Source organism: Modestobacter caceresii (assembly GCF_000761485.1).
GTDB lineage: Bacteria > Actinomycetota > Actinomycetes > Mycobacteriales > Geodermatophilaceae > Modestobacter > Modestobacter caceresii.
In genome coordinates, this window is the sequence record NZ_JPMX01000009.1 from 55,455 (window position 1) to 105,586 (window position 50,132).

At 73.3% G+C, this 50,132-nt stretch carries 53 protein-coding genes, 2 tRNA genes and 1 pseudogene (1 of these 56 only partly in view); 28 read left to right on the plus strand and 28 right to left on the minus strand.

Going from position 1 to position 50,132, the window contains the following annotated elements:
* Positions 1-442: the 3' portion of a class F sortase gene (locus tag IN07_RS03145; RefSeq protein WP_231557970.1), read on the plus strand. The gene continues 17 nt to the left of window position 1, outside the view; 442 of the gene's 459 nt are visible here — the last part of the coding sequence; the start codon falls outside the window, past its left edge; it ends in the stop codon at positions 440-442.
* A gap of 10 nt (positions 443-452) precedes the next feature.
* On the opposite strand, the gene IN07_RS03150 is transcribed toward IN07_RS03145, so the two are convergent.
* The gene (locus tag IN07_RS03150; RefSeq protein WP_036333509.1) at positions 453-2,840 is read right to left on the minus strand and encodes a SpoIIE family protein phosphatase; all 2,388 of its coding nucleotides are present in this window, start codon (positions 2,838-2,840) and stop codon (positions 453-455) included.
* 139 nt (positions 2,841-2,979) lie between these two features.
* On the minus strand, positions 2,980-4,182 hold the full coding sequence (locus IN07_RS03155; RefSeq protein ID WP_052090648.1) for a PucR family transcriptional regulator: 1,203 nt from the start codon (positions 4,180-4,182) through the stop codon (positions 2,980-2,982).
* Positions 4,183-4,328: 146 nt separating this feature from the next.
* Between IN07_RS03155 and IN07_RS03160 the strand changes: the two genes are divergently transcribed.
* Both IN07_RS03160 and pruA read left to right on the plus strand, forming a co-directional pair.
* Positions 4,329-5,261 carry a proline dehydrogenase family protein gene (locus IN07_RS03160; RefSeq protein WP_036333511.1) on the plus strand — a complete coding sequence of 311 codons (933 nt, stop codon included), beginning with the start codon at positions 4,329-4,331 and terminating at the stop codon, positions 5,259-5,261.
* A 54-nt stretch (positions 5,262-5,315) separates the two neighbouring features.
* Positions 5,316-6,941, plus strand: a complete 1,626-nt coding sequence (gene pruA / locus IN07_RS03165) for an L-glutamate gamma-semialdehyde dehydrogenase (protein ID WP_036333513.1) — start codon at positions 5,316-5,318, stop codon at positions 6,939-6,941.
* A gap of 14 nt (positions 6,942-6,955) precedes the next feature.
* Here the strand turns inward: pruA and IN07_RS03170 are convergent, their stop codons facing one another.
* Positions 6,956-7,504 carry a gluconokinase gene (locus tag IN07_RS03170; RefSeq protein ID WP_036333515.1) on the minus strand — a complete coding sequence of 183 codons (549 nt, stop codon included), beginning with the start codon at positions 7,502-7,504 and terminating at the stop codon, positions 6,956-6,958.
* Between the two features lie 56 nt (positions 7,505-7,560).
* Between IN07_RS03170 and IN07_RS03175 the strand changes: the two genes are divergently transcribed.
* Entirely contained in the window at positions 7,561-8,736 is a 1,176-nt protein-coding gene (locus IN07_RS03175) for an MFS transporter (protein WP_036333517.1), read from the plus strand.
* Positions 8,737-8,797: 61 nt separating this feature from the next.
* On the opposite strand, the gene IN07_RS03180 is transcribed toward IN07_RS03175, so the two are convergent.
* The 3 genes from IN07_RS03180 to IN07_RS03190 are packed head-to-tail and all read right to left on the minus strand — an operon-like array spanning position 8,798 to position 10,741.
* A complete protein-coding gene (locus IN07_RS03180) occupies positions 8,798-9,169 on the minus strand; it encodes a hypothetical protein (protein WP_036333519.1) in 372 nt (123 codons plus the stop codon).
* Positions 9,170-9,183: 14 nt separating this feature from the next.
* On the minus strand, positions 9,184-9,978 hold the full coding sequence (locus IN07_RS03185) for an enoyl-CoA hydratase/isomerase family protein (RefSeq protein ID WP_036333521.1): 795 nt from the start codon (positions 9,976-9,978) through the stop codon (positions 9,184-9,186).
* A 37-nt stretch (positions 9,979-10,015) separates the two neighbouring features.
* Positions 10,016-10,741 carry a GAF and ANTAR domain-containing protein gene (locus IN07_RS03190; protein WP_064972352.1) on the minus strand — a complete coding sequence of 242 codons (726 nt, stop codon included), beginning with the start codon at positions 10,739-10,741 and terminating at the stop codon, positions 10,016-10,018.
* A gap of 313 nt (positions 10,742-11,054) precedes the next feature.
* Between IN07_RS03190 and IN07_RS03195 the strand changes: the two genes are divergently transcribed.
* On the plus strand, positions 11,055-11,816 hold the full coding sequence (locus IN07_RS03195) for a GAF and ANTAR domain-containing protein (protein WP_331437120.1): 762 nt from the start codon (positions 11,055-11,057) through the stop codon (positions 11,814-11,816).
* A gap of 264 nt (positions 11,817-12,080) precedes the next feature.
* Entirely contained in the window at positions 12,081-12,947 is an 867-nt protein-coding gene (locus IN07_RS24350; protein WP_064972353.1) for a GNAT family N-acetyltransferase, read from the plus strand.
* 246 nt (positions 12,948-13,193) lie between these two features.
* Here the strand turns inward: IN07_RS24350 and IN07_RS03210 are convergent, their stop codons facing one another.
* Complete coding sequence (locus tag IN07_RS03210) at positions 13,194-13,493, minus strand: hypothetical protein (RefSeq protein ID WP_036333523.1); 300 nt, start codon at positions 13,491-13,493, stop codon at positions 13,194-13,196.
* Between the two features lie 449 nt (positions 13,494-13,942).
* Here IN07_RS03210 and IN07_RS25050 point away from each other — a divergent pair, with 449 nt between their 5' ends.
* From IN07_RS25050 to IN07_RS03230, 4 genes are all read left to right on the plus strand, one after another.
* The gene (locus tag IN07_RS25050; RefSeq protein WP_156119008.1) at positions 13,943-14,119 is read left to right on the plus strand and encodes a hypothetical protein; all 177 of its coding nucleotides are present in this window, start codon (positions 13,943-13,945) and stop codon (positions 14,117-14,119) included.
* A 73-nt stretch (positions 14,120-14,192) separates the two neighbouring features.
* Positions 14,193-14,480 carry a hypothetical protein gene (locus IN07_RS03220; protein ID WP_036333525.1) on the plus strand — a complete coding sequence of 96 codons (288 nt, stop codon included), beginning with the start codon at positions 14,193-14,195 and terminating at the stop codon, positions 14,478-14,480.
* Positions 14,477-14,794: a hypothetical protein gene (locus IN07_RS03225; RefSeq protein WP_036333527.1), complete on the plus strand. Its 318-nt coding sequence runs from the start codon at positions 14,477-14,479 to the stop codon at positions 14,792-14,794. Before IN07_RS03220 ends, IN07_RS03225 begins: the two co-directional genes overlap by 4 nt.
* 115 nt (positions 14,795-14,909) lie before the next feature.
* Complete coding sequence (locus IN07_RS03230) at positions 14,910-15,266, plus strand: hypothetical protein (RefSeq protein ID WP_036333529.1); 357 nt, start codon at positions 14,910-14,912, stop codon at positions 15,264-15,266.
* A gap of 104 nt (positions 15,267-15,370) precedes the next feature.
* Here IN07_RS03230 and IN07_RS03235 read toward each other — a convergent pair whose 3' ends face one another.
* The 8 genes from IN07_RS03235 to IN07_RS03270 form a co-directional block, all read right to left on the minus strand.
* The gene (locus IN07_RS03235; protein WP_036333531.1) at positions 15,371-15,991 is read right to left on the minus strand and encodes a helix-turn-helix domain-containing protein; all 621 of its coding nucleotides are present in this window, start codon (positions 15,989-15,991) and stop codon (positions 15,371-15,373) included.
* 100 nt (positions 15,992-16,091) lie between these two features.
* A complete protein-coding gene (locus IN07_RS03240) occupies positions 16,092-16,373 on the minus strand; it encodes a hypothetical protein (protein ID WP_156119009.1) in 282 nt (93 codons plus the stop codon).
* 41 nt (positions 16,374-16,414) lie between these two features.
* Positions 16,415-16,636, minus strand: a complete 222-nt coding sequence (locus IN07_RS03245; protein ID WP_036333535.1) for a helix-turn-helix domain-containing protein — start codon at positions 16,634-16,636, stop codon at positions 16,415-16,417.
* Positions 16,637-16,681: 45 nt separating this feature from the next.
* Positions 16,682-17,437, minus strand: a complete 756-nt coding sequence (locus tag IN07_RS23750) for a hypothetical protein (RefSeq protein WP_052090650.1) — start codon at positions 17,435-17,437, stop codon at positions 16,682-16,684.
* Positions 17,437-17,646: a hypothetical protein gene (locus IN07_RS03255; protein ID WP_036333537.1), complete on the minus strand. Its 210-nt coding sequence runs from the start codon at positions 17,644-17,646 to the stop codon at positions 17,437-17,439. Before IN07_RS03255 ends, IN07_RS23750 begins: the two co-directional genes overlap by 1 nt.
* 417 nt (positions 17,647-18,063) lie before the next feature.
* On the minus strand, positions 18,064-18,423 hold the full coding sequence (locus IN07_RS03260; protein ID WP_036333539.1) for a hypothetical protein: 360 nt from the start codon (positions 18,421-18,423) through the stop codon (positions 18,064-18,066).
* A 78-nt stretch (positions 18,424-18,501) separates the two neighbouring features.
* The gene (locus IN07_RS03265; protein WP_036333541.1) at positions 18,502-18,756 is read right to left on the minus strand and encodes a hypothetical protein; all 255 of its coding nucleotides are present in this window, start codon (positions 18,754-18,756) and stop codon (positions 18,502-18,504) included.
* A complete protein-coding gene (locus IN07_RS03270; protein WP_036333542.1) occupies positions 18,756-18,941 on the minus strand; it encodes a helix-turn-helix domain-containing protein in 186 nt (61 codons plus the stop codon). The genes IN07_RS03265 and IN07_RS03270 overlap by 1 nt, the downstream gene beginning before the upstream one ends.
* A 95-nt stretch (positions 18,942-19,036) precedes the next feature.
* Between IN07_RS03270 and IN07_RS03275 the strand changes: the two genes are divergently transcribed.
* Positions 19,037-19,537: a helix-turn-helix transcriptional regulator gene (locus tag IN07_RS03275; RefSeq protein ID WP_156119010.1), complete on the plus strand. Its 501-nt coding sequence runs from the start codon at positions 19,037-19,039 to the stop codon at positions 19,535-19,537.
* Positions 19,534-20,607 (plus strand): annotated as a pseudogene (locus IN07_RS26910) (tyrosine-type recombinase/integrase); the annotation flags it as partial. The gene IN07_RS03275 and the pseudogene IN07_RS26910, both read left to right, overlap by 4 nt.
* 212 nt (positions 20,608-20,819) lie before the next feature.
* Here IN07_RS26910 and IN07_RS03285 read toward each other — a convergent pair.
* Positions 20,820-20,895: transfer RNA gene (locus IN07_RS03285), tRNA-Lys, on the minus strand.
* A gap of 344 nt (positions 20,896-21,239) precedes the next feature.
* Here IN07_RS03285 and IN07_RS03290 point away from each other — a divergent pair.
* Positions 21,240-22,307, plus strand: coding sequence for a L,D-transpeptidase (locus IN07_RS03290; RefSeq protein ID WP_231557972.1), 1,068 nt, complete (start codon positions 21,240-21,242; stop codon positions 22,305-22,307).
* A 45-nt stretch (positions 22,308-22,352) separates the two neighbouring features.
* Here IN07_RS03290 and IN07_RS03295 read toward each other — a convergent pair whose 3' ends face one another.
* Positions 22,353-22,895, minus strand: a complete 543-nt coding sequence (locus IN07_RS03295) for a DUF1353 domain-containing protein (RefSeq protein ID WP_052090651.1) — start codon at positions 22,893-22,895, stop codon at positions 22,353-22,355.
* A 136-nt stretch (positions 22,896-23,031) separates the two neighbouring features.
* Here IN07_RS03295 and IN07_RS03300 point away from each other — a divergent pair, with 136 nt between their 5' ends.
* The 5 genes from IN07_RS03300 to IN07_RS03320 are packed head-to-tail and all read left to right on the plus strand — an operon-like array spanning position 23,032 to position 25,408.
* Positions 23,032-23,388: a DMT family transporter gene (locus tag IN07_RS03300; protein WP_036333548.1), complete on the plus strand. Its 357-nt coding sequence runs from the start codon at positions 23,032-23,034 to the stop codon at positions 23,386-23,388.
* A complete protein-coding gene (locus IN07_RS03305) occupies positions 23,385-23,705 on the plus strand; it encodes a DMT family transporter (RefSeq protein WP_036333550.1) in 321 nt (106 codons plus the stop codon). The genes IN07_RS03300 and IN07_RS03305 overlap by 4 nt, the downstream gene beginning before the upstream one ends.
* 43 nt (positions 23,706-23,748) lie before the next feature.
* Positions 23,749-24,144 carry an ArsR/SmtB family transcription factor gene (locus tag IN07_RS03310; protein WP_036333552.1) on the plus strand — a complete coding sequence of 132 codons (396 nt, stop codon included), beginning with the start codon at positions 23,749-23,751 and terminating at the stop codon, positions 24,142-24,144.
* Complete coding sequence (locus tag IN07_RS03315) at positions 24,141-24,758, plus strand: methyltransferase family protein (RefSeq protein ID WP_036333554.1); 618 nt, start codon at positions 24,141-24,143, stop codon at positions 24,756-24,758. Before IN07_RS03310 ends, IN07_RS03315 begins: the two co-directional genes overlap by 4 nt.
* Complete coding sequence (locus tag IN07_RS03320) at positions 24,755-25,408, plus strand: cation diffusion facilitator family transporter (protein ID WP_036333556.1); 654 nt, start codon at positions 24,755-24,757, stop codon at positions 25,406-25,408. The genes IN07_RS03315 and IN07_RS03320 overlap by 4 nt, the downstream gene beginning before the upstream one ends.
* Before the next feature lie 6 nt (positions 25,409-25,414).
* On the opposite strand, the gene IN07_RS03325 is transcribed toward IN07_RS03320, so the two are convergent.
* The 3 genes from IN07_RS03325 to orn all read right to left on the minus strand — a co-directional run bounded on the left by IN07_RS03325 (position 25,415) and on the right by orn (position 27,277).
* Positions 25,415-26,350: a F510_1955 family glycosylhydrolase gene (locus IN07_RS03325; RefSeq protein ID WP_052090654.1), complete on the minus strand. Its 936-nt coding sequence runs from the start codon at positions 26,348-26,350 to the stop codon at positions 25,415-25,417.
* 117 nt (positions 26,351-26,467) lie between these two features.
* Positions 26,468-26,543, minus strand: a tRNA-His gene (locus IN07_RS03330).
* 62 nt (positions 26,544-26,605) lie between these two features.
* Entirely contained in the window at positions 26,606-27,277 is a 672-nt protein-coding gene (gene orn, locus IN07_RS03335; RefSeq protein ID WP_231557973.1) for an oligoribonuclease, read from the minus strand.
* 139 nt (positions 27,278-27,416) lie between these two features.
* Between orn and IN07_RS03340 the strand changes: the two genes are divergently transcribed.
* Together IN07_RS03340 and IN07_RS03345 are read left to right on the plus strand one after the other, a co-directional pair.
* Positions 27,417-28,640: a hypothetical protein gene (locus IN07_RS03340; RefSeq protein WP_052090665.1), complete on the plus strand. Its 1,224-nt coding sequence runs from the start codon at positions 27,417-27,419 to the stop codon at positions 28,638-28,640.
* A gap of 115 nt (positions 28,641-28,755) precedes the next feature.
* A complete protein-coding gene (locus IN07_RS03345) occupies positions 28,756-30,534 on the plus strand; it encodes a hypothetical protein (RefSeq protein ID WP_036333558.1) in 1,779 nt (592 codons plus the stop codon).
* Positions 30,535-30,553: 19 nt separating this feature from the next.
* Here IN07_RS03345 and IN07_RS03350 read toward each other — a convergent pair whose 3' ends face one another.
* Positions 30,554-31,150, minus strand: coding sequence for an SACE_7040 family transcriptional regulator (locus tag IN07_RS03350; protein WP_197058333.1), 597 nt, complete (start codon positions 31,148-31,150; stop codon positions 30,554-30,556).
* Between the two features lie 64 nt (positions 31,151-31,214).
* On the opposite strand from IN07_RS03350, the gene IN07_RS03355 reads away from it, so the two are divergent.
* Positions 31,215-32,816 (plus strand): carboxyl transferase domain-containing protein, encoded by a 1,602-nt coding sequence (locus IN07_RS03355; RefSeq protein WP_036333560.1) that lies wholly within the window; start codon positions 31,215-31,217, stop codon positions 32,814-32,816.
* 52 nt (positions 32,817-32,868) lie between these two features.
* Here the strand turns inward: IN07_RS03355 and IN07_RS03360 are convergent, their stop codons facing one another.
* Positions 32,869-33,399, minus strand: coding sequence for a ferritin (locus IN07_RS03360; RefSeq protein ID WP_036333562.1), 531 nt, complete (start codon positions 33,397-33,399; stop codon positions 32,869-32,871).
* Between the two features lie 98 nt (positions 33,400-33,497).
* On the opposite strand from IN07_RS03360, the gene IN07_RS03365 reads away from it, so the two are divergent.
* The 3 genes from IN07_RS03365 to IN07_RS03375 are packed head-to-tail and all read left to right on the plus strand — an operon-like array spanning position 33,498 to position 36,890.
* Positions 33,498-33,683: a hypothetical protein gene (locus tag IN07_RS03365; RefSeq protein ID WP_036333564.1), complete on the plus strand. Its 186-nt coding sequence runs from the start codon at positions 33,498-33,500 to the stop codon at positions 33,681-33,683.
* A 55-nt stretch (positions 33,684-33,738) separates the two neighbouring features.
* Positions 33,739-35,733 carry an acetyl-CoA carboxylase biotin carboxylase subunit gene (locus tag IN07_RS03370; RefSeq protein ID WP_036333566.1) on the plus strand — a complete coding sequence of 665 codons (1,995 nt, stop codon included), beginning with the start codon at positions 33,739-33,741 and terminating at the stop codon, positions 35,731-35,733.
* A gap of 2 nt (positions 35,734-35,735) precedes the next feature.
* A complete protein-coding gene (locus tag IN07_RS03375) occupies positions 35,736-36,890 on the plus strand; it encodes an acyl-CoA dehydrogenase family protein (protein ID WP_036333638.1) in 1,155 nt (384 codons plus the stop codon).
* 112 nt (positions 36,891-37,002) lie between these two features.
* On the opposite strand, the gene codB is transcribed toward IN07_RS03375, so the two are convergent.
* Together codB and IN07_RS03385 are read right to left on the minus strand one after the other, a co-directional pair.
* Positions 37,003-38,298, minus strand: coding sequence for a cytosine permease (gene codB, locus IN07_RS03380; RefSeq protein ID WP_036333568.1), 1,296 nt, complete (start codon positions 38,296-38,298; stop codon positions 37,003-37,005).
* Complete coding sequence (locus IN07_RS03385; protein ID WP_036333570.1) at positions 38,295-38,801, minus strand: nucleoside deaminase; 507 nt, start codon at positions 38,799-38,801, stop codon at positions 38,295-38,297. Before IN07_RS03385 ends, codB begins: the two co-directional genes overlap by 4 nt.
* A gap of 146 nt (positions 38,802-38,947) precedes the next feature.
* Here IN07_RS03385 and IN07_RS03390 point away from each other — a divergent pair, with 146 nt between their 5' ends.
* Both IN07_RS03390 and IN07_RS03395 read left to right on the plus strand, forming a co-directional pair.
* On the plus strand, positions 38,948-40,480 hold the full coding sequence (locus tag IN07_RS03390; RefSeq protein ID WP_052090655.1) for a helix-turn-helix domain-containing protein: 1,533 nt from the start codon (positions 38,948-38,950) through the stop codon (positions 40,478-40,480).
* 196 nt (positions 40,481-40,676) lie between these two features.
* A complete protein-coding gene (locus IN07_RS03395; protein ID WP_052090657.1) occupies positions 40,677-43,004 on the plus strand; it encodes a LamG-like jellyroll fold domain-containing protein in 2,328 nt (775 codons plus the stop codon).
* Between the two features lie 59 nt (positions 43,005-43,063).
* Here the strand turns inward: IN07_RS03395 and IN07_RS03400 are convergent, their stop codons facing one another.
* The 4 genes from IN07_RS03400 to IN07_RS03415 all read right to left on the minus strand — a co-directional run bounded on the left by IN07_RS03400 (position 43,064) and on the right by IN07_RS03415 (position 46,999).
* Positions 43,064-44,077 (minus strand): NADPH:quinone reductase, encoded by a 1,014-nt coding sequence (locus IN07_RS03400; RefSeq protein ID WP_036333573.1) that lies wholly within the window; start codon positions 44,075-44,077, stop codon positions 43,064-43,066.
* A gap of 99 nt (positions 44,078-44,176) precedes the next feature.
* A complete protein-coding gene (locus IN07_RS03405; protein WP_197058338.1) occupies positions 44,177-44,440 on the minus strand; it encodes a WhiB family transcriptional regulator in 264 nt (87 codons plus the stop codon).
* Positions 44,441-44,831: 391 nt separating this feature from the next.
* Positions 44,832-46,511 (minus strand): DUF885 domain-containing protein, encoded by a 1,680-nt coding sequence (locus IN07_RS03410; protein WP_081975146.1) that lies wholly within the window; start codon positions 46,509-46,511, stop codon positions 44,832-44,834.
* A 41-nt stretch (positions 46,512-46,552) separates the two neighbouring features.
* Positions 46,553-46,999, minus strand: a complete 447-nt coding sequence (locus IN07_RS03415; protein WP_036333574.1) for a cupin domain-containing protein — start codon at positions 46,997-46,999, stop codon at positions 46,553-46,555.
* A 141-nt stretch (positions 47,000-47,140) separates the two neighbouring features.
* On the opposite strand from IN07_RS03415, the gene IN07_RS03420 reads away from it, so the two are divergent.
* Both IN07_RS03420 and IN07_RS03425 read left to right on the plus strand, forming a co-directional pair.
* Entirely contained in the window at positions 47,141-47,986 is an 846-nt protein-coding gene (locus tag IN07_RS03420; protein WP_036333575.1) for an SRPBCC family protein, read from the plus strand.
* A 162-nt stretch (positions 47,987-48,148) separates the two neighbouring features.
* Positions 48,149-50,077 (plus strand): glycosyl hydrolase family 28-related protein, encoded by a 1,929-nt coding sequence (locus IN07_RS03425; protein WP_036333577.1) that lies wholly within the window; start codon positions 48,149-48,151, stop codon positions 50,075-50,077.
* The last annotated feature ends 55 nt before the right edge of the window (positions 50,078-50,132 follow it).

Consider the following 50,132-nt stretch of genomic DNA (forward strand, 5'->3'; position numbering starts at 1 on the left):
CCCGGTCCGGGTGCAGATCCCGGCCATCGGGGTGGACTCGGAGCTGATGGACCTCGGCCTGCAGGCCGACGGCACGATGGAGGTACCGGCCGGCGGTTTCCCGGCCGGCTGGTACACCGGGGCGCCGACGCCCGGCGAGCGGGGGCCGGCGGTACTGGCCGGCCACGTCGACTGGGGCGGGGCACCGGGGGTCTTCGCCGAGCTGCGCGACGTGGTGCCCGGCGACGAGATCACCGTGTCCCGCGCTGACGGGAGCACGGCCGTGTTCGCCGTGCAGGAGGTCGGGCAGTACGACAAGGACGACTTCCCGACCGCCGCCGTGTACGGCGACATCGACCACGCCGGACTGCGGGTGATCACCTGCGGAGGGGTGTTCGACGAGCTGGCCGGCAGCTACCTGGACAACACCGTCGTCTTCGCGGACCTGGTACCGCCCGCCTGACCGGCGGGGGTCAGGCGGGGCGGCCCTGCGGGTTGAGCCGCACGGCGACGAGCGCGACGTCGTCGTCCGCGCGGTCGGGCAGCATCCGGGCCAGCAGCTGGTCGGCCAGCTCGCCGACCGGTGCCTGCCACACCTGGCCGAACTCCTCGCGCAACCGCTCCACCCCGAGGTCGAACAGCTGGTCCCGGCGCTCGACCAGACCGTCGGTGTAGAGCAGCACGGTCGACCCGCGGAGGATGGTCCGGACGTGGTCCTGGCGCTGGGCCGTGGGTTCCACGCCGAGCAGCAGGTCCGCGCGGGCGCCGTCGAACACCTCGATCTGCCCGTCGGGGCCGGCGACCACCGGGGGCAGGTGCCCGGCGTTGGCCCAGCGCAGCCGGGTGACCCCGCGCTCGACCTCCTCGTCGGTCTGCTCCAGCCGGGCGACCAGCACCGACGCCATCGTCCTCAGCTGCAGGCCGGCCATGGCACGGTCGAGTCGCTGGAGCACTCCGGCGGGGCTGTCGTCGCTGTCGTAGGCGATCCCGCGCGTCAGCCCCCGCAGCTGGCCCATGCTCGCCGCCGCCTCGGTGTCATGGCCGACGACGTCGCCGATCACCAGCATGGTCGAGCCGTCGGGCTGCTCGAAGACGTCGTACCAGTCGCCGCCCACCTGCGCGTCCCGGGCGGCCGGCACGTACCGCACCGCGACCTCGAGGTGGTCGGGGGACGGCGGTTCCGACAGCAGGCTGCGCTGCAGGGTCAGGGCGCTGCGGGCCACCCGCCGGGAGCGGGCGTACAGCGCCTCCAGCAGGTGGGTGCGCAGCTCGCCGGCCTCGGCCAGCTCCGCCGGCGTCCACGGATCGGCGCGGTCCCGGACGGTCTCCCGCCACCGGTCGAACGACTTGCGTGGCGAGAGCCGGACCGTGTCGCCCTCCCGCTCGGCGATCGCCTTGTTGTGCGGATCGCCACCCCAGTCGACCGACTGCACCTGCTCGCCGCGGGTCCAGATCACGTACTGCCCCTCGGGCAGCGGCAGGGCCAGCACGCCACAGACCAGCTCGGCCGGGATGTCCAGCTGGGGGGCGACCAGGGGCAGCTGCTCGGTGCTGACGACGTCGTCGGCCTGCTGCCCGGCCCAGCGCGCCAGCGCAGCGGCCACCTCGGGGGACAACGGGACGCCGGCGCTGCCGGTGTGCCCCTGCAGGTTCACCACCACCGAGGAGGCCGGAACGACGTCGAGCAGCCCCGGGCGGCCGAGCACCGTCTCCGACAGCGGCCGTTCCTCGTCCAGCGCCGCAGCGGTGAGCCACGCCATCGTCGACCGGACCCGCAGTGCCCGGCGGTGCTCCTCGTCCTCGGCGCGGTCGACCAGCCGGAGCGAGAGCGTGGAGCCGAGGAACTCCGCCGCCGCACGGGTGGCGTAGGGCGGGGCGTGGGTGCCGGAGTAGTGGTGGCAGGCGATGAGCCCCCACAGCTTCTCCCCGCGCAGCAGCGAGATCGACATCGAGGCGCGCACGCCCATGTTCTTCAGGTACTCGCAGTGGATCGGCGAGACGCTGCGGAGCGTGGAGTACGTGAGGTCCAGCGGCTGGCCCGTCGCAGGCAGGTCGACCGGCTCCAGCGGCGACGGCGTGTAGCCGACGTCGTTGATCAGCCGGATCCAGTTCTTCTCGTACAGCGCGCGGGCCTGGGCGGGGATGTCCGAGGCCGGGTAGTGCAGCCCGAGGAACGAGTTCAGCTCAGGGAGCTTCGCCTCGGCGACGACCTCGCCGTTGTAGTCGGCGTCGTAGCGGTAGACCATCACCCGGTCGAACCCGGTGAGCCCACGCACCGCCTCAGCGGTGATGTCGTACAGGGCCTGCAGCGAGCCTGCCCGGTTGAGCTCGGCGACCGTCCCGCGCACCGCCTGGTAGGTGTTCGGGAAGGAGAACGGGCGCGGCCCGTAGGCCGACTCCAGCTCGATGACCAGCGTGCTCGCCGACGGGGTGACCGCCTGGCCGCTGACCGGCAGGGTGGCCCGGGTGCCGGGGAGCGTGCTGCCGTCGGCGGCGTGGGTCGCCCGGTGCAGGAGTGCGTCGACCGGACGGGGCGTGCCGTCGCCCTCCAGCACGAGCTCGACCGGGTTGCGCTCGCGCAGGTCACCGAAGGCGCTGGCCGACCGGGCGATCGCCTCGGCCGGCGCGAGCCCGACGACGTCGGCGAGGGGACGGCCCAGGGCGTCGTCCCAGGCCACGCCGACGACGTCGGCCAGGTTGCGGGACACCTGACGGACCACCATGTCCGGCTCGCTGACCGCCAGCAGCACCCCGCGGGGCTGGATGCTGCCGGGCACGTGGATCGGCTCGCGCTCGCAGTTGCTCAGGTCGACCGGCTCGCCGGGCGCCAGCCAGGGGCCGGTTTGCAGTTGGTCGGTCATGCGGGGGCCCCGTTCGTCGCCGGAGTGGAGGCCCGCCGGGTCTCGACGGCCCGCTGCTCGACCGCCGCACCGGGGTGCAGGCGGCGCAGCACGTCGGCGTCGTCCCTGGACCGGGCAGACGCTCGTCGTGCTGACGTCATCAGCCCGCCGAGCTTAGGTCACCGGAGCGGCGGGGGAGGTGCGGCGGGTTCGTCGCTGTGAGCCGCGCTGAGCGCACGCCCAGGTGCAGCAGCAGCCGGTCGGCGCCGTCGGCGAGGTCGAGCCCGGTCAGCTCGGAGATCCGGCCGAGCCGGTAGTAGAGCGTCTGGCGGTGGATGCACAGTTGCGCCGCCGCGCGCTGCGGGCTGCCGGCGCAGTCCAGCCACACCTCGGCGGTGCCGGTGAGCACCGGGTCGGCCAGCAGGCGGGCCAGTGCGGGGTCCGGCCCGGGCAGCGCGGCCACCTGCCGCCACGGCCCGAGCTCGGACCAGGACGCCGCCGGGGCGAGCCGGGGGTCGACGGCGGCGACCCGTGCCGCGGTGCGCGCCTCGTGCCACTGGGCGGACAGCTCCAGGCAGCCGCGCCGTGGAGCGGCGACGCCGGCCGTGCTGCCGGGAGGGAGCTGGGCGAGCGCAGCCGCACTCAGCGCACCGGCCGGACGGGCGTCGGCGTCCCCGGGCAGCGGCAGCAGCACCGCCACCGCGACGGCGGGCCCGCCGCCGGAGGGGAGGACCGCGCTGACCGCCCCGGCTCCGGGCGGCGTCCAGCCGGTGGGCAGCCCCGGCGGAGCCGGGTGCAGCGCCACCAGCGCCACCGCCGTCCGGTCGCCCCCAAGGGCGTCGGTCAGCTCCCGCAGCGCCCGCCCGGGGGCGTTGCCAGTGAGTGCGGCGCGCAACGCCGCCGACAGGTCGGCGGTGCCGGGCCGGCCCTCCGCGAGCAGCCGGCCGGCCTCGGCGGCCAGCGCCACCGCCTCGGCCAGGCCCGGGGCGTCCGGGTACTCGACGTCGGTGCGGCCTTCGTCGAGCAGCCAGAGGTACCCCTGCAACCGCCCGCCCGCGCGCACCGGCAGGCACAGCCGGGTCAGGATGCCGGCCGCCGGGTCGGCCGGCACCCGCAGCGGGGCCAGGGCGTCGGCGATGCCGAACTCCTCGAACCGGTGACGCACCTCCGCCGTCGACCCCCGACCGAGGATCGACCGCGCCCGGACGGCATCCATCATGGCGCCTGAGCCGCCGGCCGCCGCGCTCGCCGGCTCGTCGTGCGCGCAGAACGCGAGCATCGTGAAGTCGCGGTCCTCCAGCGTCGCCGGGGCGGCGAGCAGGTGGGAGACCTCGTCCACCAGGTCCTGCAGTTCGTCGCGCACCGGGACCTCCTCTCGCCGTCTCAGACGATCGTACGAGGGTTCCTCGGCGAGTCCGGACATCTGTCGCTGGTGCGCGGTGGGTCGGCGTCCCTAGCGTTCGGGGCACCGCACCACCACGCTGAACACCGCCCCGTCGGAGGCGCCCCGTGCTCACCCAGAAGGCACTCCTCGCCGCCGCCCGCCGTCCCGGGCTCCGCCGCGTGGTCACCGGCACGCCCGTCACCCGCCGGGTGGTGGAGCGCTTCGTCGCCGGGGAGTCCCTCCCCGAGGCGATCGAGGTCGTGCAGGCACTGTCCGCCGACGGCCTGGCGGTCACCCTCGACCACCTGGGCGAGGACGTGACCGACCGCAGCGAGGCCCGGCGTACCCGCGATGCCTACCTGGCCGCGCTGGAGAGCCTGGCGCCGCTGGGCCTGAGCCGGGCCGCCGAGGTCTCGGTGAAGCTGTCCGCCTTCGGCCAGGCGCTGCCGGTGGGCGGGCACGACCTGGCGCTGGAGCTGGTGCGCCCGGTCGTCGAGGCCGCCACGGCGTTGGGCACCACGGTGACCCTGGACATGGAGGACTCCCGCACGGTCGACGCCACCCTCGCCGTCCTGGCCGAGCTGCGGCGCGAGCACCCGGGCACCGGTGCGGTGCTCCAGGCGATGCTGCACCGCACCGAGGACGACGCCCGCGCCCTCGCCGTCCCCGGGTCGCGGGTGCGGCTGGTCAAGGGCGCCTACCAGGAGCCGGCCTCGGTCGCGTACCAGGAGAAGGCGGACGTCGACGCCGCCTACGGCCGCTGCCTGGAGACGCTGGTCCGCGGACCCGGCTACCCGATGGCCGGCACCCACGACCCACGGTTCGTCCAGCAGAAGCTGGACCTGGTCGCCGAGACCGGCCGCTCGTCCGACAGCTACGAGTTCCAGATGCTCTACGGCATCCGCCCCGACGAGCAGACCCGCCTGGCCGCCGAGGGGCACACCGTCCGGGCCTACGTGCCCTACGGCGCCGACTGGTACGGCTACTTCATGCGCCGCCTCGCCGAGCGCCCGGCCAACCTGCAGTTCTTCCTCCGCTCCCTCGCCACCAAGTCCTGATCCGCCCCACCAAGATGGCCATTTTGGTGCCATCCGTCTCCTGAGGAGCACCCCATGGACGCCGTCACCCAGGTCCCCGCGCCGCGCAACGAGCCGGTCGGCGACTACGCCCCCGGCTCGCCGGAGCGGGCCGCGCTCCAGCAGCGGCTCACCGAGCTCGCCGCCTCGCCGGTCGAGCTGACCGCCACGATCGGCGGGCAGCAGAAGACGGCCGGCGGTGCGGCCTTCGACGTCGTCGCCCCGCACCGGCACGCCCAGGTGCTCGGGACGTCGGCCGCCGCCACCGCCGCCGACGCGCAGGAGGCGGTGCGCTGCGCCAAGGACGCCGCCCCCGGCTGGTCGGAGCTGTCCTTCGACGACCGGGCCGCGGTGTTCCTCAAGGCCGCCGACCTGCTGGCCGGGCCGTGGCGGCAGACGCTCAACGCCGCCACGATGCTCGGGCAGAGCAAGACGGCGTTCCAGGCCGAGATCGACTCCGCCTGCGAGCTGATCGACTTCTGGCGCTACAACGTGCACTTCGCCCGCCAGGTGCTGGCCGAGCAGCCGGTCTCCGGCCCGGGCGTCTGGAACCGCGTCGACCACCGCCCCCTGGAGGGCTTCGTCTACGCTGTCACCCCGTTCAACTTCACCGCCATCGCCGGCAACCTGCCGACCGCACCGGCCCTGATGGGCAACACGGTGATCTGGAAGCCCGCCCCCACCCAGCAGTTCGCCGCGCACTTCCTGATGCGGCTGCTCGAGGCCGCCGGTCTGCCGCCGGGCGTGATCAACATGCTGCCGGGTGACGGGGTCGCCGTCTCCGACGTGGTCCTCGCCGACCGCGACCTGGCCGGCATCCACTTCACCGGCTCGACCCCGGTGTTCCAGCACCTGTGGCGCACGGTGGGGGAGAACATCGCCGGCTACCGCGGCTACCCGCGGATCGTGGGGGAGACCGGCGGCAAGGACTTCATCGTCGCCCACCCCTCCGCCGACCCCGACGTGCTGCGCACCGCGATGATCCGCGGCTCCTTCGAGTACCAGGGCCAGAAGTGCTCGGCGGCCTCGCGGGCCTACGTGCCCCGCAGCCTCTGGAGCCGGATCCGCGACGACCTGATCGGCACCGTCGAGGAGATCCCGATGGGCGACGTCACCGACTTCTCCAACTTCATGGGCGCGGTCATCGACCGGAAGTCGTTCACCAAGCTGTCGAAGGTGCTCGAGTCGGCCAAGGACGACGACGCGCTCACCGTCGTCGCCGGCGGGACGGCGGACGACAGCGAGGGCTTCTTCGTGCGGCCGACCGTCATCGAGGGCACCGATCCCGAGCACGACGTCTTCACCACCGAGTACTTCGGCCCGGTGCTCGCGGTGCACGTCTACGACGACGCCGACTACGACACCGTGCTCACCCAGATGGAGTCGGTGGCGCCCTACGCGCTGACCGGCGCGGTCATCGCCCAGGACCGGACGGCGATCGCCCACGCGCAGCGCTTCCTGCGGCACGCGGCCGGCAACTTCTACGTCAACGACAAGCCCACCGGCGCCGTCGTCGGCCAGCAGCCCTTCGGCGGTGGCCGCGGCTCGGGCACCAACGACAAGGCCGGCGCGGCGCAGAACCTGCTGCGCTGGACCAGCACCCGGTCGCTCAAGGAGACGTTCGTCCCGGCGACCGACCACCGCTACCCGCACATGGGGTAGCAGCCGCGGCGAGCTCAGCGGGGGAGCGGGATCTTCCGCTCGTCGCAGAGCTCGGAGAGCATCTCGCCGACCGTCTCCTCCACCGAGCCCTCACCGGGGACGACGGCGCCAGGCTCGTCGTCGCCCAGCGGCTGCAGGGTGTCCAGCTGGCTGCGCAGCAGGCTCGGCGGCATGTAGTGCCCCTTGCGCTGGGCGAGCCGCTCGGTGAGCACCTCCTCGGAGGTGTCGGCGTGCGCGAACCACACCGAGGGGTGTCCGTCGCAGAGCAGGTCGCGGTAGCTGCGCTTGAGCGCGGAGCAGGTGAGGATGAACGACGTCCCGGCGGCCTCGTGCTCGCCGATCAGCTCGGCCATGCGGCGCAGCCACGGCCAGCGGTCCTCGTCGTCCAGCGGGGTGCCACTGCGCATCTTCTCGACGTTCTCCGGCGGGTGCAGGTCGTCGCCCTCGATGAACTCCCACTGCAGGCGGCGGGCGAGCTCGTTCGCGACGGTCGACTTGCCGGAGCCGGAGACCCCCATGACGACGATCGAGGTGGTCGCCGGGATGCTGTCCGTGGTTTCCATGCCCCGACCGTATTGAGTCGAGGGAGGAGTTGGGAACCGGGACGGAGGCACGGGACATGACGACGACGGAACGACGGTCCTCGCTGTGGCGCCTTCCGGCCGTCCGCTCCCTGTTCGCGCTCAACGCCCTCGGGTTCCTCAGCTACTCGCTGCTGCTGTCGGCGCTGCCCGCGCACGCCGCCGCGCTGGGCGCCGGGCTCACCGCCGCCGGCTCGGTGACCACGGTGTTCCTGGTGGCCACCGTGCTGGCCCAGACGGCGGTGCCGGCCCTGGTCGCCCGGCTGGGCATCGCCCCGGTGCTGGCGGGAGGGCTGATCGCGCTGGGGGCGCCGTCCCCGCTGTACCTGCTGGCCGACGACGTGCGCTGGTTCGCCGTCGTCTCGGTGGTGCGCGGGGTGGGGTTCGCGGTGCTCACCGTGCTCGGCTCGACGATCGCCGCGCAGGCGGTGCCGCCCGAGCGGCGCGGTGAGTCGATCGGCATCTACGGGCTGGCGATCTCGGTGCCGACGCTCGCGGCGGTGCCGGGTGGGACGGCGCTCACCCTGGCCGGTCACTTCCCGTGGGTCGCCGCGATGGCGGCCGCCCCGGTGCTCGCCCTGGTGTTCGTGCCGGGGCTGGTGCGCGCGCTCGGCCCGCCGGAGGTGTCCGCCCCGGATGGGTCGCGTGCGGCAGTGTGGGCCGCGGCCGCGCCGTCGCTGGTGCTGCTGGTGGTGACCCTGGCCGGCGGCGGGCTGGTCACCTTCCTGCCGATCGAGCTGCCCGACGGCGCGCTGGCGGTGGTGGCGCTGCTGGTGTTCGGGGTCAGCACCGCACTGTGCCGGTGGGGCGCCGGGGTGCTGGTCGACCGGCTGGGGGCGCGGGTGCTGTTGCCGGCCACGCTGGCCAGCGGGGTCGCCGGGATGCTCCTGGTGGCGCTGGGGCTGCGGACCGCCGGCGTCGGTGGGGCCGCGGCCGTGCTGGCCGGGGCCTTCGCGCTCGGAGTCGCCTACGGCGCGGTGCAGAACCTGACGCTGGTGCTCGCCCTGGCCCGGGCCGGCGCGGGGCAGACCACGACGGTCAGCGCCGTGTGGAACGCCTGCTACGACAGCGGCACCGCGATCGGTGCGCTGGCAGTGGGGGCGGTCGCCGCGCAGGTCGGGCTCTCGCTGAGCTACGTGTTCGTGGCGGTGCTGCTCGCGTTGGCACTGCCGCTGGCGGTCACGCTGCCCCGCGCGCTGCGCGCCACGAACTGAGCGCGCTGCGCGCCACGAACTGAGCGCGCTGCGCGCCACGAACTGAGCCGGCCGGCTGAGCTCAGCCGGCGGACGCCTGGTCGCCCAGCCGCTGCCGCGCGGCCTCGGCCAGCCGCTCCACCGTCTGCACCTCGGCGGCGGCCTCCCGCAGCCAGGTGCGCAGCCCGTCGACGTCGAACCGGTTGCGGTCACGCACCTGGCCGAGCAGCACCTGCCGGGCGCTGGACTGGGCGCGCATCGCGGTGGGCAGGGTGCGGCCGATGCGGCGGGCCCGGGTGGTGAGGCCGGCGCCGAGGAAGACCAGCTCGCGGACGTCGGACAGCCCGGCGAGGAGCGCCTCGGCGTCCTCGGGCCGGCCGTCGGCCAGCAGCTGCAGGTACTCGTCGGCGCGGCGGGCGCCGGTGTCGGCGGGGTTCTCAGACGGTGCGGTCACCCCTCCACTCTCCCTCAGCGGCCGGACCAGTGCGGCGGGCGCTTCTCCAGGTAGGCCGCGATCCCCTCGCGCCGGTCCTCGCTCAGGTAGGGGTTCGGGCCGACGTCCAGCCGCAGCGCCGCGGCCAGCGGCAGCTCGAGCCCCTTGACCGCGGTCTCCTTCATCCGGCGCACCGAGAGCGGGGCGTTGGCCGCGATCCGGTCGGCGAGGGCCAGGGCGGCCGGCAGCACCTCCTCGACCGGGACGACGCGGTTCACCAGGCCCCATCGGGCGGCGTCCTCACCGGTCACGTACTCGCCGGTGAAGAGCATCTCCAGTGCGATGCCGGTCGGGATGCGCTTGGGCAGCACGACGGACCCGTAGTTGGCGCCCATGCCAATCGTCGCCTCCGGCAGGCCGAGCTTGATCCCGGGCGCGGCGATCCGGATGTCACAGGCCAGGGCCAGTTCGAAGCCGCCGGCGACCGCGTGCCCGGCGAGGGCGGCGATGACCGGCACGTACGTCTCGCCGAGCACCTCGAACAGGGTGCGGCCGGGGCGGTTCATCGGCGGCCGGAAGGGCTCACCGCGCTGGTCACGCTCCCGGATCTCCTTGAGGTCGAACCCGGCGCAGAACGCCGGCCCCTTGCCGGTGAGCACGACGGCCCGGACGTCGGCGTCCTCGGCGCAGACGAGCAGCTCGTCGACGAGGTCGGCCTGCAGCGCCGAGGACAGCGCGTTGCGCCGCTCGGGCCGGTCGAGGGTCAGCACGCGGACGTGCCCCCGGGTCTCGGTGGTCAGGCCCGACTCGCGGCGCTGCGGTTCGCTCATGGCCGCGATCCTGCCTGCACCCGTCGGGCCCGGCAGGTCAGGCGGAGGGGAGCTCGCCGGTCTGCACGAACTGCTCCGCGATGTCGCGGACCTTCCGGTTGGTCTCCATCGACAACTCGGCCAGTACGGAGAACGCCCGGTCGGCCGGCCACTTGTACCGCTCCATCAGGATGCCCTTGGCCTGGTCGATGACCGCCCGGGAGTCCAGCGCCGCGCGCAGGTGCTCGGCGCGCCCGACGGCGGTCTCGTAGAGGTACATGTTCGACACCGGGACCACGGCGTAGGCCGCGAACCGGGCCGCGGTCCGACGGGTCTGCTCGTCCAGTGGCTGGGAGGTGCGCGCGTAGACGTTCAGCCCGCCGTTGATCAGCTCCTGCGGCGGCAGCGGGAAGGACAGCACCCCGCGGCACCCGCGCTCGGCAGCGGCCTGCGGGAACGCGCTCCACCGCTGCTCCGCGGCGGTGTCCAGCAGCTCGACCACCTCACCCGTCGTCGCAGCCTCCAGGCAGGGCCCGGAGCCCTGCGCGTACTGCACGAGGTCCAGGTCGCGGGCGAGTGGGTCGCTCGCGGCAACGGTCGACGAACGGCCGTCGGTGACGATGGTGACCGAGGTGGCGGGGTCGCCGGGGAGCACCCGGGCGGCCAGGTCGGCGACCCGTTGCAGCACCGACTCCAGGGAGTGCTCGGCGAACGACATGCGGCCCAGCTCGTCGAAGGCGAGCTGGACCAGGTCGGCGTCGGGGTCAGGGGTGGGGCGAGTCAACGTCGTACTCCGGCGGCAGGTGGCACCGGACAGCTGCATGCGCCGGCGGGGAGACGGGCTTCGGGAGATCACCGAGGACCCGCTGAGGACGGGGTCGACGACCCCGCTGCCGCACGCCGGCTGTGTGACGTTGTGGCACCGGGAGCATAGCCGGGGCCGGCGGACAGGTCGGGCGGCGTGCGAACCGTGTCGATCATGCTCCGGCGCGTACCGTGATCAGTGGTGTCGTGACGCGGCACCGACGTGCGTCAGCCAGCGGCGTGCGCGCGAGCGGGGCCTCAGCGCGGGGCCCTCGCCGAGGTCGCCATCCCCGGTGCTCCACAGACCGGAGGTCGACCTGTCCATCTCTGACGGACCCCTGAGCCGTGACGCCACCGACGCGCTCGCCCGCCTGGGCAACCTGGCGCTGCGGGACCACTCGATGGAGTCGGTGCTCCAGACCGTCGCCGACCTGGTCAAGCAGGTGCTGCCGGGCGAGATCGAGGCCTCGATCTCGCTGCTGGTCAACGGCAAGGCGACGACCACGGTCTACACCGGTCAGCTCGCCCTGGACCTGGACGAGAACCAGTACGGCCGCGGCTACGGCCCCTGCCTGCACGCCGCCTCGACCGGTGAGCTGGTCGAGATCCCGGATGCGCGCGTCGACGACCGCTGGCCGGACTACTGCCGAGCCGCGTGGCAGCGGGGCAGCGGCAGCTCGCTGTCGGTGCCGCTCCCGATCCAGGAGCAGGTGGCCGGAGCGTTGAACATCTACGCGCGTGCACCTCGTGCCTTCGACGAGGAGGCCCGGTCGGCCGCCGAGCGGTTCGCCCCGTACGCCGCAGTCGCGGTGGCCACCATGTACGCCTACCAGAGCACCCGGGAGCTGGCGGAGAACCTGCAGATCGCCCTGGAGTCCCGGGCGGTGATCGACCAGGCCAAGGGCATCCTGATGGAGCGGTACAAGCTGACCGCCGACCAGGCGTTCCAGGCCATGGCGGCGGTCTCCATGCGGCGCAACCGCAAGGTGCGGGACATCGCCGAGACGCTCGTCCGGACGGGGGAGTTCCAGCCCGACGGCCCGGCGGCCGGCTGAGCGTCCTCGGCCTGCGATCGGGTTGGGCCACGACGCGCACGGGCAGAACCCGGGCAGGGGCCGTCTGCGTGCCGGCACACAGAGGACCCCAGGCTCGGTGGTCGAGACGACGGCCACCGGGCCGCCCCATCCGCGGACGGCGCCCGGGCCGAACACCCTCCGGCTGGGTCGTCCCCCTGACCCAGGGTCGGCGCGGCCGCCCGGACCAGGCGGGGACGCGCAGGGCATGGACCGGCCGTCCGGGGGACCTGTCAGGCTCCGGACGTGCCTCCGTCGACCGTCCTGCGGCCGGCCACGCCGGACGAAGCCGGCCGGCTCACCGAGTTGGCGCTGCGCAGCAAGGCCCACTGGGGTCACCCGGCCGACTTCCTGGCGGCCTGCCGCGCCGACCTCACCGTCGACGAAGCCGCCTGCGACGGTGTCTCCGTGCGCGTCGCCGAGTGCGGCGGCCAGGTGCTCGGCTTCTGGCGCCTGGCGCCCACTGACGACCCGGTGCGGGGCGAGCTGACCAACCTGTTCGTCGACCCGCGGGCGATCGGCAGCGGCGTCGGACGGCTGCTGGCGACCGACGCCGTGGCGCACGCCCGGGCCCGCGGCTGGCGCACGCTGGAACTCGACGCCGACCCGCACGCCGAGGCCTTCTACCGGCACCTCGGCGCAGTACGGATCGGTTCCTCGCCGAGCACGGCGTCACCAGGCCGCTCCCTGCCGCGGATGTCGCTGGCCGTCACCGCACGCCACCACGTCATCTGTGGGGCGCTGGTCCGGGACGGCCGGGTCCTCCTGGGGCACCGGACGGCGGGCCGTCGCTGGTACCCCGACGTGTGGGACCTGCCCGGCGGGCACGTGGAGGACGGCGAGAGCGAGCTCGCCGCGCTCCGCCGTGAACTGCAAGAGGAGGTGGGCGTGCAGGTGACGGGCATCGACCCCGAGCCGGTCGCGCGGCTGCTCGACGAGGACCTCCAGCTGGCGGTGTGGCTCGTGCGCCACTGGACGGGGGAGCCGGTGAACCGCTGCCCGGAGGAGCACGACGACCTGCGCTGGGTCAGGCCCGACGAACTCCCGGGACTCAGGCTGGCGGACGCCCGGTACGTCGACCTGCTCGGCGGGCTGTTCACGGACGAGAGGTGACGGCAGTGTCCGCGGAGCCCGCAGCCCACCGCCGATGACCGAACTGGGCGGGGAAGAGCGTCACGAGGTGCTCGACCGGCTAGGGACGACGGCCGATCCGGGTCAACGTCCACAGGGCGCATCGGCGGCAGATGAACACCCCTGGGGTGTCCCCCAACTCGTGCACTGCCGAGTGCGGGAGCTGTCGCCCGCAACAGCCACAGTGCACCTGCTCCGCACCCGGCGGCGCCTGGCGCCTGAGCAGCTTCACGTCAAGACCGACATCAGGTCGTCGACAGTCGGACACCCAGCCAAGCCGTCCTTGGTGGCGTACACCCGACAGGAGAGACCAACGGGACTGTCCTGTCGCAGGAACGGGTCGCGACCGTCGACCAGGATGGTCGGCGATCCTCGGAACTGGACCGCTTCGGCTTCAGCTGCAGTGGTGACCTGTCGGTGCTCGACCACCACGTCGTCATGACCCGTGGCGACCAGCGCTGCCCGGAGCCGCGCGTCGGCCTCCTGCCAGTTGGGACAGCCGCCGAAGTAGACGAGTGTCACGTTCATGTCAGCATCCTCGCGCAGTCCGTCCGGCCGTGGGCGCACGAGTGAGTCGACGTCGACTCGGCCAGGGTGCAGCGGCTCATCCGTGCGTCGGCAGGAGGGCCGCGCCCGACGAGACCGGGGAGTCAGCGGGGAATCCAGCCGTCAGAGACGACGAAGCGGCGACGTCCGTGGACATCGCCGCTGGTCATGGGAGTGTGTGGTGCGCCATCAGGGACTCGAACCCCGAACCCGCTGATTAAGAGTCAGCGCAGCGACGTGCCGCGGAGTGATGCGTCGTGAGTCGCCGTGACATTTTCGCTGGTCAGCGGGCTGCGTTCGTGTCGGTCGGTACCGACCCCGATGGCGCACTTTCGGCCGGTTCGCGCCCACAGTGCGCCCACGATGGCGGTTCTGGCGTACCGGTGGCGGATGGTGTCGCGACGACACGAACCCGTACCCGCGCGGAGTGCGTGGCAGCGGCCGGCCAGGCCCTGGCCGACGCGATCGCCCGCCGGGACTCGCTGGACCCCCGCGCGGCAGCACTTGAGGCCTACGAGCCGGGCGGCCCCACGGTCGCCGAGATCGAGGCGCTGATCCGCCACCAGCGCGGCGAGGCCCCCACAGACACGTCTCCGCCGACCGGCTGAGACGAAGCGGGCCCGACAAGAGGTTGCCGCCTCCGGCCGGGCCCTCGATCCCACCCCCAGGAGGGCGAGGACCGTGAGCACCAACGCTACCGAGACCCACCGACAGAAGCGTCACCCCAACGAGGTGGCCTGCCCCACCTGGTGCGCGAGGCACCAGGACGTCGACGCCGGCACCCCGGATGCCTTCCGGGTCCACCGCAGCCGCACGCGCCGCACGGCGGGCTACCAGGTGCAGCTCCAACGCGTCGACGACGACCAGGCCGGGCGCACCGTGGTGCTGCTTGACGACACCGAGCTGACCGCCAAGCAGGCTCAGGCGCTGGCGGAGGTGCTGCAGGCCGCAGCGGGCGACGCTCGATGACCACCACGCTGAGCGAGGGGGCGCAGGAGGCGCGGGAGCTGTACGAGGGAGGGCTGTCGCTGCGCCAGGTCGGGGCGCTGCTGGGCATATCGCACACGCGGGTACATGCGCGGTTGCAGGCGGAAGGGGTACCGATGCGCGCAGCGGCGCCGCGGCGGAGGCACCTGCAGCTGGTGACCGCCCCGCCGCCCCGGCCGGCTCCGCTGGTGGTGCCGCCGGAGCGGGCAGCGATGGCGTTCACGGCTGATCGCGGCTGGCACCTGGTGCAGGCCCCGCCAGCGTGGATGCTGGAGATGCTTTCCGAGCTGGACTGAGACGGCCCTGAGCCCCTTGCCGCGCGGTCGGCAGGGGGCTCAGTGCTGTCGATGGGCGCCGCTACGGTCAGCGGCAGACCGTGACCACCAGGGGCACGGCAGATGAAGGAGCGACATGGCCGTCCAGGACCAGGACCAGGACGAGAGCGACTACAAGCGCGTCCCCGTGTACTACGTGGTGGACGCTGACGGGGCCCGTGCCGTGCACGGCGGCTTCGAAGAGGTCAAGGCGATAGACCCGATGCCGCAGCCGGTTCTCCTGGTGACCACGCCGGATCGCCTCGACTTCTGGTTCGCCGCCGTCACCCGGCCTGGGAGCGATCAGAAGACCAACGTGAGCTTCCGCATCACCGACGCAGGTCTCCTCACGGTGCAGACGCGCGACGAGCGGGTCCTGGTGGCCTACGCACCGAACGGCTGGCTCGACATGTCGACCGTGTTCGCCGGGGTGAGCGCGAGCCCGCCCAGCTAGCGCGCGCCGAGCTGTTCACGGGCCGGCTGTGCCCGAAGTTCCGGTGAGTGACGGAACGCAAGAGGCCCCCACCCTGACCGGGTGGGGGCCTCTGTGCTGTGCGGTCACGTCGTGACGTAGGCGGCGTACCCGCGGCGGAACACCGGCAGGGCCCGCACCCGGCACTGCTTGCGCAGGTCGCACATGGTGCCGGTGGCCGATCCGCCGGTCCAGCCGGTCACCTCGGCGAGCTCGAGCGCGGTCAGCCCGCGGTCGCCCTGCTCGGTGACCAGCTGGGCGGCCCGGTCCCGCTTCGTCATGGCCGGCGGCGGCTCCGGTGCCGGGCGGTCACGGCGCACCCGGGCCGGGCGGCGACGCCCGTCGTGAGAGGAGACAGTGGCATCGGGGTCGAACGGCACCACGGCGGCGACGTCACCGGCGACCGTGGCCGGGGCGACGTTCAGCCCGGCGGCCATCGCCCGCTGCGGCATCCCGCGGGCAGCCCACGCGGCCACGGCCTCCCGGCGCTCGTCGACCGGCAGCCGCAGGGTGGCCAGCTCGGGGAGCTCGGCGTCCACGTAGGCCTGCCAGGTGTCGTACCCGAGTGGTTCCCACGCCCGGCCTTCCCAGGCCTGCACGACCAGGTCGAGGACGTTGGCGAGCTTGGCGCGGATGCGCTGGGTGAGCTTGCGGGCACCGGCCTCGGTGAGGATGCACGGTGCTCGACCGTCCAGGACGGCGCTCACAGCAGCAGCTCGGCGATCGACGCGGACGCGGTGGCGATGAAGAGCACGAGCGCGCCGCACCAGCGGCCCGACATGGCCTCGACGAGCGACGGCGGGCGGGTCACAGCAGGCCCCGGGCGTGCTGCTGGCCGAGCTGCACGGTGGCGGCGCGAGCCGCGGCGGCGAGCTTCCCGCCGGCGCAGGCGACGTAGTCCAGGGCGGCGTCGTGGTCGACGAGCACCAGGAGGTCGGGGTCGTCGAGCTGGGCGGCGGACAGCCGCTCCAGGGCGTAGACGGCGCCGTTGGCGTCCTGGACGACGACGGCGGTGCGGAGGTAGGTCGCGGCCTCGAGCATCGCCGCGGTGACCTTCGGGGCGGGGAGGGTGAGCAGCTTCATGCTCACCCTATCGGCGGCTCCCTACCTCACCTTGAGCAGAAAACTGCTCAGATGTTCGGCAGGTTGAGGAGGTCGACCACCGGCACCTCGAGGGCGGCGCTGACCTTCTGCACGTCGTCGAGGTCGAACGCAGTCCGACCGGCGAGCTTGTCCACGACGCTGCGCTGAGAGATGCCCGTTCGGCGGGACAGCTCCCGGCCGGACCAGCCGCGCTCCTCGAGTCGCCGACGCACCTCGGCCGCGACGGCGGCGGACAGCTCCTCGGGCACGACGTCACGCTACCGACTGCTCAGAATCGAGCAGACGAGACCGGCCTACGTCTGCTGCCCCTGCAGCTGCGATGGCTCCACCTTCAGGCCCCCCGAGCCGGACACCATGCGGGCCTGGATCTCCACCGACAGGCCCGCCATGTGGTCGCCGGGCACCGGCCCGGGCCCGAACAGGTACTCGGTCACCGCCGCCGGGTCCGTGATGACGGTCGACCCGAGCTGCTGCCCGTTGACCATCACCCGCAGCTGCCCCGACGCGCCGGCGGCGGTGTGTGCCGCCCACACGCGGGCGAACAGGCTCGGCTGCTGCTTGGGGAGCTTCGCCCGGAACAGCGTGCTCCACTCGGTCGAGGTGGTCGACAGCCAGTCGGCGTCACGGGCCCGGTAGAACGGCGTCCCAAGGTACGGGCGGGCGAGGCCCTGACCCGAGTCGGTGTCGTCGGCGAACACGGTGTTCCCGGTGCGGTCCCGCCAGGACAGCGCCTGGTTGAGGGTGCCGTCCTGGTCGGGGAAGGCGTCGTACAGGTCGAGGACGTTGGTGCCGTCTGCGCGCTTGACGATCCACACCTGCTGCCGTTCACCGTTGCCGAGGGTGTCACCGCTCGGACCGAGGTAGAACAGCGTGACCCCGCCGGTGGCCTTGGACAGCAGCCGCAGGAACCCGCCCTTGATCGTGAGCCCGCCGTCGGAGATCGACGAGTTCCGCAGGAACCCGGAGCGGGCGAACTTGCGCACCTCCTGCTCGGCGATCTGCCTGATCCGATCGGCCAGCCCGGGCGGGGTACCTGCATCGACTCCCATCAGAAGCTCCCTGTCCGCAGCTTGATGGCGAGCTCGTTGGCCAGGTCCCGGGGCGTGCCCTCGATGAGGTTCACGTTCTCGACGTTCAGCAGGGTGTCGACGCCGCCCGCAGTAGCCCGGGCAGCGGAGGCCCCGGCCCGGCCTCCGTCAGCCAAGCCTTGGCCGCCGGGCACGATGATCCGTGCGGTGCCCGCGTTCACAGCGGCCATCGCCCGGTCCCCGTACTGGCCGGCGGATCGGGCCTTGATGACCCACTCGTCGTCAGACAGGGCCAGGGGCAGCCCGCTGTAGGTGAGCGCCGGGATGCTGTCGGAGATCGGGGTGCCCGGCCCGTCGAGTCGCCCACCCGCAGAGAACCCGCGGGCAGTCCTGGAGCACGAAGCTCTTGAGGGTGCCGAAGTGGCCGGCGATGACGGCGACGGTGCGCCGGTCGATGGTGCCGTCGATGAGTGGTTCGGGTTCGGGGAGTTGTGCGAGGGCGCCGCGGGTGAGGATGCGGTCGCGGAGGGGCGGCCGGCCGGGCACGGGGGTGAGGCCGGGTGCCGGCTCACCGGCGGGATCTGGCGGCAGTGGGATGTCCTGGCCGGCGTAGGGGTCCCGCGACCATGGGTTCTGGGCGGCAGAGGTCACCGGTCAACGTCCGCGCAGGTGACGATGCGTCGCTCACGCCACTCGGCCCAGGACATGACGTCGTCGGCCCGGTCGGCGGGCACCATCCAGCGCCCGTGGTCCCGGAGGCGTTCGGTGATGCCGACGGCGTCGAGGAGCGCGGTGATGTCGGGCCCGTCGAGCCAGGCGCTGAAGCGGCCGACCTCGACGTGGAGGGTGCGGGGACTGGGTCGTGCGGCTGCGGCTCGGCGGTCCTGGCGGACGCACCAGTCGGGCAGGAAGGTGATGCCGGCGGCTCGGCGTTCGGCGCGGCGCTGCTCGAGGTGGGCCCATGCTTCGGGGATCCAGTGGGGGTGGTCTTGGCGCGCTATGGTCATCGTGGCTGCTCCAGTTGCGTGGGGCTGTCGGTGGCGGGTGGCGGCCGGTCCCACGCCCGGGACCGGTGCCCCTGTCGTTCAGGGCAGGGCGCGTAGAGCGGCGGGGTGCTTGGCGCCGGCCGGTTCGCCGTCGGGCTGCACGCCGAGGAGCTCCCGCAGGTGCGCGGTGACCACGCGATAGCGGTGGCCGACCTTCAGCACGGCGACGGGGAACTCCCCGCGGCGGGCCAGCTCGTACGAGGCGGTGCGGCCCATGCCGAGCGCGGAGCCGGCGGTGACCAGGTCGACGACCACGGGAAGGTCGCGCACCTCGTCAGCGGTCCAGGTGCGCATCACGCGCTTCGCCGATCCGACCGCAGGACGTCCCGCAGCTCGGCCTCGTCGAACCGCAGCTGCCGCCCGACGCGGTAGGTCGGCAACTCGTCCGCGGCCACCAGGCGGTAGAGGCTCCGTTCCGAGATGCCCAGGAACCGGGCGGCGCCGGGCACGTCGAGGAGTTGGCTTCCGAGCTCGGGCATCGCGACTCCTGTAACTACCTGACTTGACGGTCAGTCCTCAGAGTTACAGCGGTGTCACTACTTGTCAACCCTGGCAAGTCCTGTCATGCTGTGTCATGACGAGAGGGGTGCCGGTGCGCATCGAAGAGGTCATCGGGCAGAACGTTCGGTCCCGCCGCGAGGAGCTGGAGATGACGCAGGAAGAGCTCGGCCGGCGGGTCGGCGGGCTCCTCGGGCGGGAGTGGCCGCGTCAGACGGTCTTCACCGCGGAGAAGGGTGGCCGGAGCTTCACGGCCGCCGAGTTGGTGGCCTTCGCCTTCGTCCTCGACGTGAGCATCGAGCGGCTCTTCCGACTCCCGCTCGGTGAGCGAGCCATCCAGCTGGCCACCGGGGTGGGACTCGATCACGCAGCCCTTCGCCAGTCGGCGGAGGACGGCGGGCCGGTCCAGCAGAAGCTCGAGGAGATGCGGCAGACGTTGCGCACGCTGTTCGACGCGAACGCCGAGGCCGGAAAGGCGCAGCGGTGGACAGATGACGCCGTGCGGAAGCTGAACGAGCAGATGCAGGACGCACTCAACAGCGCGGGTGCCGCGAGCGAGGACGGCGAGCAGTCGTGAAGGGCTCGACGTTCCGCCGGTGCGGCTGCCGCGACGAGGCCGGCAAGCTGCTGCAGGCCTGCCCGCGGCTCGGCAAGGAGCGCGGGCACGGCTCTTGGTACTACCGGGCTGACGTCGGCCGGGACGGCTCCACCGGCCGACGTCGGGAGCAGCGCAAGGGTGGGTTCCCGACGAAGGCTGCCGCTGACGCCGCGCTGGCCCAGGTGCTGGCGGCCGTCTCCACGGGCGAGCATCGGCACGACGGCCGCCAGACCGTCGGCGCCTTCCTCACCACCTGGCTCGCGGACCGCATCAGCGACGGCCTGCGCCCTTCCTCGGCCGCCATGTACCGGCTCTACGTCGAGCGCGACATGATCCCGGCCCTGGGGCACCTCCGGCTCGGTGATCTGCGCCCCGGTCACGTGGAGCGGATGCTGCGCGACATGCGTGCCGCCGGCCGCGGCGCGACCACCATCCGGCGCACGCACGCCGTGCTGCGATCCGCCCTCACCTCGGCGCGGAAGGCACGCCTGGTGCCCTACAACGCGGCCACTGACGCCGAGCTGCCGAACGTCCAGCCGGCCAAGGTGCGCCCCTGGGAAGCCGACGAGCTCGCCACCTTCCTCGACCACTCCGCCAGCCACCGCCTAGGCGGCCTGTACGAGGTCATGGCGTTCACCGGCCTGCGCCGCGGGGAGGCCTGTGCGCTGCGTTGGGCCGACGTCGACTTCGAGCGCGGCTTCATCACCGTCCGTTCGCAGCTCGTCGAGGTCCGCGGCCAGGTCATGGAGGGCAAGCCCAAGACCCGCTCCGGTGAGGACCGTCGGGTCGACATCGGGCAGCGCACCATCGGCGCCCTGATGGCCCACCGGTTCGCGCAGGACGCCGAGCGCCTGCAGTGGGGGAGTGGCTACACCGACGGCGGCCGGGTGTTCGCCCGGGAGGACGGCACCGACCTGTCCCCGGGGCAGGTCACCAAGACCTTCCAGCGGCTCGCTGAGGCAGCCGGGCTGCGGCAGGTTCGTCTCCACGACCTGCGGCACGGCGCCGCGTCGCTGATGCTCGCCGGCGGCGTCGACGTGGCCGTGGTGTCCAAGCGAATGGGGCACTCGTCGGTGCGCCTGACGGTCGACACCTACAGCCACCTGCTGGAGGGCGTTGGCCGTGGAGCGGCTGACGCTGCTGAGGCGATGGTGCGCCCCCGGGCGACCGCTCCGGCACCCGATGCGCCCACATCGCGCCCACAGGCCCCCGTGAACGACGAAGCGGCTCCGTCCCGGAGGACGAAGCCGCTGGTCGATCGTGGTGCGCCATCAGGGACTCGAACCCCGAACCCGCTGATTAAGAGTCAGCTGCTCTGCCAATTGAGCTAATGGCGCGTGTCGCTCGACGTGGTCGAGCAACAGGAGAGGACTCTACACGCCGATCCTGCTCCACCGTCCGATGGGGTCGGGTCATCCACGTCACGGGTTGCGGCGCACAAGGAACTGTCAGCAGGAGCGTGGAGACTGGGCGACGGTGTCGAACGCCTGCCGGGAGGGCCCCGGTCGGCGCGCACCGGACAGGGGGCAGGTCTTCGTGGGTCCGCAAGCAGGCGAGACGGATCGCTGCACTGCTCATCGCCGCGTTGCTCGCCGTGCTGGCGGCCTGCTCGGGGTCGTCGTCCGAGGCCGCGCCGGACGACACGGCCGGGTCGCCGACGACCGCACCCTCCGCGCCCGCCGTGGTGACGCTGAGCCTGGCCGACGGCGCCGCCGACGTCCCACCGACCACCCCGCTGGAGGTCACGGTCACCGGTGGTGAGCTGGGCGACGTCACCGTCGCGGACGCCACCGGCGCCGAGCTGGCCGGCAGTCTCGAGCCCCGGGCGGGCGACCCGTCCACCGCCGTGTGGACGCCGGAGGGCGAGCTGGACTACGGCACGAGCTACACGGTCACCGCCACGGCCGCCAACGCCGCCGCCGACGAGCGCACCGCCACCTCGACCTTCACCACGGTGACCCCGGAGACGCTGTCCACCCCGGGCATCGGCCCGCTGGACGGGACCACCGTCGGCGTCGGCATGCCGATCCGGGTCTTCTTCGACGAGCCGGTCGCCGACCAGGCCGCCGTGGAGAGCCACCTCCTCGTCACCAGCAGCACGCCAACCGACGGGGTGTGGAACTGGGTGCGCGACGACGAGGTGCACTTCCGGCCCTCCACCTACTGGCCGGCCGACACCCAGGTGACGCTGGAGGCCGACCTGTACGGGGTCGACTTCGGCGAGGGCGTCTGGGGCGAGAAGGACCGCACCATCTCCTTCAGCGTCGGGGAGCAGCACGTCTCCGTCGCCGACGCCGCGGCGCACACGTTGAGCGTCTACGACAGCGGTCAGCTCGTGCAGACCTTCCCGATGAGCGCCGGCAGCACGGAGAACCCGACGCACAACGGGCCGCACGTCGTCCTCGAGAAGTTCGCCGACATCACGATGGACTCCTCGACGTTCGGCCTGGCCGTCGACGCACCCGGCGGCTACCGCACCGACGTCGAGTACGCGACGCGGATCTCCAACAACGGCGAGTTCGTGCACGCCGCCCCGTGGTCGGTCGCCGACCAGGGCTCGCGGAACGTGAGCCACGGCTGCCTCAACCTCTCCACCGAGAACGCGAAGTGGTTCTACGACTTCGCCCGACCCGGTGACGTCGTCGAGGTCGTCAACTCGATCGGCGGCACGCTGACCGCCGCCGACGGCGACATCTACGACTGGGCCATCCCGTGGGAGCAGTGGACGGCGGGCAGCGCACTGTCCTGACCGGCCCGTGGCATCCGGCCGGCGTCCCTGCGGGCGTCGGTCGGGTCAGTGCCACACGTCGGGTTCCGGTTCCGGCGTGCGACCGGCGGTCAGCCGCGTGACCAGCGACTCGGCGACCCGGTAGACCGCCAGCGCCAGCGCGATCACCGCCGCCGGCGGGACGACGATCGGAGCGCCCAGCACCGACAGGGCCAGCACCCGCGGGGCGTCGCGCCACCAGCCCGCCCGGCGCACCGGGTTCGCCAGCGCCCCCCAGCGCACGCCGCACCACATCAGCCAGCGGCGCAGCGGCGGCACCCCGAGCTCACGCATCACCCGCCGGAAGACCCCGTCGGCGTCCCGGGCGGAGACCAGCCCGCCAGGCACCGCGACGTCGGTCAGCCAGTCGTGCAGGACGGCGGCCGGGGTGTAGCGCCCGGAGCGCGGGAACAGCCACACCACGACGCGGGGGACCGACGCGAAGTCGGTCCGGAAACCGGGCGGGACGACGAAGGTCTCCCGCTCGCCGCGGTAGACCAGGGGCGCCAGCACCTCCCACGAGGAGTCGGTGGCCCGGCGCACGGTGAGGGCGAGGGAGTCGAAGGGCACCGGTGCTGAGTCCCCCCGGCCGCCGTCCCCGACACCTGCCTCCGCTCCCCCCGGCCGGCGCCGGATGATGAGGTGGCCGGGTGACACCAGCGAGGAGCCCGGCGGACCCACCGGGCGAGCACGGCAGGAGGGTCCGGTGAGCCGGTGGCTGTGGCTGGGCGGGGCGATCGTCGTCGAGGTCGTCGCGACCCTCTCCCTGCGGGCCGCCACCGAGCAGCCGCTCTGGTACGTGTCCGTGGTCGTCGGCTACCTCGCCTCGTTCCTCCTCCTGGCCGGTGTCCTGCGCCGGGGGATGGCCATCGGTGTCGCCTACGGCATCTGGGGCGCCAGCGGGGTGATGCTCACGGCCGTCGCCGCGGCCTTCCTGTTCGACGAGGCGCTGACCCCGCTCATGGGCCTCGGCTTCGCGGTCATCGTCGTCGGGGTGCTGCTCGTCGAGTTCGGGTCCCACCGGGCCGAGGGCGCACCCGAGCGGGTGGGGGACGTCCGATGACCTGGCTGTTCCTCGCGGCGGCGATCGGCTGCGAGGTCGGCGCAACCATGTCGCTGCGCGCCTCGGACGGCCTGCGCGACAAGCGCTGGGTCCCGCTGATCGCCGGGGGCTACCTGGCCTGCTTCTACTTGCTCACCCTCGCGCTGCGGGAGGGCTTGGCCATCGGTGTCGCCTACGGCATCTGGGCCGCCGGCGGTGTCGCCCTCACCGCCGTGATCGCGCACCTCGCCTTCCGCGACCCGCTCACCCGGACGATGGGGACCGGCATCGCACTCATCGCGGTGGGCGTCCTGCTCGTGGAGCTCGGCGCCCACTGAGCTAACTGTCCTTTGCATCGTCCATTGTGGTTATCATCGCCGCATGACGATGCTGGACGGTGGCGCTGCCATGGCGTCGGTGGGAGATGGTGGGGCCGCGGTCGACAAGTCCGCTGCACTGACTGCGGCGGCGTGCATGTTCCGCAGCCTGGGCGACCCGGCCCGGCTGGCGATCGTGCGGCACCTGACCCTCGGCGAGCACAAGGTCGTGGAGCTGACCGAGCACCTGGGCCTGGCCCAGTCCACCGTGTCGGCGCATCTGTCCTGCCTGCGCGACTGTGGGCTGGTCACCTCCCGGCCGCAGGGTCGTGCCTCGATGTGGTCGCTGACGGCCGCCCCGCAGTTGCTGCAGCTGCTGGCCGCTGCTGAACAGCTGCTGGCCGTCACCGGCGACGCGGTCGCGCTGTGCCCCACCTACGGCCAGCGCAGCCGGTCGTGACAGCCGTTGCGCTCGTCCTCTACGTCGTCGCACTGGTCGTGCTGTTCGGCGTGCGGTCGTGGGTCCAGCACCGGCGCACCGGCTCGGCCGGCTTCCACGGCATCTCCGGCACCCCCGCCCGAGCCGGGTGGTGGGGCGGTGTGATGTTCGTGGTCGCGCTTGTGCTCGGCGTGGCCGGCCCGCTGCTCGCCGTCCTCGGCGTGGTCGACGCCCGTCCGCCGGTCGCGGTCCAGGTCCTCGGACTGGTGCTGGCGTCGGCCGGGTTCGCCGCGACGCTGGCCGGCCAGAGCGGCATGGGTGATGCGTGGCGGGTCGGCGTCGACCCGGCAGAGCGGACCGAACTGGTCACCGGCGGGGTGTTCGCCCAGGTCCGCAACCCGGTCTTCGCGGCGATGGTCACCGCCCAGACAGGTGTCGTACTGATGGTCCCCTCGCCGGTCAGCGTGGCGGCGCTGGTCGCGGCGGTCGAGCTGCAGGTGCGCGCGGTCGAGGAGCCGTACCTGCGTGCCGTGCACGGCGGGGTCTACACCGACTACGCCGCCAGGACCGGCCGCTTCATGCCCGGCATCGGCCGACTCGCCCGCACCTCGCCCACGCAGGGGGTCCCCGCGTGACCGGCCGGGCGAGCGCCCTGACCGAGGCCGAGACCGAACGGCTGACCCGCCGCGGGCTGCGCCTGGCGCAGTTCACCGTCGTCTACAACGTCGCCGAGGGCGCCGTCGCGATCACCGCCGGCCTGCTCGCCGGGCTGGTGTCCCTGGTGGGCTTCGGGGTCGACTCCGGCATCGAGTCCCTCGCCGCCGTCCTCGTGGGGCTGCGGCTGTCGGCCCGGCTGCGGCACGGCAGCACCGACGAGCGCAAGGAGCGTCGGGCGCTGAAGGCCGTGGCGGTCACCTTCTTCCTCCTGGCCGCGTACGTGCTGATCGAGGGTGTCCGCAGCCTGCTCGGCGACGAGGAGCCCGACACCTCCGCCGTCGGGCTCGTCCTGCTGGCCGCCTCGATCGTGGTCATGCCACTGCTGGCCAGGGCGAAGCGCCGGGTCGGGCTGGCGCTCGGCGGTGACCCGCTGGTCCTCGCCGACGCGGCCGAGACCCGGATCTGCGTGCTGTTGAGCATCTCCACCCTGGCCGGGCTCGGGCTCTATGCGCTCACCGGGGCCGCCTGGCTCGACCCGGTCGCCGGCTTCGTCATCGCGGCCTTCGCCGTCCACGAGGGCAGGGAGGCGTGGGAGGGCGAACTCGTTGAGGACGACGACGAGGACTGAGCGGCCTCAAGACTCCCGGTACCACTCGGTGAAGGTCTCCCCGTCGTCGGTGGAGGCCAGGACCGCACCCTCGACGGCGACGTAGACGTCCTGCCCGTCCACGGTCAGTGCCTCCGGCGGGCCACCGGCACTGCCTCGCTCGGTCCACGTCCGCCCCCCGTCGGTGCTGCCGAACACCGTTCCGTCGGGGGCGACGCCCACCGCAGAGCCGCCGTCGGCGGCGATGTCCACCAGGACCAGCAGGGGTGCGTCCGGGACGGCGGTGAAGGTGCCCCCGGCGTCCTCGCTCACCACCAGACCGGCCTCGGTCGTGGCGAGCACCCGCTGCGGATCAGCCGGGTCGGCGGCCAGGTCGGCGATCCGCATGCTCCCGCGGTCGGCCCACTCCAGACCGTCCTCGCTGACCAGCAGCCGGCTGCCGCTGTAGCCGTAGACGACGCCGCCGGCAGCGTCCAGCGCGTGGAAGTCGGCCTCCCCGGCCAGCGACAGCGTCTCCCAGGTCTCCCCGCCGTCGGTGCTCTCGAGCAGGCCCAGGTCGGCCGGGCCCTCCTGCCCCTCGCCGGGGTGGCCGCTGGCCAGGTAGCGCTCCGGGCCGACGACGGTGAAGCCCATGAAGTCCTGCACCCGGTCGGCGATGCGGGTCAGCTCCCCGTCCGGGGAGATGCGCACCAGCCCGTGGTGCGTCCCGGCGTACAGGGCGTCGTCGGCCGGGTCGATGCCCAGCCCGTGCACGTGCTCGAGGGTCACGTCGTCCGGGTGGGCGTGGGTGCCGTCGTCGTGGCTCTGCGCCTCACCGTCGGCTGCGACCTGGTCTCCGGCAGAGGGGTCGGTGCCGCACCCGGCGAGGAGCAGTGCTCCGGCCGCGGCGGCACCGACCAGCAGCCGCCGCCGTGCACGCGTGGCGGCCTCGGGGACGGATCGAGCGGCTCGGGACGGTGACATGAGCTCCCCACAGAGACCAGACGGGCGTACGTCTCCACACAGCATCCGCCGCCGGCCGGGCCGGCGACGCCGAGACGGACGGAGGCCCCGGTCAGCGAACTGACCAGGGCCTCCGGGTGGGGTGAGTGACGGGACTTGAACCCGCGACATCCAGGATCACAACCTGGCGCTCTACCAGCTGAGCTACACCCACCATGCACACCGGGCGGCTGGCGAGAGCCGGCCCGGTGGACGAGCACACGATACCGGAGGCGGTCAGCTCTCCGACGAGGCCGGGGTCGCGGCCGGCTCGGGGTCGACCGCGAGCAGCGGCGCGAAGGCCGCCACGACGTCGGTGGCCGCCGCCTGGGCCTGGTCGCTGCTGGGGCCCGGCTCGGGCACGAAGAGGGTCTGCCGGTAGTACGCCAGCTCCCGGATCGACTCCAGGATGTCGGCCAGCGCCCGGTGGGCCAGGCCCTTGGGCGGCTGGGCGAAGTAGACCCGGGGGAACCAGCGGCGGCCGAGCTCCTTGATCGAGGAGACGTCGATCATCCGGTAGTGCAGGTGGTCGTCGAGCTCGGGCATGTCCCGGGCCAGGAAGCCGCGGTCGGTGCCGATCGAGTTGCCGCACAGCGGGGCGGTGCGGCGTTCGGGCACGAACCGCTTCACGTAGGCGAGCACCAGGGCCTGGGCCTCCTCGAGGGTGACCGTCGAGGCGCGCACCTCCTCGGTGAGCCCGGACTTGGCGTGCATCTCGGTGACCACGTCGGCCATCCCGGCCAGGTCGGCGTCCTCGGCGTGGATGATCACGTCCAGGCCGGGGTCGAGCACGTTCAGCTGGGAGTCGGTGACCACGACCGCGACCTCGATGAGCTTGTCGCTGGCCAGGTCGAGCCCGGTCATCTCACAGTCGATCCAGACCAGGTTGTTCGCTGCGCTGTCGGCCACGGCCGCGACCCTACGCACCGCCCGGCGGACCACCGGCCACACCCGCCCCACCGCCACCGGTCCGCTCCGGCAATGGGGTCTCCCGGCCATCTCCCGCCGCTACAGTCCGGGCTCCTGCACCGACCTCGCGGAGCCGCTCGTGTCCTCCAGCACCTTCCTCACCCCGCGCTCCGACACGTTGGCGCCGGCACCTGCCTCGCCGGGCGCCGCGTTCCGGCACCCGGTCGCGCTCCTGCGTTGGCTCTGGCAGGCCTACCTGACCCCCGGCCGCCCCGGCCGGCCCACCAGCCAGGACGAGCTGCGCTGGATCTACACGGCCTGGCTGGCTGCGTTCGCGCTGAAGATGCTCGGCTCCTCCTGGGACGTCTCCTGGCACTTCAAGTGGCTGCGCGACGACCTGGCCCCGCCGCACCTGCTCAACTCGGCCGGCACCGTGCTCGTCGTCGCCCTCGTCGTCTTCCACAGCTACAGCGGCTACGGCGTCGACCGGCGGGCGCTGCAGCTGATGCAGGCCGGCATCGGCACCTTCCTGGTCGCCGTCCCGATCGACGTCCTCAACCACCGCATCAACGGGCTGGACATCACCAGCTGGAGCCCCAGCCACGCGCTGCTGTACGTGGGGACGGCGATCATGCTCGCCGGTGCCATCCGGGGCTGGTGGCTCTACGCGGCACCCGGCCGGCTGCGCGACCTGGTGTCGCTGGGGTTGTGGCTGTTCTTCGTGGAGAACGTGCTCTTCCCCAACCAGCACCAGGAGTACGGGGTGCTGTCCCTGGCCGACTACCGGGCCGGCCGCACCACCGCCGAACCGCAACTGCTCGACTTCGCCGCCTCCCAGGGGCAGACCCCGATCCAGTTCATGCTCCCGGTGCCCGCCTGGGTGCACCCGGCCTGGTTGGTCTGCGCCGGGCTGCTCGCCCTGGTGGTGGCCCGCAGGACCGTCGGCCTGCGCTGGACGGCGACGACCCTGGCCGGGGTGTACCTGGCCTACCGGGCGGTGACCGGGCTGCTGCTGGACGCCACAGGTTTCCCGCCCTCGGTCCTGCCGCTGATGCTGCTGGCCGGCGCGGTCCTCGTCGACCTGGCCGTGCTGGCCCGGGTCCCGGGCTGGCTGGCAGGCCTGGCCGTCACCGGGGGAGTGGCCGGCGCGGCGATGGTCCAGTCGACGCTCGACGTCATCCCGCCGTGGGACTGGTCGGCCCTGCCCGTGGTGGCCGTCGGCCTCGCCGTGCTCTGGGGCGCCCTGGGCCTGCTGACCGGGAGCTCCTGGTGCGCCCGCTGGCAGGCGCCGGTGGAGCCGGGCCGCCCCTCGGCCCGGGACACGCCGGTCACCGTGGCGGAGGGCGGCGCGTCCTCGCGCTGAGCCCGGGACGGGCCGGTCGATGACGTAACGTCGAACCGGTCCGTCGCCCAGCCGCTGCGGCGCCCGCCGCGGCCGCACCCGTCCCGCCGCGCCCCGCTGCCTCCCTGGAGAGTCCGTGCTGATCCTCACGCCGACGCCGCTGCAGACAGCGGCCGAGCGTGCGTTCTTCGCCGAACTCGCCGGGTGGGACACCGGCAGCGGTGTGCGCGGTGCGGTGATGGCCTCGCTGCCCGTCGTCGAGGGCCCGATGCAGCGCCGGCAGTCCGACGCGGTGCTGTTCGTGCCCGAGGGCGTCGCCGTCGTCCGGGTGGTCGAGGTGGAGCGCCAGTCCGGCGTCGTCACCGCGTCACCCGAGGGCGCCTGGACCATCGGTCCCGGCGACGGGCCCGTTGAGGTGCTCCAGCTGGCCGGTGGGGGCTCCAACCCGCTCGACGGCCTGATGCGGTCGGGCATGCACGCCGCGTTGACGCTGCGCCAGGCCGGGATCGAGCCGGGGCGGATCGCCCGGCTCACCGTCCTCACCGGCTCGGTGACCGGGCTGCTGCCGGCCGACGGCGACCTCGGCGAGGGCGACCAGGTCGCCCTCCTGGACCCGGGCTCGCTGCAGCTCGGGGTCGCCCGCGCGGCCCGGCACGCGGGCACGGACAACCCCCGGCTGTGGACGACGGCCGACGTCCGGGCCGGCATCGAGGCCCTCGGCATGGCCGGCCGGATCCCCACGGTCGAGGAGCTCAACGGCGAGGGGTTCCCCTACTCGCCCTACGTGCTGCGCCGCCCGGACCTGCTGACCCCGGCCGCGCTGAACGCCGCACCCCGCCGCACCACCGTCGCCGCGCCGACGTCCGCACCGGCGGACGGGTCGAGGCGCGGCAACGGCGAGGCCGGGCCGCTGGTCGACCCGGCCGCCGCGGCCCGGATCGCCGCCGCCGCCGTGGAGGCGCAGGAGGCCGCCGAGCGGAGGGACGTCGCGCCGCAGTCCGCCGCCGTCCCGCCCGCGGAGGCGGCTCCCTCGGACCGCCGGCCGCCGGGTCGTCCTGGCGACACCATGGCGCTGGTCCACGAGCCGGCCGAGGCCCCGGCGGACGACACCGGTGGGCTGGGTGGGCTCTTCGGTGCCCCCGGCGCCGCGGCGCCCGTCACGGAGCCCGCGCCACAGCGGCTGCGCGAGCTCCCGCCGGAGCTCCGCCCCCGTCCGCAGGTCCGGCCCGCCGTGCCGGCGGCGGGCAGCACCTCGACCACCGCCCGGGGCGACTCCTCCCGTGGCAGGCAGGTCCTGCTGGTGCTGGCGGCGCTGGCAGTGGTGGCGCTGCTCGTCGTCGTGGGCGTCCTGGCGCTCGGCGGCGACGACGGCGACGGCGACGCGGGGGCGACGACGGCGGGCGCGACCACCGGCGCAGCACCCGCCACGTCGGCGGCCCCGGGCCCCGTCGTCGGCGCCACCGCGGTCGTCAACGGCACCACCTTCACGCTGCGCGTGATCGAGGAGAACGCGACCTGCAACGGGCACTCCTACGACGCCGTCGCCGGGTTCTTCGCCAACAACGACTGCACCGACCTGGACCGGGCGCTGTGGTCGGCCGAGGTCGAGGGCCTGCCCGCCGTCGTCTCGGTGGCCCGGGTGACCATGCCCGACCCGGCGAGCGCGCAGGCGCTCCGGTCGCTGGCCGACACCGACGGCAGCGGCAACGTCAGCGACCTGCTGCGCGAAGGCGCGAGCTACGAGGGCGCTCCCGAGCGGCTCTCCGGCGCGCAGTACGCCAGCAGCCAGCAGGGCGCCACGGTCACCATCGTGGAGACCTCGTGGGCCGGGGGCGAGCGGGGCGCCACCTCGGCGCTGGACGCCCTGGCCAGCGCCGGGCTCTCGCTGCCCGGCGACGAGGTCGACGCCAACTGAAGGAGGAGGGGGTCCTCCGTCAGGCGAGGGCGGCGGCCATCGCCATCTCGGCCAGCAACCCGGCCATCGCCGGGCGAGCGACCCGGCCTGCGCTGTGCGGCGTGGAGTTGATCAGCCCGAAGAGCGCGTGTGCCCGAGCGCGGCAGGCCGCCGTCGAGGCCTCGGGGTGGAGCCGGGCCAGCACGGCGACCCACTCCTCGACGTAGCGCCGCTGCAGCTGCCGCACCTGGCGGGCGTCCCGGTCGGTCAGCGCGCCCAGGTCGCGGTCCTGCACCGTGATCAGCGCGGGGTTGTCCAGTGCGAAGTCGACCTGGAACTCCACCAGGGCGCGCAGCTGGTCGACCGGTGACGCCCCGGCCGCCGCGACCCGTTCGGTGCCGCCGGCCAGCAGCCGCTCGCTGATCCGGAGCAGCATCTCGGCCAGCATCGCGTCCTTGCTGGCGAAGTGCCGGTAGATCGCCGGGCCGGTCACGCCCACCGCGGCGCCCACGTCGTCGACGCCGACCGCGCGCGAGCCCCGTTCGGCGAAGAGCTGGGCGGCCGCGCGGAGGATCTGCTCCCGGCGGGAGGGGTTGGCCGCGTCGCTGTGCAGGGCGCTGTCCTGCTGGGACGTCACGGGCCTCAGGTTAATCGCCGTTCACACTGGACCGGCGCTGTGAACCGTGGTTAACCTCACTCCCGTGGACGCACCGGTGCTGCCCAGTGCCCCGTCGGCCGACCCGGCGGCGGCCGGCAACGGGGCGCACCATGCCGGCCTGGCCGCAGAGCTGGCCGACCAGCTGGCCCGGGTGGCGCTCGGCGGTGGGGAGCGTGCCCGCCAGCGGCACACCGACCGCGGCAAGCTGCTGCCCCGCGAGCGGGTCGACGCGCTGCTCGACCCCGGGAGCCCGTTCCTGGAGCTGTCGCCGCTGGCCGCGCACGGCCTCTACGACGACGAGGCGCCGGCCGCCGGGATCATCACCGGCGTCGGGCGGGTGGCCGGGCGCGAGGTGGTCGTCGTCGCCAACGACGCCACCGTCAAGGGCGGCACCTACTACCCGATGACGGTGAAGAAGCACCTGCGAGCGCAGGAGGTCGCGGCACAGAACCGGCTGCCCTGCATCTACCTGGTCGACTCCGGCGGGGCCTTCCTGCCGCTGCAGGACGAGGTCTTCCCCGACCGCGACCACTTCGGCCGGATCTTCTTCAACCAGGCGAACCTGTCCAAGGCCGGGATCCCGCAGATCGCCGCCGTCCTCGGTTCGTGCACCGCCGGCGGCGCCTACGTGCCGGCGATGAGCGACGAGGCGGTCATCGTCCGCGGCCAGGGGACGATCTTCCTGGGCGGCCCCCCGCTGGTGAAGGCGGCGACGGGGGAGGAGGTCAGCGCCGAGGACCTGGGCGGCGGCGACCTGCACTCCCGGGTCAGCGGGGTCACCGACCACCTGGCCGAGGACGACGCGCACGCGCTGCAGATCGTCCGGCAGATCGTCGGCACCCTCGGCCCGCGCGAGCCCCGGCCCTGGGACGTCGAGCCGGTCGAGGAGCCCGCGTACCCGGCGGAGAGCCTGTACGACGTCGTCCCGGTCGACACCCGCACGCCCTACGACGTCCGCGAGGTGATCGCCCGGCTGGTCGACGGCAGCCGGTTCGCCGAGTTCAAGCCGCTGTACGGGCCGACGCTGGTCACCGGCTTCGCCCGGCTGCACGGCCACCCGGTCGGGATCATCGCCAACAACGGCGTCCTGTTCGGTGAGTCCGCGCTCAAGGGCGCGCACTTCATCGAGCTGTGCGACCGCCGGAAGACCCCACTGCTGTTCCTGCAGAACATCTCCGGCTTCATGGTCGGCCGCGACTACGAGGCCGGCGGCATCGCCAAGCACGGCGCGAAGATGGTCACCGCCGTGGCCTGCGCGCGGGTGCCCAAGCTGACCGTCGTCATCGGTGGCTCGTTCGGTGCGGGCAACTACTCGATGTGCGGCCGGGCGTACTCGCCCCGGTTCCTGTTCACCTGGCCCAACGCCCGCATCTCGGTGATGGGCGGGGAGCAGGCGGCCAGCGTGCTGGCGCAGGTGCGCCGGGACCGGCTGGGGGACGACTGGAGCGCCGAGGACGAGGAGGCGTTCAAGGCGCCGATCCGTGCCCGCTACGAGGAGCAGGGCCACCCGTACCACGCCACGGCCCGGCTCTGGGACGACGGCGTCATCGACCCCGCCCAGACCCGCACCGTGCTCGGGCTCGCGCTCTCCGCGTGCGCCAACGCCCCCCTCGAGGAGGTCGGCTATGGCGTCTTCCGGATGTGAGCGGTCGCCCTGGTCCCACCAAAATGGCCATTTTGGTGGGACCGGAGCGGGGTCAGTTGGTGGCGCCGGCGATCGCGGGGGCCATCGGGTCGGTGCCCTCGGGCTTGACCTCGCGCAGCACGTAGTCCTCGATCTGCTCCACGTCGTGGGCCGAGCGGCGGACGACGGCGAGCAGGTCGCTCATCTTGCTGACCTCCTCGACCTGCTCCTTGATGAACCACTGCATGAACTGGTCGGAGGCGAAGTCGTTGTGCTGCCGGGCGACCGCGGTGAGCTGGTTGATCTGCTCGGTGACCCGCTTCTCCTGCTCCAGGGCCAGGGCGACCGGCGCGACGACGTCGGAGAACTCGGTGATCGGGGCCGCGATGCCGGGCATCTTCACCGGCGCGTCGGCGTCGAGCAGGTAGCGGACCATCATCATCGCGTGGTCGCGCTCCTCGCCGGCCTGGTCGAAGAACAGCTGCGCGGTCTGCGGCATGGTCAGCTCGTCGAAGTAGATGGCGCAGGCGACGTACTGCTGGTGGGCGGCGAACTCGTGGCCGATCTGGGCGTTGAGCAGGTCGATGAAGGCATCGGCGGCCATCGGGACTCCTGTAGGTCGCTGGGTGACGTCCCTCGAACGGTATCGGGCGACACGCCGCTGCCGTGGACGGGTCAGCAAGGCATGGCTAACCTCACCGCGTGGGGAAGCCGGCCAAGATGCCCAAGAAGAAGTGCTGCGTCGACAAGCCGCGGTGCGGTCGCTGTCCGCTGCGTGCGCTCGCCGAGGGGACGCTCCCGCCCGGCTACACCGTCAAGAAGCGCCGGCTGGTCAAGACCACCAAGGCCGACGTCGTCCTCGCGAAGAGCAGCCGCAAGGCAGCCTGACCCCACCCGGGGCCGACGTCGCGACTCCAGCCCCTCCCGCGGGGGGTGGTGAGGCGTGTTCGAGACCGTCCTGGTCGCCAACCGCGGTGAGATCGCCGTCCGGGTCATCCGGACGCTGCGGGCGATGGGCATCCGCTCGGTCGCGGTGCACAGCGAGGCCGACGCCGGCGCGCTGCACACCCGGCTGGCCGACGTCGCCGTGCCGATCGGGCCCGCCCCGGCCGCGCTGAGCTACCTGTCCATCGAGCGGGTGCTGGACGCCGCCCGGCGCACCGGCGCGCAGGCCGTGCACCCTGGCTACGGCTTCCTCTCCGAGAACGTGGACTTCGCCCGCGCCTGCGAGAAGGCCGGGATCGTCTTCATCGGCCCGCCGGTCGCCGCCATCGAGGCGATGGGCGACAAGATCCGGGCCAAGCAGACCGTCGCCGCCGCCGGGGTGCCGGTCGTGCCGGGCCGCACCGAGCCGGGCATGGACGACGCCGCGGTCGCCCGGGCCGCGGTCGAGGTCGGCTTCCCGGTGCTGCTCAAGCCCAGCGCCGGTGGCGGGGGCAAGGGCATGCGGGTGGTGCGCGACCCGGCCGAGCTGGCCGAGCAGATCGCCGGTGCCCGCCGCGAGGCCCGCAGCTCCTTCGGCGACGACACGCTGCTGGTCGAGCGGTACCTCGGGCACTCCCGGCACATCGAGGTGCAGGTCTTCGGCGACGAGCACGGCACCGTGGTCCACCTGGGCGAGCGGGAGTGCAGCCTGCAGCGCCGGCACCAGAAGGTGATCGAGGAGGCGCCGTCCCCGTTGCTGTCCCCGGCCCAGCGGCAGGCGATGGGCGCGGCGGCGGTCGAGGCAGCCCGGGCGGTCGGCTACACCGGCGCCGGGACGGTCGAGTTCATCGTCGACGCCGACTCCCCGCAGGACTTCTTCTTCCTGGAGATGAACACCCGGCTGCAGGTCGAGCACCCGGTCACCGAGTGCGTCACCGGGCTGGACCTGGTGGAGCTGCAGCTGCGGGTGGCGGCCGGGGGGCGGCTGCCGATCGGGCAGGACGACGTCCGGCTGACCGGCCACGCGATCGAGGCCCGGGTCTACGCCGAGGACCCGGCGCGCGGGTTCCTGCCGCAGGCCGGGGAGGTCGTCGGGCTGGTCGAGCCGACCGGCGCCGGCGTCCGCGTGGACAGCTCGCTGCGGGTCGGCGGCGTCATCGGCACCGACTACGACCCGATGCTGGCCAAGGTGATCGCCTGGGGCCCGGACCGGGAGACCGCCCGCGCGCGGCTGGTCACCGCCCTCGGCGACACCGCCGTCCTGGGCGTGGCCACCAACACCGGCTTCCTGCGGGACCTGCTGACCGACCCCGACGTCGTCGCCGGCCGGCTGGACACCGGGCTGATCGAGCGCCGCGGCGAGGCGCTGACCGGTGCCCGGCCGATCCCCCCGCACGTCCACGCCGCGGCGGCGCTGGCGCTGCTGGCCGAGGTCGAGCCCCGGGGCACAGCGGTCGACCCCTGGGCGGACACCTCGGGCTGGCGGCTCGGCGAGCCGGCCTGGACGGTGCGCCGGCTGCAGGCACCCGGCGCCGATCCGGTGACGGTCCGGGTGCGCGGCCGGTCGACGGCCGCCCAGGTGCGCGTCGGGGACGGCGAGCCGATGACCGCCCGGGTCGACCGGGACGGCGACCTGCTCGGCGTGACCCTCGACGACGTCACCACCCGCTACACGGTGGTGCACGCCGGGGGCACGGTCTGGCTCGCCGGGGACGGGCACGCGGTCGGGCTGCGCGAGCACGAGCGGCTCGCCACGGCCGGGACGGCAGCCGGGTCCGACGGTGCGGTGACCGCGCCGATGCCCGGCACGGTCACGGTCGTTCAGGTGTCCCTCGGGGACCAGGTGGAGGCGGGAACCCCGCTGCTGGTCGTCGAGGCGATGAAGATGGAGCACGTGCTGACCGCCCCGCTCGCGGGGACGGTCACCGAGCTCCCGGTGACGGCCGGCCAGTCGGTCCGGCTGGACGAGCGGGTGGCCGTGGTGACCCCACCGGCGCCCGGCGAGGAGGAGTGACCGTGCTGGACTACCGGCTCGACGAGGAGACCGAGGCGCTGCGGAAGGTGGTCCGCGAGTTCGCCGTGGAGGTCATCGCACCGCAGATCGGCGGGTTCTACGAGCGCGACGAGTTCCCCACCGACATCGTGCGGCAGATGGGCGAGCTGGGGCTGTTCGGCCTGCCGTTCCCCGAGGAGTACGGCGGCTCCGGCGGCGACTACTTCACCCTCTGCGTGGCGCTGGAGGAGCTGGCCCGGGTCGACAGCTCGGTGGCGATCACCCTGGAGGCCGGGGTGTCGCTGGGCGCCATGCCGATCTACCGGTTCGGCACCGAGGAGCAGAAGCAGCAGTGGCTGCCCCGGCTCTGCGCCGGTGAGGCGCTGGGCGCCTTCGGGCTCACCGAGGCCGGTGGCGGTTCCGATGCCGGGGCCACGAAGACCACCGCCCGGCTCGAGGACGGCGAGTGGGTGATCAACGGCTCGAAGGCGTTCATCACCAACTCCGGCACCGAGATCACCGACCTGGTCATCGTCACCGCGGTCACCGGCACCAAGCCCGACGGCGGCAAGGAGACCTCCACGATCATCGTGCCGTCGGGCACCCCGGGCTTCGCCGTCGGCAAGCGGTACGCGAAGGTCGGCTGGAACGCCTCGGACACCCGCGAGCTCTCCTTCAGCGACTGCCGGGTGCCCGCGGAGAACCTGGTGGGGGAGCGGGGGCGGGGGTACGCCCAGTTCCTGTCGATCCTGGACGAGGGGCGGATCGCCATCTCCGCGCTGGCCGTGGGGCTGGCGCAGGGGTGCGTCGACGAGTCGGTCAAGTACGCCGGGGAGCGGGAGGCGTTCGGGCAGCCGATCGGCCGCAACCAGGCGGTGCAGTTCATGATCGCCGACATGGAGGTGCGGGCCTCGACCGCGCGGCTGGCCTACTACCGGGCGGCGGAGAAGATGCTGCGCGGCGAGCCGTTCAAGCGGGAGGCCTCGATCGCCAAGCTGTACAGCTCGGAGATGGCGATGGAGAACGCCCGCTACGCCACCCAGGTGCACGGCGGATACGGGTTCATGACCGAGTTCCCGGTCGGCCGGTTCTACCGCGACGCCAAGATCCTGGAGATCGGCGAGGGGACGAGCGAGGTGCAGCGGATGCTCATCGCCCGCTCCCTCGGCCTCGGCTGAGGCCAGTCGCCGGTCGAGTGTGCAGTTCCGGTCGTCCGCTGCGGCGTGTCTGCGCGGTTCGGCGACCGGAACTGCACACTCACGGGCGTGTGAACTCCTCCGGGCCGCAGGCTCAGCCGACGGGGGCCGGGCGGCGGCCGCGCTGCACGACCAGCACCCCGACCACCGCCACCAGGACGCCGATCACCGGCGGGATGCCCCAGGCGGCCTCGTTGCTCGCCCAGGCAGCGATCGAGGCCACCACGTAGACGCCGATGTTGCGCCACTCGACGCTCGGCAGCAGGGCGGTGGCACCGGACATGCCGTTCCGCCAGCGGGCCAGGAAGTCGCCGATCACCACGCCGCCGAGCGGGGGGATCAGGATGCCCAGCCACACCAGGTAGTCGATCAGGTTGTCGTAGATGCCGGTGACGGCCAGCAGCGTGCCCAGCACGACACCGCCCACCACGAACGGCTTCTTCGACCGGGAGTCGGCGATCTCGGCGCCGGCGACGCCGAAGTTGTAGGCGGTGTTGTCGTTGGTCGTCCAGAGGTTGGCCACCAGGAAGACCAGCCCCCAGCCGACCAGGCCGAGCTGGTAGAGCACCAGCACGAAGTCGCCCTCACCGAACGCCACGGCGCCGACCGCGCCGAAGCCGAGCATCAGCAGCTCGCCGACGAGAAAGGCGACCAGGCAGGCCCAGAAGCCCGCCGACGGGGTGCGCGCGAAGCGGGTCCAGTTGGGCGCCTGGGTGCCGCCGGAGGCGAAGGTGCCGACGACGATCGTCACCGCGACCGCGACGGTCATCGTCTCGCTGGGCACGATCGCCGTCAGCCCGCTCCAGCCCCCGACCTCCTCCAGCGACCGCCAGGTCACCCATCCGGCGAGCGCCAGCAGCAGCGGCACCGAGACCAGCGACAGCGCGTACATCCCCTTGTAGCCGAAGTACGCCGTCGCGCCCATGACCGCACCGCCGACCAGCATCAGCGCCACCTCCGGCCCGCGGCCGTCCCAGCCGAGTGCGCTGGCGGTGAGCTGGGCGAGGGTGGCGACGGTGACGCCGTACCAGCCGATCTGGGTGCCGCCGAGGAGCAGGGAGGCGAGCTTCGCGCCGCGCGTGCCGAGCGTGTAGCGGCACATCATCACCGTGGTCAGCCCGGTGCGGGCGCCGATGCCGCCGATCGCGCCGACGTAGACGCCCAGCACGGCGCTGCCCAGCAGCAGCACCCAGATCAGGCTGGTGGCGGAGAAGGCCGCCCCGATCTGCGCGCCGGCCAGCATCGTCGGGGTGAAGAAGGTGAACCCGAGCAGCACGATGGACAGCGAGAACAGCGACCGCCGTGCCGACGCGGGCACCGGGTCGATCGGGTAGTCGGGGTCGACGACGGCAGCCGGGGACTCCGCGTGCCGGCTGGTGCTGGCGCTCATCGGGCTGCCTCTGCACCGGTGGGCGCGGACGGTACTGCGACGTCCTCGCCGATGTCCTCGTTCCACAGCGCCGGCTGGGCGGCGATGAAGTCGGTCATCAGGTCGATGCACCCCGGGTCGTCGAGGACGACGACCTCCACGCCGTGCTCGGCGAGCCAGTCGTGCCCGCCGCTGAACGTGCGCGACTCCCCGACGACGAGCCGGGTGATGCCGAACTGGCGCACCAGCCCGCTGCAGTACCAGCAGGGGGACAGCGTGGTCACCATCGTGGTGCCGCGGTAGGAGGGGCGTCGGCCGGCGGCCCGGAACGCCGCCGTCTCGGCGTGGACGGACGGGTCGTCGTCCTGCACCCGTCGGTTGTGGCCGCGGCCCCACACGGTGCCGTCCGGGCCGATCAGCGCTGCACCGATCGGCACCCCGCCGGTGGCCAGGCCGGTCCGGGCCTCCGCCAGGGCCACCTCCAGCCACGCGCGGTCCTGGTCCGGTGACTGGGACGTCGTCATGCGGGTCTCCTCGTGTGGGCGCTCGCTCGCGTACCTGCGGGCTGGTCCTCCGCAGGGTCCGCCGTGCGGCGAGGGGTGGGCAATGGGCCGGATGTCAGGGATCGTCTGGTCGATCCCTGACGACCTGTCCGACCGAGAGGACGCCTGTGGCGCTGACGCTGGCCGAGTTCCTGCTCCTGCCCTCGGTGCAGCAGGCCAGGCCGGAGGTGGCCGTCCCGCCCGCTCAGCTGGGCGCCACCGTCCGCTGGGTCCACTCCAGCGAGATCTACGAGATCGGCCCCCTGCTGTCGGCCGGCGACCTGCTGCTCACCACCGGACTCGGCCTGGCCGGGGTGGACGCCGGCGCCCGACGGCACTGGGTCCGCGAGCTGGCGGCCCAGCGGGTGTCGGCGGTGGCCATGGAGCTGGGCCGGTCGCTGCCGGACCTGCCGGGCGAGATCCTCGACGAGGCCACCCGGCACGGCCTGCCGCTGTACGTGTTGCGCCAGGTCGTGCCCTTCATCCGCATCTCCGAGGAGGCCAACGGCGCGATCCTGCACGCGGACGCGCCCCGGCTGCGGCTGGCCGACCAGGTGGTGCACGAGGTGCACGCGGCGCTGGCCGCCGGCGGCGGGACCCCCGCTGTGGTGTCCTGCGCCGCTGCCGTGACCGGGGGCCCCGCCGCACTCGTCACCCGGTCGGGGCAGGTGGTGGCCGCCGCGGGGCTGCGGGACCAGCGGGCGACCGAACGGCTGCTCCGCCGGCCCGCGGCGAGCTCGCCGGTCCGCATCTGGGACGTCGACTGGGGGTCGGTCCTGCTGGGGCCCGGCCCCGGCAGCGACCTGCCCGGGCTGCGGGTGCTGGCGGCGCGTCTGGCGAGTGTGGCGGCAGTGGCGGTCGGGCAGTCGGGAACGGGGACGCCCGGCGACCTCGCGGCGCCGCTGCTCGCCGACCTGCTCGCCGACGCCGTCCCCGGGGTCCGAGAGCTGCTGGTCCGCGCCGGGCTGGCGCGCTTCCACCCGTCGCCGGATGCGCGGGTGCTCGGCATCGCCGCGTCCGCACCCGACCCCCGGCAGGTGCTGGCGACGTGGGCCCACGTCGCGTCGACCCACGACCTGGAGCTGCTCGCCGACCGGGTCCGCGGGGAGGCCGTGGGGCTCGTCGCGGTCCCTGCCGCCCCGGACCGACCCGACCCGGCCGGGTGGCTGGCGAGCGTCCTCCCCTCTGCCGGGGCGGTCACCACCGTCGGCCCGGAGGTCCCGGTGGCCGACGCCGGCCGTTCCCTGCGGGAGGCGCACGACGCCCTGCCGGTGGCCACGCTGCTCGGACGGGGGACCGCGGTCACCCGCGACCTGACCCTGCTCCGGCTGCTGGGCCGGCTGGACGACCGGGCGCTGGCCCTCCTGGTGGACGACGCGCTGTCGCCGTTGCTGGCCTGGGACGCCGCGCACGGCAGCGACCTGGTGCAGACCCTCGCCGTCCTCCTGCGGCACGGGGGCAGCAGGACCCGCACAGCCGATGCGCTGCACGTGCAGCGGCAGTCGCTCTACCTGCGGCTGGCCCGGATCGAGGCACTGCTGGGTCGCCCCGTCGACGATCCGACGTCCCACGAGCACCTGGTCGTGGCCACCAGTGCCCGGGCGCTGCTCGACGCCCGGGCAGGGCAGCAGCGCTCGCGGCACCGCCGGCTGGGCGGTTGACCCCGTCCGGGAGCCGACCGGGTCCACCTGCCGTCGCGGTTCCGGTACGTCTCCGAGCCGGAGAAGATGATCTAGACGCTTCACGTCCGGCTGGTCCGGCGTACACAGCGCGGACACCGAGCGGCCACAGCCGCTCGACAGCGTGCGGGAGCGGTGGGCCCCCCCCACCGCCCCAGCACAGTCGAAGGACGTCCCCATGCACCTGCTCAGCCCACGGCCCGCACACCGCGGCGCCACCCCCGCCCGGACGGCGTGCCTGCGGGCCGTCGCCGGGGTCGGTGTGGCCGCCACGGTCGCCGGTCTCGCCACCGCCGGTGGCCTGGTCACCGCCGGCCCGGCGGCGGCCGCGCCCGTCGAGACCGCGGCCGTCGAGACCGCTGCCACCGAGCCGGCCTCCCGGTTCACCCTCGCCGTCCTGCCGGACACGCAGTTCTACTCCCGGTACGCCGAGTCGGAGTTCGAGCGGCCCGACCGCTACGGCGACGGCAACAACCCCTTCGCCGCCCAGACCGAGTGGCTCGCCGAGCACGCCGACGAGCTGCGCATCCCGTTCGTCGCCCACCTCGGCGACGTCGTCGACCAGGTGAACACCGAGGGCGAGTGGCGCACCGCCGACGCCGCCATGCAGACCCTGGACGACGCCGACCTGCCGTACTCGGTGCTGGCCGGCAACCACGACGTCCGGAACAGCTCGAGCAACCACTACGACGACCAGTACGACCTGGCCCGGGAGCCCTTCCTGCGCTGGTTCGGGCCTGACCGGGCGGCCGAGCAGTCGACCTACGGCGGCAGCGACCCGACGGGGATGAACCAGTACCACGTGTTCGAGGCCGAGGGTCAGCAGTTCATGGTGCTGGCGCTGTCCTGGCGGGCGTCCGACGCCACCCTGCGCTGGGCCGACGAGGTGATGGCGCAGCACCCGACCCTGCCGGTCATCCTCACCTCGCACGACATCATCGGCATCCAGGACGACGGGGTCTCCCCGCAGGAGACCGGCTACGGCCTGCGGCTCTGGGACCAGCTCATCAAGGGCAACGACCAGATCTTCATGACCCTGAACGGCCACTTCCACGGCGCCACCCGGCTGACCAAGCAGAACGACTTCGGTCACCCGGTGACCCAGGTCCTGATGGACTACCAGATGGCCTACGAGGGCGGGAACGGCTACCTCGGCCTGTTCGAGTTCGACCTCACCAACGACACCATCTCGGCGCAGACCGCCTCGCCGTGGGTGGTCGCCAAGCCGCAGGAGAAGCTGACCTCCTACGACCAGGCCTTCCTCGAGGGCCCCAACGAGCAGTTCACCCTGGACATCGACTTCTCCGAGCGGTTCGCCGGGTTCAACCCCGGGTTCACCGCCGGCTCCGCCGACGAGCCCTCGCTGACCCAGGCGGCGCGCGACATCCTGCTCGACGGCTTCGTCAGCCCCGACCCGGTCACCACCGCGCTGCCGGGCTCGACGGCGGACTACCCGCAGGTCGAGGGGACGCTCGCGCACTGGCGGATGAACGGGCTGCGCGGGGTGGTCGCCCAGGGCGGCGTCATCCGCGACGTCGAGGGCAACAACCGCAACAACCTCATGCGCGTGCCGATCAGCCGGTCCGGCTCGCCGACCGCTCAGCTCCGGGACGTCAACTTCTCCCAGGAGGCGCACCCGTACTCCTCGGACGGAGCCGCGGTCTGCTTCACCAACGCCAGCAAGCAGACCGACCGGTACAGCTACCTGACCACCCGCGCGGACGCGCCGGTGAACCTGGCGGCGCTCGAGAACGGCTACACGATCGAGACGTTCCTCCAGATCGACGAGAGCTGGACCCAGTCCGACAACGCGTGGATGAAGGCGATCGTGCGCTCGGGCAACCGCTCGCAGATCGGCGTGCCGCAGACCCGCTGGGACTGGACGGCGTCCCCGGTGGCCCTGGGCCTGTCCAACCTCAAGGAGTTCCAGTGGACCGAGGTGCCGATCGACACCGCCAAGGGTGACCGCACCTCGTGGTCGGGCGAGATCATGGTCGACACGTGGGCGCACGTGGCCCTGGTGAACGACCCGGCGACGGCCACCACGACGATGTACGTCGACGGTGCCCCGGTGCTGCGCAACGCCTCGAACACCGTGGGCCACGGGCTGGACGAGGCGATGCCGTGGATCTTCGGTGCGGACTGGGTCGACGACCAGGCCACCAACGGCTGGAACGGCTGCATCGGTGAGACCCGCGTGGTCGACCACCCGATCGGCCGGGACGAGTGGCTGACCGCTCGGGCCGACATCGAGGGCCTCACTGTCACCTTGCCGGCGGTGGACGCGACGACGTCGCCGGCGGTCACGGCCACGGGCACCGGCACCCCCGGCGCCACCGTCACGGTGACGGCCGGCATCACCCGCACGGTCGTCGTGGGCAAGGACGGCGTCTGGCGGGCGGCCATGGGCACGCTGCGCCCGGGCACGTACGAGCTGACCGCCCAGCAGTCGCTGGGTGAGCGGTCCGCCGACCCGGTGAGCGTGCCCTTCCGCGTGGCCCGCTGACCTGATCGCACGTCGCCCGCTCCCTCGACCTGCGTCGGGGGAGCGGGCGATGCCGTTCCTCAGCCGGTGACGTCGATGAGCACCTTGCCGACGGCGCCGTCCTGCACCGCCTGGTGGGCGGCGGCGGTCTCGGACAGCGGGTGGACGTGCAGCGGCAGCCCGGCGTCCGCGCCGACCCGGACCGCGCCGTCGAGCACCGCGGCGTTGACGTCCTCCACGGCGATGTCCTTGGCCCGGGCGGGCTCGGTGTAGACGAGCACGAACTGCCAGCGGGCGTTGGGGACCATCTGGGCGCGCACCGGGATGGTCACCTCGGCGCCACCGTCGTCGGCGTACATGGCGACCGCGCCGTGCAGGGCGATCACCTGGGCATCGGTGGCGGCGTTCTGCGCGGCGGAGACCTCGACGACGGAGTCGACGCCCTTCGGCGCGATCTTGCGGACCTCGGTGACGACGTCCTGCCGCTTGTAGTCGATGACGTGGTCGGCGCCGGCCTTCGCGGCCAGCTGTGCCTTCGCCGGGGAGCTGACCGTGGCGATGACGGTGGCCTCGGCCCAGCGGGCGAGCTGGATGGCGGCGTTGCCAACCGCGCCGGCGCCGCCCTGCACCAGCACGGTGCGGCCGTTGAGCGAGCCGGGGGCGAGTCGGTCGGGGAGTGACTCCGCGACGGTGAGGCAGCGGTGTGCGGTGAGGAACGGGATGCCGAGGGCGGCGCCCAGTTCGAAGGAGGGGTCGGCGCCCAGGAGCACGGTCTGCCGGGCCGGGACGACGGTGTACTCCGCCGCCGTGCCGTGCGGCCGCTGCCACGCGGCTTCCCAGACCCACACCCGCTCGCCGACGAGCACGGGGTCGACGCCCTCGCCGACCGCGTCGATCGTGCCGGCGCCGTCCTGGTTGGGCACCTGGCCGCCGGGGCCGGGCTGGGCGGTGCTGCGGGTCTTCCAGTCGGTGGGGTTCACGCCGGAGAAGGCCAGGTGCACCCGCACCTCACCGGGGCCGGGGTCGGGGGTGGGGCGGTCGACGAGCTGCAGGACGTCAGGGCCGCCGGGCTGGGTGTAGGTGATGGCTCGCACGAGCCGCTCCTACCCGTCAGCTGTGCGCTGACGCCTGTCGGCTCCTCTGCAGGGTCCCGCCGCGAGCCTGCGAGCGGTGGGGGGCAGAGGGGTCCTTCTTCAGCTGGCGCGGCGGCGGAGGCGACGACGCTCGCGCTCGGAGAGGCCGCCCCAGATGCCGAAGCGCTCGTCCATGGTCAGGGCGTACTCCAGGCACTCGGCGCGGACCTCGCAGCCGGTGCAGATCTTCTTGGCCTCCCGGGTCGAGCCGCCCTTCTCCGGGAAGAACGCCTCCGGGTCGGTCTCGGCGCACAGGGCGCGCTCCTGCCAGCTCTGGTCCTCGGTGTCCATGCCCGGGAAGCCGGCGTCATAGACGTCGGCCATGCCCAGCACGTCCTGGCCGTAGGTGACCGGCGCCGCCTCAGCAGCAGCAGTCCGGTAGTCGCTCATCCACGTCACGTCAGCCATCACGATGCGTCCCCCTGCGTCTCGTTCCGGCGTGCCGCGGATGCGGTTGCCGTTTCGTCACCGTCGGTGACTTCGAGAGGAATTACACGGGGGTCATTCCAGGGCGTCAAATGTCGGGGATGTGACGTCGGACCCCACGGGTCACAGCCGTCCCGTGGACCTCACGAGCATGTGGAGATCGGCCCGACACGCCGTGTCCAGGGTCAGGTTCTGCCCACCGGGACCGAACGGTTCGTCCAGATCGAGAACGGCCGTCGGCGCTGGATCTGGACGTTCCGGACCCGCGATGTCCACCCGGTGGTCGAGATCAGAACCGGGCGAGCTCCGCTGCGAGCGGCCCCAGCCCCAGCGGCCCGAGGTCGAGGACGGCGCGGTGCCAGGCCTTGAGGTCGAAGTCCGCGCCGGCGCGCTGCTCGGCCTGGGCGCGGCAGGTCAGGAACACCCGCTCGCCGACCTTGTAGGACGGCGCCTGACCCGGCCAGCCCAGGTAGCGGTGCAGCTCGTCGACCCGCATCGCGTCCTCCATGTCCACGTGCGTGCGGAGGAACGCCAGCGCGACGTCGTAGGTCCAGCGGTCACCGACGGCCCGGCCGGGCGGGATGGGCAGGTCCAGGTGGACGCCGATGTCCAGGACCACCCGGGCGGCCCGCAGCTCCTGGGCGTCGAGCATGCCCAGCCGGTCGCCGGGGTCGTCGAGGAAGCCCAGCTCGCCCATCAGCCGCTCGGAGTACAGCGCCCAGCCCTCACCGTGCCCCGAGCACCAGCAGAGCAGCCGCTGCCAGCGGTTGAGCAGGGCGGCGTTGTAGACGGTCTGCCCGATCTGCAGGTGGTGGCCGGGCACGCCCTCGTGGAAGACCGTGGTCGTCTCGCGCCAGGTGGTCATGTCGGTGACGCCGTCGGGCAGCGACCACCACATCCGACCGGGGCGGCTGAAGTCCTCGGTCGGGCCGGTGTAGTAGACGCCCTCGCCGGAGGTGGGGGTGAGCCGGCCCTCGACCCGCTTCACCGGGTCGGGGATGTCGAAGTGCACGCCGTCCAGCGCCGCCATCGCCCGGTCGGCCGTGTCCTGCAGCCAGGCCTGCAACGCCTCGCGCCCGCGAACCCGCCGGGCCGGGTCGGCGTCCAGCACGGCCATCGCCTCGGCGATGCCCTTCCCGGGGGCGATCTGCTCGGCGACCGCCCGCTTCTCGGCGACGACCCGGGCCAGCTCGGCCCAGCCCCAGGCGTAGGTCTCCTCCAGGTCGAGGTCCACGCCGGTGAACAGGCGGGACTCCAGCGCGTACCGCTCGCGGCCGACGCCGTCGGCCTGTGGTGCGCGGGGGAGGAGCTCGCGCTCGACCGTGTCGGCGAAGTCGAGCAGCGCGGTGTGCACCCTCTCCACCGCCCGGTCGAGGTCGGCGCGCAACGCGTGGCCCACCGGCGCCCGGCCGGTGAACCCCGCGTAGAAGCTGGGCTGCCCGCCGGCACCGGCCCACCGGCGGGCGATGCCGGCGGCCAGCCGCACCTGCCGGACGGCGGAGAGCCGGCCCTCGTCGGCGGCGTCGGTCAGCCCGGCCACGTAGCCGGCGAGCGCCTCGGGGATCCCGGCGATCCGCCGGGCGATGACCGCCCAGTCCTCCTCGGTGTCGGTGGGCATCAGGTCGAACGTGGTGCGGAAGTCCTGGAGCGGGCTCTCCATGCTGTTGAGCGCAGCCTGCGTCCAGCCGGCGTCGTGCAGCGCCAGCTCGGCGCCGAGACGCTCGAGCATCGCGCTGCGGGCGACGTCGTCCCGCCGGTCGACCGGCTCGATCCGCTCCACCTCGGCGACGGTGCGGCGCAGCAGGTCGGCGCTGGCCGCGTGCCCGGCGGGGGTCAGGTCGGGCCAGCGGTCGTCGTGCCCGGGGACGCCGATGTAGGTCGCCACGGTCGGCTGGTCGGCGGCGTAGGCGTCGACGAAGCGGTCGGCCAGCAGGTCGAGGGGGGACGGCGGACGCACCGGCTCGGTCACGCCGCGGACGCTAGCCGCGGACAGGCACGGCTGCAGGGGGATCAGTCGTCGGCACCGCCGCCCTGCGGCGTCAACGAGGGCAGGGCCACCACGATCGCCTCCTGGCTGCTGCGGGCGATCAGCACCACGGCCTCCTCGTCGCTGAGGTTCTCCTCGCGGTGCGGCGTGTACGGGGGCACGAAGACGTAGTCGCCCGGGCCGGTCTGCAGCCGCACCTCCTCGCCGTGCTCGGCGAAGACGAACACCGGGTGGCCGCGCAGCACGTGGATCGCGGTCTCCGAGTCGCCGTGGTGGTGGTCGCCGGAGCCGGTGTGCGGAGGCACGCGCGTCTCGCCCATCCACAGCCGCTGCGAACCGACCGTCGTGGCTGAGATCGCCTCCCGCCGCGACATGCCGGCGGTCTGTGCCGTCTCCGCGGACAGCTCGCCGGCGCGGACGTGCCGCAGCGGCTGGTGCCAGTCGTCGGGGCAGTTCTGCGGTGGGGCCACGGTGCTCCTCCAGTGGTTCGGGACGTCGAGGTCATCTTCGCCGATCGCGCACCCAGGTGGTCGGTCCCCGACGCGTGGATCCACCGATCGACGGGGTAGGGGGTGGGCCAGAGCACGTCCTGCTACGGAGGAGGAACGGCGATGACCACGAAGGTCGAAGAGTCCATCCAGGTCGACGTCCCGGTGCGCACCGCGTACGACCAGTGGACGCAGTTCGAGGACTTCCCACACTTCATGGGCGGGGTCAAGGAGGTCCAGCAGCGCGGTGACCAGCGGCTGCACTGGGTGGCCGAGATCGCCGGGGTGAAGCGGGAGTGGGACGCCGCCATCCTGGAGCAGATCCCCGACCAGAAGATCGCCTGGGCCGCGACGGGAGGCGCGACCAACGCCGGCGCCGTCCGCTTCGAGCCTGCCGGTCCGGCGTCGACGATCGTCCACCTGACCCTGGAGTACGAGCCCGAGGGCGTGGTGGAGCAGGCCGGCGACAAGCTCGGCATCGTGGGCCGGCAGGTGAAGTCGGACCTGGAGAAGTTCAAGGCCCTGATCGAGGACGAGGGCTACGCGAGCGGTGCGTGGCGCGGGTCCGTCCGGCCCGGGATGGGGGCCGGCACACCCGGCGTCGAGGAAGCGGCGTCCTCTCGTGGGGACAGCGGCAAGGCCGGCGTCTCGGCGAAGACCGTGGTCGCCGGTGTCGCTGCGGTCGCCGCTGCCGGGGCGGCCGTGGCCGCCTCGAAGAGCGGGTCGGGCGACGAGTCGCAGACCGAGTCGCAGCCCGCGCAGCCGCGCGAGGTGCCTGCCGCGCCGCCGGTGGTCCCGGCGCAGCCGGTGACCGGTGTCGAGCAGCCGCCGGCGGCCGACGTGCGGGACGAGGTGCTGGTCGAGCAGCCGGACGCCGGTGCCCGCGTCACCCCGGCGGCCGAGGACGGCACGTCGACCGGACGTGACGACGGCGAGGAGCCGATGGTCCGCGGCGGCAGCCCCCGCTGACCCGGACGGTGGGGGGAGGGGTCGCACCGACCCTCCCCCCATCCACCGGACAGCGCCTCGAGGGCACGCCGATGCCCTCTTGACACAGCCCTGCACCTCGTCGACCCTCCCGGTGACCCGCGTCACGTGACACGTGTCACCTACTCAACGACGAGGACCCGCATGGCATCTCCCAGCGCCCTTGCCCGCCCGCCGTCCCCACCACGCCGGCGATCGCCCGCCCGTGGCCGCCACCTCGGTGGCCTGCTGACCCTGGCCCTGCCACTGGCGTTCCTCGCCGTCCCGGCGACCGCGAGCGCCGCGCCACCCGGCGATGGGCCGGGCGGGGGGCCGGGCGGAGGTGTGGCCGACCTCGGCCCGAACGTCACCGTCTTCGACCCGAGCATGCCGGTCGAGCAGATCCAGGCCACGCTCGACGCCACCTACGCCCAGCAGGTCGACAACGAGATGGGCACCGAGCGCTACGCCTACCTCTTCGAGCCGGGCACCTACGGCACCGACAGCGACCCGCTGCAGATCAAGGTCGGCTACTACACGGAGATCTCGGGGCTGGGCGCCTCGCCGTCCGACGTGGTGATCAACGGCAAGGTCGAGACCTACAACCGCTGCCTCGCCCCGGACAACTGCATCGCGCTGAACAACTTCTGGCGCACCGTCTCGAACCTGACGATCCAGGTCAACGGCACCGGGCAGGACGGCTGCCGGGCGCCGACGAACTTCTGGGCCGTCTCCCAGGCGGTGTCCATGCGCCGGGTCCAGGTGCAGGGGGGCGACCTCTCGCTGATGGACTACTGCACCGCGGGGCCGCAGTACGCCAGCGGCGGGTTCATCGCCGACTCGACCGCCGGCACCGTCATCAACGGCTCGCAGCAGCAGTGGTACACCCGGAACAGCGTGATCGCCGAGTGGACCAACGGCGTGTGGAACCAGGTCTTCTCCGGCGTCGAGGGCGCTCCGGCCGACGCCACGTTCCCCGACCCGCCGTACACCACGCTGGAGACCACCCCGGTCAGCCGGGAGAAGCCGTTCCTGTTCCTGGACGAGCGCGGCCGCTACGCCGTCCGGGTGCCGGACGCCCAGCGCGACACCCGCGGGGTGAGCTGGGACGACGGGATGACCGCCGGGCGCACCATCCCGCTGTCGGAGTTCCTGGTCGTCACCCCGGACACCGGGTTCGGGCGGATCAACGCGCAACTCGCCCGGGGCGGGCACCTGCTGTTCACCCCCGGGGTCTACGACGTCGCGCACAGCCTCGAGGTCAAGCAGGCGGACACCGTCGTCCTGGGCATCGGGCACGCGACGCTCACCGCCACCCGCGGGGTCACCCCGCTGGAGGTCGAGGACGTGCCGGGCGTGGTCGTCGCCGGGCTCACCATCGACGCCGGGAGCCAGCTGTCCCCGGTGCTGCTGCAGGTGGGGGACGGCAAGGGCCGGTCCCGGTCCGACGCGGCGGACCCGACGACGCTGTCCGACGTCTACTTCCGGGTCGGCGGCCCGCACGTCGGGAAGGCCGACGTCGCCCTGCAGGTGAACAGCGACCACGTGCTCATCGACCACACCTGGGTGTGGCGCGCCGACCACGGGGTCGAGGACTTCACCGCCGGAGTCAACGGCGACACCGACCGCTGGGGGACCAACGTCGGACGCAACGGCGTGGTCGTCAACGGCGACGACGTCACCGCCACCGGCCTCTTCGTCGAGCACTTCCAGCAGCACAACACCATCTGGAACGGCGAACGCGGCCGGGTCGTGCTGTACCAGAACGAGATCCCCTACGACCCGCCGTCGCAGGCCGACTGGCAGGAGCCGGACGGCACGCTCGGCTGGGCCGGCTACAAGGTCGGTGACCACGTCCGGCAGCACCGGCTGGACGGCGGTGGGGTCTACGGCTACCAGCGCAACGCCGAACCCGGCATCACCACCGAGACGGGGTTCGAGGTGCCGGTCACGTCGGGCGTGCAGCTGCACCACGTCATGACCGTCCACCTGGACGGCATCGGCGTGATCGAGAACGTGGTCAACGACGTGGGGGGCCGGTCGGACGCCAGCACCCAGGGCACGCCGCAGTACGTCGTGGACTACCCGGGCTGACCCGTCGCCGGCGGGCCGGGGCGTCGTGCCCCGGCCCGCCGGTCACGCCGAGCCC

Excerpts from the sequence above, each read along its gene's own strand:
- IN07_RS03150 (WP_036333509.1), bottom strand. The coding sequence starts at position 2,840 with ATGACCGACCAACTGCAAACCGGCCCCTGGCTGGCGCCCGGCGAGCCG.
- pruA (WP_036333513.1), top strand. The coding sequence starts at position 5,316 with ATGGACGCCGTCACCCAGGTCCCCGCGCCGCGCAACGAGCCGGTCGGC.
- IN07_RS03170 (WP_036333515.1), bottom strand. The coding sequence starts at position 7,504 with ATGGAAACCACGGACAGCATCCCGGCGACCACCTCGATCGTCGTCATG.
- IN07_RS03175 (WP_036333517.1), top strand. The coding sequence starts at position 7,561 with ATGACGACGACGGAACGACGGTCCTCGCTGTGGCGCCTTCCGGCCGTC.
- IN07_RS03185 (WP_036333521.1), bottom strand. The coding sequence starts at position 9,978 with ATGAGCGAACCGCAGCGCCGCGAGTCGGGCCTGACCACCGAGACCCGG.
- IN07_RS03210 (WP_036333523.1), bottom strand. The coding sequence starts at position 13,493 with ATGAACGTGACACTCGTCTACTTCGGCGGCTGTCCCAACTGGCAGGAG.
- IN07_RS03225 (WP_036333527.1), top strand. The coding sequence starts at position 14,477 with ATGACCACCACGCTGAGCGAGGGGGCGCAGGAGGCGCGGGAGCTGTAC.
- IN07_RS03230 (WP_036333529.1), top strand. The coding sequence starts at position 14,910 with ATGGCCGTCCAGGACCAGGACCAGGACGAGAGCGACTACAAGCGCGTC.
- IN07_RS23750 (WP_052090650.1), bottom strand. The coding sequence starts at position 17,437 with ATGGGAGTCGATGCAGGTACCCCGCCCGGGCTGGCCGATCGGATCAGG.
- IN07_RS03255 (WP_036333537.1), bottom strand. The coding sequence starts at position 17,646 with ATGGCCGCTGTGAACGCGGGCACCGCACGGATCATCGTGCCCGGCGGC.
- IN07_RS03260 (WP_036333539.1), bottom strand. The coding sequence starts at position 18,423 with ATGACCATAGCGCGCCAAGACCACCCCCACTGGATCCCCGAAGCATGG.
- IN07_RS03265 (WP_036333541.1), bottom strand. The coding sequence starts at position 18,756 with ATGCGCACCTGGACCGCTGACGAGGTGCGCGACCTTCCCGTGGTCGTC.
- IN07_RS03270 (WP_036333542.1), bottom strand. The coding sequence starts at position 18,941 with ATGCCCGAGCTCGGAAGCCAACTCCTCGACGTGCCCGGCGCCGCCCGG.
- IN07_RS03275 (WP_156119010.1), top strand. The coding sequence starts at position 19,037 with ATGACGAGAGGGGTGCCGGTGCGCATCGAAGAGGTCATCGGGCAGAAC.
- IN07_RS03305 (WP_036333550.1), top strand. The coding sequence starts at position 23,385 with ATGACCTGGCTGTTCCTCGCGGCGGCGATCGGCTGCGAGGTCGGCGCA.
- IN07_RS03310 (WP_036333552.1), top strand. The coding sequence starts at position 23,749 with ATGACGATGCTGGACGGTGGCGCTGCCATGGCGTCGGTGGGAGATGGT.
- IN07_RS03325 (WP_052090654.1), bottom strand. The coding sequence starts at position 26,350 with ATGTCACCGTCCCGAGCCGCTCGATCCGTCCCCGAGGCCGCCACGCGT.
- IN07_RS03360 (WP_036333562.1), bottom strand. The coding sequence starts at position 33,399 with ATGGCCGCCGATGCCTTCATCGACCTGCTCAACGCCCAGATCGGCCAC.
- codB (WP_036333568.1), bottom strand. The coding sequence starts at position 38,298 with ATGAGCGCCAGCACCAGCCGGCACGCGGAGTCCCCGGCTGCCGTCGTC.
- IN07_RS03385 (WP_036333570.1), bottom strand. The coding sequence starts at position 38,801 with ATGACGACGTCCCAGTCACCGGACCAGGACCGCGCGTGGCTGGAGGTG.
- IN07_RS03395 (WP_052090657.1), top strand. The coding sequence starts at position 40,677 with ATGCACCTGCTCAGCCCACGGCCCGCACACCGCGGCGCCACCCCCGCC.
- IN07_RS03405 (WP_197058338.1), bottom strand. The coding sequence starts at position 44,440 with ATGGCCGACGTCTATGACGCCGGCTTCCCGGGCATGGACACCGAGGAC.
- IN07_RS03420 (WP_036333575.1), top strand. The coding sequence starts at position 47,141 with ATGACCACGAAGGTCGAAGAGTCCATCCAGGTCGACGTCCCGGTGCGC.
- IN07_RS03425 (WP_036333577.1), top strand. The coding sequence starts at position 48,149 with ATGGCATCTCCCAGCGCCCTTGCCCGCCCGCCGTCCCCACCACGCCGG.